At 45.4% G+C, this 57,671-nt stretch carries 53 protein-coding genes (2 of these 53 running past the window's edge); 23 read left to right on the top strand and 30 right to left on the bottom strand.

All coding sequences use genetic code 11. The features are described from left to right. Positions 1 to 213 carry the 3' portion of a lipocalin family protein gene (locus tag NCI00_RS24930; RefSeq protein WP_253532230.1) on the top strand. The gene continues 240 nt to the left of window position 1, outside the view, so the window shows 213 of its 453 coding nt (coding positions 241-453); its start codon lies off the left edge, out of view; its stop codon occupies positions 211 to 213. A gap of 60 nt (positions 214 to 273) precedes the next feature. Further along, the gene (gene miaA / locus NCI00_RS24925) at positions 274 to 1,185 is read left to right on the top strand and encodes a tRNA (adenosine(37)-N6)-dimethylallyltransferase MiaA (protein ID WP_253532229.1); all 912 of its coding nucleotides are present in this window, start codon (positions 274 to 276) and stop codon (positions 1,183 to 1,185) included. Between the two features lie 74 nt (positions 1,186 to 1,259). On the opposite strand, the gene NCI00_RS24920 is transcribed toward miaA, so the two are convergent. The 3 genes from NCI00_RS24920 to NCI00_RS24910 all read right to left on the bottom strand — a co-directional run bounded on the left by NCI00_RS24920 (position 1,260) and on the right by NCI00_RS24910 (position 4,169). Further along, a complete protein-coding gene (locus NCI00_RS24920) occupies positions 1,260 to 1,973 on the bottom strand; it encodes a YebC/PmpR family DNA-binding transcriptional regulator (protein WP_253532228.1) in 714 nt (237 codons plus the stop codon). 103 nt (positions 1,974 to 2,076) lie between these two features. Next, the gene (gene lysA, locus NCI00_RS24915) at positions 2,077 to 3,312 is read right to left on the bottom strand and encodes a diaminopimelate decarboxylase (protein WP_253532226.1); all 1,236 of its coding nucleotides are present in this window, start codon (positions 3,310 to 3,312) and stop codon (positions 2,077 to 2,079) included. A 122-nt stretch (positions 3,313 to 3,434) separates the two neighbouring features. Then, positions 3,435 to 4,169 (bottom strand): class I SAM-dependent methyltransferase, encoded by a 735-nt coding sequence (locus tag NCI00_RS24910; protein ID WP_253532224.1) that lies wholly within the window; start codon positions 4,167 to 4,169, stop codon positions 3,435 to 3,437. Between the two features lie 178 nt (positions 4,170 to 4,347). Between NCI00_RS24910 and NCI00_RS24905 the strand changes: the two genes are divergently transcribed. Further along, entirely contained in the window at positions 4,348 to 5,661 is a 1,314-nt protein-coding gene (locus NCI00_RS24905) for an alkaline phosphatase D family protein (RefSeq protein WP_253532222.1), read from the top strand. 26 nt (positions 5,662 to 5,687) lie between these two features. Further along, positions 5,688 to 6,461 carry an amidohydrolase gene (locus tag NCI00_RS24900; protein WP_253532220.1) on the top strand — a complete coding sequence of 258 codons (774 nt, stop codon included), beginning with the start codon at positions 5,688 to 5,690 and terminating at the stop codon, positions 6,459 to 6,461. A gap of 78 nt (positions 6,462 to 6,539) precedes the next feature. On the opposite strand, the gene NCI00_RS24895 is transcribed toward NCI00_RS24900, so the two are convergent. Beyond that, positions 6,540 to 7,646, bottom strand: coding sequence for a hypothetical protein (locus NCI00_RS24895; RefSeq protein ID WP_253532218.1), 1,107 nt, complete (start codon positions 7,644 to 7,646; stop codon positions 6,540 to 6,542). A 121-nt stretch (positions 7,647 to 7,767) separates the two neighbouring features. Further along, entirely contained in the window at positions 7,768 to 8,532 is a 765-nt protein-coding gene (gene tpiA / locus NCI00_RS24890) for a triose-phosphate isomerase (RefSeq protein WP_253532216.1), read from the bottom strand. A gap of 249 nt (positions 8,533 to 8,781) precedes the next feature. Here tpiA and NCI00_RS24885 point away from each other — a divergent pair, with 249 nt between their 5' ends. Beyond that, a complete protein-coding gene (locus tag NCI00_RS24885; RefSeq protein WP_253532213.1) occupies positions 8,782 to 10,038 on the top strand; it encodes an aspartyl protease family protein in 1,257 nt (418 codons plus the stop codon). A gap of 75 nt (positions 10,039 to 10,113) precedes the next feature. On the opposite strand, the gene NCI00_RS24880 is transcribed toward NCI00_RS24885, so the two are convergent. Then, positions 10,114 to 11,310 (bottom strand): anhydro-N-acetylmuramic acid kinase, encoded by a 1,197-nt coding sequence (locus tag NCI00_RS24880; RefSeq protein WP_253532211.1) that lies wholly within the window; start codon positions 11,308 to 11,310, stop codon positions 10,114 to 10,116. Positions 11,311 to 11,349: 39 nt separating this feature from the next. On the opposite strand from NCI00_RS24880, the gene NCI00_RS24875 reads away from it, so the two are divergent. After that, entirely contained in the window at positions 11,350 to 12,237 is an 888-nt protein-coding gene (locus NCI00_RS24875) for a fructosamine kinase family protein (RefSeq protein ID WP_253532209.1), read from the top strand. 166 nt (positions 12,238 to 12,403) lie between these two features. Next, the gene (gene fbp, locus NCI00_RS24870) at positions 12,404 to 13,402 is read left to right on the top strand and encodes a class 1 fructose-bisphosphatase (RefSeq protein WP_166558137.1); all 999 of its coding nucleotides are present in this window, start codon (positions 12,404 to 12,406) and stop codon (positions 13,400 to 13,402) included. 5 nt (positions 13,403 to 13,407) lie between these two features. On the opposite strand, the gene NCI00_RS24865 is transcribed toward fbp, so the two are convergent. Both NCI00_RS24865 and NCI00_RS24860 read right to left on the bottom strand, forming a co-directional pair. Continuing rightward, positions 13,408 to 15,042 carry a hypothetical protein gene (locus tag NCI00_RS24865; protein ID WP_253532207.1) on the bottom strand — a complete coding sequence of 545 codons (1,635 nt, stop codon included), beginning with the start codon at positions 15,040 to 15,042 and terminating at the stop codon, positions 13,408 to 13,410. Beyond that, entirely contained in the window at positions 15,023 to 15,604 is a 582-nt protein-coding gene (locus NCI00_RS24860; protein WP_253532205.1) for an RNA polymerase sigma factor, read from the bottom strand. Before NCI00_RS24860 ends, NCI00_RS24865 begins: the two co-directional genes overlap by 20 nt. A 235-nt stretch (positions 15,605 to 15,839) precedes the next feature. Between NCI00_RS24860 and NCI00_RS24855 the strand changes: the two genes are divergently transcribed. The 8 genes from NCI00_RS24855 (at position 15,840) to NCI00_RS24820 (ending at position 32,000) form a co-directional block, all read left to right on the top strand. Further along, positions 15,840 to 16,547, top strand: a complete 708-nt coding sequence (locus NCI00_RS24855) for an SGNH/GDSL hydrolase family protein (RefSeq protein ID WP_253532203.1) — start codon at positions 15,840 to 15,842, stop codon at positions 16,545 to 16,547. Positions 16,548 to 17,160: 613 nt separating this feature from the next. Further along, positions 17,161 to 20,229, top strand: coding sequence for a SusC/RagA family TonB-linked outer membrane protein (locus NCI00_RS24850; RefSeq protein ID WP_253532202.1), 3,069 nt, complete (start codon positions 17,161 to 17,163; stop codon positions 20,227 to 20,229). Between the two features lie 12 nt (positions 20,230 to 20,241). Further along, positions 20,242 to 21,744: a RagB/SusD family nutrient uptake outer membrane protein gene (locus tag NCI00_RS24845; RefSeq protein ID WP_253532201.1), complete on the top strand. Its 1,503-nt coding sequence runs from the start codon at positions 20,242 to 20,244 to the stop codon at positions 21,742 to 21,744. Between the two features lie 152 nt (positions 21,745 to 21,896). Then, positions 21,897 to 24,254, top strand: a complete 2,358-nt coding sequence (locus tag NCI00_RS24840; protein WP_253532200.1) for a DUF1549 domain-containing protein — start codon at positions 21,897 to 21,899, stop codon at positions 24,252 to 24,254. Positions 24,255 to 24,362: 108 nt separating this feature from the next. After that, positions 24,363 to 25,796: a DUF1501 domain-containing protein gene (locus NCI00_RS24835; protein ID WP_253532199.1), complete on the top strand. Its 1,434-nt coding sequence runs from the start codon at positions 24,363 to 24,365 to the stop codon at positions 25,794 to 25,796. A 9-nt stretch (positions 25,797 to 25,805) separates the two neighbouring features. Next, positions 25,806 to 28,139: a PSD1 and planctomycete cytochrome C domain-containing protein gene (locus NCI00_RS24830; protein WP_253532198.1), complete on the top strand. Its 2,334-nt coding sequence runs from the start codon at positions 25,806 to 25,808 to the stop codon at positions 28,137 to 28,139. Between the two features lie 158 nt (positions 28,140 to 28,297). Beyond that, positions 28,298 to 29,752, top strand: a complete 1,455-nt coding sequence (locus tag NCI00_RS24825; protein ID WP_253532197.1) for a DUF1501 domain-containing protein — start codon at positions 28,298 to 28,300, stop codon at positions 29,750 to 29,752. Between the two features lie 79 nt (positions 29,753 to 29,831). Further along, entirely contained in the window at positions 29,832 to 32,000 is a 2,169-nt protein-coding gene (locus NCI00_RS24820; protein ID WP_253532196.1) for a c-type cytochrome domain-containing protein, read from the top strand. A gap of 82 nt (positions 32,001 to 32,082) precedes the next feature. Here NCI00_RS24820 and NCI00_RS24815 read toward each other — a convergent pair whose 3' ends face one another. The 5 genes from NCI00_RS24815 to NCI00_RS24795 form a co-directional block, all read right to left on the bottom strand. Next, the gene (locus NCI00_RS24815) at positions 32,083 to 32,730 is read right to left on the bottom strand and encodes a hypothetical protein (protein WP_253532195.1); all 648 of its coding nucleotides are present in this window, start codon (positions 32,728 to 32,730) and stop codon (positions 32,083 to 32,085) included. A gap of 74 nt (positions 32,731 to 32,804) precedes the next feature. Further along, positions 32,805 to 33,221: a hypothetical protein gene (locus NCI00_RS24810; RefSeq protein WP_253532193.1), complete on the bottom strand. Its 417-nt coding sequence runs from the start codon at positions 33,219 to 33,221 to the stop codon at positions 32,805 to 32,807. 384 nt (positions 33,222 to 33,605) lie between these two features. Further along, positions 33,606 to 33,929: a hypothetical protein gene (locus NCI00_RS24805; RefSeq protein ID WP_253532191.1), complete on the bottom strand. Its 324-nt coding sequence runs from the start codon at positions 33,927 to 33,929 to the stop codon at positions 33,606 to 33,608. 401 nt (positions 33,930 to 34,330) lie between these two features. Further along, positions 34,331 to 34,855: a hypothetical protein gene (locus tag NCI00_RS24800; protein ID WP_253532189.1), complete on the bottom strand. Its 525-nt coding sequence runs from the start codon at positions 34,853 to 34,855 to the stop codon at positions 34,331 to 34,333. Positions 34,856 to 35,068: 213 nt separating this feature from the next. Next, positions 35,069 to 36,487 (bottom strand): ATP-dependent DNA helicase, encoded by a 1,419-nt coding sequence (locus NCI00_RS24795; protein WP_114066254.1) that lies wholly within the window; start codon positions 36,485 to 36,487, stop codon positions 35,069 to 35,071. A 137-nt stretch (positions 36,488 to 36,624) separates the two neighbouring features. On the opposite strand from NCI00_RS24795, the gene NCI00_RS24790 reads away from it, so the two are divergent. From NCI00_RS24790 to coaD, 4 genes are all read left to right on the top strand, one after another. Beyond that, positions 36,625 to 37,065, top strand: coding sequence for a CBS domain-containing protein (locus tag NCI00_RS24790; protein ID WP_114460799.1), 441 nt, complete (start codon positions 36,625 to 36,627; stop codon positions 37,063 to 37,065). Between the two features lie 118 nt (positions 37,066 to 37,183). Then, positions 37,184 to 37,705: an NUDIX domain-containing protein gene (locus NCI00_RS24785; RefSeq protein WP_253532186.1), complete on the top strand. Its 522-nt coding sequence runs from the start codon at positions 37,184 to 37,186 to the stop codon at positions 37,703 to 37,705. 87 nt (positions 37,706 to 37,792) lie between these two features. After that, entirely contained in the window at positions 37,793 to 38,683 is an 891-nt protein-coding gene (locus NCI00_RS24780) for a DUF3822 family protein (protein WP_253532184.1), read from the top strand. 21 nt (positions 38,684 to 38,704) lie between these two features. Next, on the top strand, positions 38,705 to 39,178 hold the full coding sequence (gene coaD, locus NCI00_RS24775) for a pantetheine-phosphate adenylyltransferase (RefSeq protein ID WP_114066250.1): 474 nt from the start codon (positions 38,705 to 38,707) through the stop codon (positions 39,176 to 39,178). Here the strand turns inward: coaD and NCI00_RS24770 are convergent. The 3 genes from NCI00_RS24770 to rfbC form a co-directional block, all read right to left on the bottom strand. Then, entirely contained in the window at positions 39,162 to 39,566 is a 405-nt protein-coding gene (locus NCI00_RS24770) for a DUF983 domain-containing protein (protein ID WP_166558119.1), read from the bottom strand. The genes coaD and NCI00_RS24770 overlap by 17 nt on opposite strands. A 59-nt stretch (positions 39,567 to 39,625) precedes the next feature. After that, positions 39,626 to 40,369 (bottom strand): tyrosine-protein phosphatase, encoded by a 744-nt coding sequence (locus tag NCI00_RS24765; RefSeq protein WP_253532180.1) that lies wholly within the window; start codon positions 40,367 to 40,369, stop codon positions 39,626 to 39,628. A gap of 195 nt (positions 40,370 to 40,564) precedes the next feature. Beyond that, complete coding sequence (rfbC, locus tag NCI00_RS24760) at positions 40,565 to 41,110, bottom strand: dTDP-4-dehydrorhamnose 3,5-epimerase (RefSeq protein ID WP_253532179.1); 546 nt, start codon at positions 41,108 to 41,110, stop codon at positions 40,565 to 40,567. A 50-nt stretch (positions 41,111 to 41,160) separates the two neighbouring features. Here rfbC and NCI00_RS24755 point away from each other — a divergent pair, with 50 nt between their 5' ends. Both NCI00_RS24755 and NCI00_RS24750 read left to right on the top strand, forming a co-directional pair. Further along, complete coding sequence (locus tag NCI00_RS24755; protein WP_166558116.1) at positions 41,161 to 42,264, top strand: sensor histidine kinase; 1,104 nt, start codon at positions 41,161 to 41,163, stop codon at positions 42,262 to 42,264. 44 nt (positions 42,265 to 42,308) lie between these two features. Then, a complete protein-coding gene (locus NCI00_RS24750) occupies positions 42,309 to 43,043 on the top strand; it encodes a LytR/AlgR family response regulator transcription factor (protein ID WP_166558115.1) in 735 nt (244 codons plus the stop codon). An 80-nt stretch (positions 43,044 to 43,123) separates the two neighbouring features. Here the strand turns inward: NCI00_RS24750 and NCI00_RS24745 are convergent, their stop codons facing one another. The 7 genes from NCI00_RS24745 to NCI00_RS24715 all read right to left on the bottom strand — a co-directional run bounded on the left by NCI00_RS24745 (position 43,124) and on the right by NCI00_RS24715 (position 49,050). Further along, the gene (locus NCI00_RS24745) at positions 43,124 to 44,509 is read right to left on the bottom strand and encodes a Gfo/Idh/MocA family oxidoreductase (RefSeq protein ID WP_253532175.1); all 1,386 of its coding nucleotides are present in this window, start codon (positions 44,507 to 44,509) and stop codon (positions 43,124 to 43,126) included. Positions 44,510 to 44,515: 6 nt separating this feature from the next. Then, positions 44,516 to 45,589: a WD40/YVTN/BNR-like repeat-containing protein gene (locus tag NCI00_RS24740; protein WP_253532173.1), complete on the bottom strand. Its 1,074-nt coding sequence runs from the start codon at positions 45,587 to 45,589 to the stop codon at positions 44,516 to 44,518. A gap of 53 nt (positions 45,590 to 45,642) precedes the next feature. Next, positions 45,643 to 46,095, bottom strand: a complete 453-nt coding sequence (locus tag NCI00_RS24735) for a DinB family protein (RefSeq protein ID WP_253532172.1) — start codon at positions 46,093 to 46,095, stop codon at positions 45,643 to 45,645. 133 nt (positions 46,096 to 46,228) lie between these two features. Beyond that, entirely contained in the window at positions 46,229 to 47,230 is a 1,002-nt protein-coding gene (locus NCI00_RS24730; RefSeq protein ID WP_166558112.1) for a 3-oxoacyl-ACP synthase III family protein, read from the bottom strand. A 79-nt stretch (positions 47,231 to 47,309) separates the two neighbouring features. Beyond that, positions 47,310 to 47,561, bottom strand: a complete 252-nt coding sequence (gene purS / locus NCI00_RS24725; RefSeq protein ID WP_114066241.1) for a phosphoribosylformylglycinamidine synthase subunit PurS — start codon at positions 47,559 to 47,561, stop codon at positions 47,310 to 47,312. A gap of 85 nt (positions 47,562 to 47,646) precedes the next feature. Next, positions 47,647 to 48,351, bottom strand: a complete 705-nt coding sequence (pssA, locus tag NCI00_RS24720; RefSeq protein WP_114460788.1) for a CDP-diacylglycerol--serine O-phosphatidyltransferase — start codon at positions 48,349 to 48,351, stop codon at positions 47,647 to 47,649. A 60-nt stretch (positions 48,352 to 48,411) separates the two neighbouring features. Then, a complete protein-coding gene (locus tag NCI00_RS24715) occupies positions 48,412 to 49,050 on the bottom strand; it encodes an MBL fold metallo-hydrolase (RefSeq protein WP_253532171.1) in 639 nt (212 codons plus the stop codon). A gap of 59 nt (positions 49,051 to 49,109) precedes the next feature. Here NCI00_RS24715 and NCI00_RS24710 point away from each other — a divergent pair, with 59 nt between their 5' ends. Next, positions 49,110 to 49,859 (top strand): LOG family protein, encoded by a 750-nt coding sequence (locus NCI00_RS24710; RefSeq protein ID WP_166558109.1) that lies wholly within the window; start codon positions 49,110 to 49,112, stop codon positions 49,857 to 49,859. A gap of 14 nt (positions 49,860 to 49,873) precedes the next feature. On the opposite strand, the gene NCI00_RS24705 is transcribed toward NCI00_RS24710, so the two are convergent. The 4 genes from NCI00_RS24705 to NCI00_RS24690 all read right to left on the bottom strand — a co-directional run bounded on the left by NCI00_RS24705 (position 49,874) and on the right by NCI00_RS24690 (position 53,672). After that, entirely contained in the window at positions 49,874 to 50,242 is a 369-nt protein-coding gene (locus NCI00_RS24705) for an SxtJ family membrane protein (protein WP_253532170.1), read from the bottom strand. Positions 50,243 to 50,326: 84 nt separating this feature from the next. Further along, a complete protein-coding gene (locus NCI00_RS24700; protein WP_166558107.1) occupies positions 50,327 to 50,476 on the bottom strand; it encodes a DUF5989 family protein in 150 nt (49 codons plus the stop codon). Between the two features lie 139 nt (positions 50,477 to 50,615). After that, positions 50,616 to 51,749, bottom strand: a complete 1,134-nt coding sequence (locus NCI00_RS24695) for an SGNH/GDSL hydrolase family protein (RefSeq protein ID WP_253532169.1) — start codon at positions 51,747 to 51,749, stop codon at positions 50,616 to 50,618. A 60-nt stretch (positions 51,750 to 51,809) separates the two neighbouring features. Next, the gene (locus NCI00_RS24690) at positions 51,810 to 53,672 is read right to left on the bottom strand and encodes a carbamoyltransferase family protein (protein ID WP_114066235.1); all 1,863 of its coding nucleotides are present in this window, start codon (positions 53,670 to 53,672) and stop codon (positions 51,810 to 51,812) included. A 215-nt stretch (positions 53,673 to 53,887) separates the two neighbouring features. Here NCI00_RS24690 and NCI00_RS24685 point away from each other — a divergent pair, with 215 nt between their 5' ends. After that, positions 53,888 to 54,760, top strand: a complete 873-nt coding sequence (locus NCI00_RS24685; RefSeq protein WP_166558105.1) for a Ppx/GppA phosphatase family protein — start codon at positions 53,888 to 53,890, stop codon at positions 54,758 to 54,760. Between the two features lie 61 nt (positions 54,761 to 54,821). Here the strand turns inward: NCI00_RS24685 and NCI00_RS24680 are convergent, their stop codons facing one another. From NCI00_RS24680 to NCI00_RS24670, 3 genes are all read right to left on the bottom strand, one after another. Next, positions 54,822 to 55,982: an acetyltransferase domain-containing protein gene (locus NCI00_RS24680; protein ID WP_253532168.1), complete on the bottom strand. Its 1,161-nt coding sequence runs from the start codon at positions 55,980 to 55,982 to the stop codon at positions 54,822 to 54,824. Positions 55,983 to 56,072: 90 nt separating this feature from the next. Further along, positions 56,073 to 57,359 carry an aspartyl protease family protein gene (locus tag NCI00_RS24675; RefSeq protein WP_253532167.1) on the bottom strand — a complete coding sequence of 429 codons (1,287 nt, stop codon included), beginning with the start codon at positions 57,357 to 57,359 and terminating at the stop codon, positions 56,073 to 56,075. A 165-nt stretch (positions 57,360 to 57,524) separates the two neighbouring features. Continuing rightward, positions 57,525 to 57,671, bottom strand: partial view of a response regulator transcription factor gene (locus NCI00_RS24670; protein ID WP_114460781.1) — the final stretch only. The gene runs 480 nt beyond the window's last position; the window shows 147 of its 627 coding nt (coding positions 481-627); its start codon lies beyond the right edge, outside the window; it ends in the stop codon at positions 57,525 to 57,527.

The raw sequence follows: 57,671 nt of genomic DNA, 5'->3' as shown, positions 1-57,671 counted from the left end.
ACTTATGAGGTCAACGAGGGTGAAACGAAATGCTACTCACAAGACCCGCAAATCTACGAAAAAGGAACGTGGTCATTTAATACGGATGAAACGGAGTTGATTATCAATAATGAGCAACGTTTTAAAATCCTTGAACTCAATAATACTACGCTGCGGCTTTCGATAAAAACGCTTTTTGGGGAAACCATCGAACGTACTTTTAAGAAAATCTAGCGTTTTTAACAAGGTATTTCTTCGAGGCACCGTATTTACGGATAACTATTTAACAGTGTTTTGCAAAAACTTCTCGTTGTCATTGCGGGCCCTACCGCCGTTGGAAAAACTGACTTTTGTGTCCGATTGGCACAAACGCTGAAAACCGATGTAATTTCTGCCGATTCTCGACAGTTTTATCGTGAGCTTAGCATCGGTACCGCCAAGCCATCAGATGCTGAACTTCAGGGGATTACGCATCATTTTATCAACTCTCATTCCATTGATATTTTGTACAGTGCGGGGTCTTTTGAGCGAGACGCCTTGGCCGTGTTGGATAAACTTTTTGAAAAACAGAATGTTGCGATTGTGACGGGCGGTTCGGGATTGTACATCAAGGCCGTTTGTGAAGGTTTGGATAATTTGCCCGAAACCCCACCCGAATTGCGGGCTGAGCTGATGCATCGATTGGAGACGGAAGGTCTTGAGCCCTTGCAGACCCAACTTCGAGCCTTAGACCCCGTGTATTGCGAATCCAATGACCTTCAAAATACGCAGCGGGTGGTGCGGGCGTTGGAAGTTTGTTTATTGACGGGAAAACCGTTTTCTTCTTTTAGAGAACACCAGCCTGCGCAACGTCCTTTCCGAATCTTGCAAATAGTGTTGGAAAGAGAGCGGGAAGAACTATACCAGCGCATTGACCGCCGGATGGAGCAAATGCTAGCGGCAGGCTTGGTTGAGGAAGCCCGTTCGTTGGTGGCGTATCGGGAGCATAATGCCCTACAAACCGTTGGGTATAAAGAAGTGTTTGACTTTCTGGATGGTCAATATGATTATGAAGAAATGGTACGACTCCTCAAACGTAACTCCCGCCGCTACGCAAAGCGACAAATTACGTGGTTCAAGCACCAAGGAAATTTTAAAGGATTCCAGGCCGATGATTTTGCCGGAGTACTCGCTTATATTCAGTCAACGAGAGAGGCTCTGAAATAGATAAAAGATTTTTAGGAATTATAGACGGATAATATGACATAAACGGAGCCGAAACCCCGTTTATGTCATTGAAATTACTTCATATTGGTGTACACATTCTGTACGTCGTCGTCTTCTTCGAGGCGCTCGATGAGCTTGTCTACTTCGGCCATTTCTTCTTCCGAAAGTTCCTTTAATTCCGTCGGGATTCGGGTAAATTCTGCGCCTTTTAGTTCGTAGCCTTTTTCTTCCAAAAATTTCTGAATGGCTCCAAAAGCCGAGAATTCGCCGTAAATGTTGATTTCGTTGGTTTCATCGTCCAAAAATACCTCGTCACCGCCCAAGTCAATGAGTTCAAACTCAAGCTCTTCCAAGTCGATGCCTTCGTTGGCAATTTTGAAATGACATTTGCGGTCAAACAAATAATCCAACATCCCCGAAGTACCCAAACTTCCGCCCAATTTATTGAAATAACTGCGGACGTTGGCTACGGTACGGTTGGTATTGTCGGTGGTAGCCTCGATCAAAATCGCGATTCCGTGAGGGCCTTTTCCTTCGTATACAATTTCTTTGTAATCTTCCTGATCTTTGGAAATTGCCCGTTTGATGGCCCGTTCAACGTTTTCTTTGGGCATGTTTGCCGCTTTGGCGTTTTGGATAATGGCCCGCAAACGAGAGTTGTTTTGGGGGTCAGCTCCGCCAGCTTTTACGGCCATTACGATGTCTTTACCGATTCGGGTGAAGACTTTGGCCATCATTCCCCAACGTTTTAATTTACTGGCTTTTCGGTATTCAAATGCGCGTCCCATATTGAATGAGTAAATGTGTGATTTTAATGAATTAGTAAAAAATGGCGTCAAATGTTGGGTCGAGCGTCGTCAATATTCTGCGTTTGCTGGCCCTTTGGCGCGGTTATAGTTCCAAAAGTACTTGATTTTTCAGAATGTCTTCCATCGTTTCGCGTTGGCGAATGATGTGCGCCTTGCCCTGATAGACCAACACCTCGGCGGGGCGAAAACGGCTGTTGTACTGGCTGCTCATCGTAAATCCATAAGCACCCGCGTTGAGCAACGCAAGGGTGTCATTTTCATGCACTTCCGTGAGCTGTCGGTCGGTGGCAAAGGTGTCGGTTTCGCAGATATAGCCTACTACATCGTAGGTTTTGAGCTGGTCAGAAACGGGGTTTGAAACGTTGACAATATGATGGTACGCATCGTACATCATCGGACGAATCAGGTGGTTAAGGCCCGAATTAACCCCCACAAAAGTGCGATTAGGGGTTGATTTTACCACATTCGCATTCACCAACAGGATGCCAGATTCACTGACCAGAAACTTGCCCGGCTCAAACCACAACTGAAGCTTGCGGCACAATTGCTCGCTAAGGGCTAAAAAGGCTTCACTGAGTTGAGCACCTAGCGCGGGCATGTCGGTGGTTGGGTCTCCTTCTTTATAGGCCACCTTAAAGCCTCCGCCTAAGTCGATGATTTGGAGGTTGGGAAAATCTTTGGCAAAGTTAAAAATAACGGCGGCGGCGCGGACAAAGGCATTGGCTTCTTTGATGTCAGAACCCGTATGCTGGTGCAACCCTACGACGTTGATGCCGTATTGGTTCACAATCCGCAGAATATCTTCGCGTTGCCGAATGTCAATGCCGAATTTGGAGCCTTCGTGCGCGGTCATGATTTTGGCGTTTCCACCCGCGGCCACGTTGGGTTTGATGCGAATCATGCACGGCACCGTGCCCCCAAAACGTTGCCCAAATTTTTCGAGGACAATCAGGTTGTCGAGGTTGATGATTGAACCCACGGCCACGGCCGTTTCGATTTCATCAAAAGAAACCCCGCTTGGGGTAAATGTAATCTGTGAGCCTTCGTAGCCGGCGTGCAGTCCCAGCTCCAATTCCTGCGGCGAAACTACGTCCAATTCCACCCCGTTTTGGCGCATCAATTTCAGGATGGAAACATTGGTCAAGGCTTTGCAGGCAAATTTTATCTTTAAATCGACCGATGGAAAGGCGTTACGCAACTGATTGATTTTATCGACTATCTTGTCGGCATCATATACATAGAGCGGGGTTCCGAATTGCTGCGCGATGTCTAAAACGGGTATTCCTTGGATTTCGTAACGGTCGTTTACTAATTGCATGATGATTTGGGCTAATTCGCTGATCATTATTCTCTTAAAGCATAAGAAGGCGGAGGTCAGCGATAGAAAAAAGTTGATTGGTTGAAAATGAAGCCGCAAAGATAGTTGATGCTTCTGCTTTTTCAAACCTCACCGAGTTGCGCAAAAACAGGAAATGTAACCAAACGAGCCGACGCGCTTCCCCAAACACCGATTAAGCGGTCATGCAGGGCTTCAATGGGGTTGTAACCGTTGGCTTTTTCAAACTTGCGCACACTCGACCAAGTGTTGAGGTAATGGCAGATTTGGGTCAACGACCAGTTGTAGTTTTGTAGAAAAACACTCTTTTTGATATTGTTGTACGGAAAAGGAACGTCAGCGTATTGGTTTTCAATGTGGCGGCGCTCGTCGTCCCAATAATCGCCGATGGTATTTTGGTAAAAATCCAGAATAATGGCATCAATTTCGGGGGAAATAGTGAGCAATTCATAGCCCCAAACTGCGATAATTGCGCCTTTTTTGGCTACTCGTTTTACTTCTTTGTTGAAAAGCTCAAAATCAAACCAATGCAGCGCTTGTCCGACGGTAATTAAATCAAACGTATTTGCGTCAAAGGGCGTGGTTTCGGCGGGGCTCACTTGATAATGAATATTGGGTAACAAAACCGCCTGACTGATTTGGGCTTGGCTGAGGTCTGTCGCTTCGACTTCGCGGAAGTGTTTTGCTAAAACGGTTGCCACCTGTCCGTTGCCTGTCGCACAATCCCACGCCTTCCCAAAATGGTGGACGTGTTGGAAAACCCACTGGTACAACGCCTCAGGGTAGTCGGGGCGATAGCGGGCGTAATCGGTGGCGTGGCCTGAAAAAAGGTCTTTCATGGAGTAGCAATTTTATAAAATCGTTAAATCAAAGGCTGCTTTAAGAAAAACTTGTCTGTAAATGATTGAGTAAAAGCACTTTTGTATTTTATATTTTTCGGTTTATTATTTTTCTGTTCCCCAATTCGTTACGGCTCAATAGATTGTTTTTTAACTTGCGTCAAAAATAACCATAACCATGAGAAAACTGCTATTCGTACATTTCCTTCTTTGTTTTGTCTCGTTTTCGCTTTTGGCACAAATCCAATCGGGGCCGATGGTGGGCTATTCTGATATGCGTGAAGTGCTTTTGTGGGTGCAAACCAAGCAGCCCGCTAAGGTGAAATTTGTGTATTGGGAACAGGGAAATAGTGCGCAAAAATGGTCGACCGATGAAACCTTAACCGCCAAAAATACGGCCTTTATTGCGCGTCTGATCGCTGACCAAGTGCAGCCCGGCAAAAAATATGATTATGAAGTATGGGTGGATGGCAAAAAAGTAGCGATTACGTATCCGCTCAGTTTTCAGTCGCAGACCTTGTGGCAGTGGCGTACCGACCCGCCCGCGCTCAAATTTGCGTTTGGCAGTTGTACGTACGTCAACGACGCGCCTTACGACCGCCCTAATTCTTACGGCGGCGACTATGAAATATTTAAAAGTATTGCTTCCCAAAAGCCTGATTTTATGGTGTGGGGTGGCGATAATGTCTATACCCGTGAGCCTGATTGGAATACCCGTACGGGGGTTTTATACCGCAATACACATACGCGCTCGTTGCCCGAGATGCAGCCTTTGTTGGGCTCGGTACACCACTACGCCATTTGGGATGACCACGATTATGGGCCCAACGACTCCGACCGTAGTTTTGCGCATAAAAACGTTACTTCAGAGGCTTTTCGGTTGTTTTGGGGAAATCCCAATTACATTTTTGAAGGTGCTTGCACAGGAACCTTTGAATGGAGCGATGCGCAGTTTTTTATGCTCGACGACCGGTGGTTTCGTGCCCCCAACAACCGCGCCGACGACCGTACTTATTTCGGAGAAGCCCAAATCAACTGGCTGATTGATGCTTTGACCAACAGCAAAGCATCCTTTAAGTTTATCGTGACGGGTGGCCAAGTCATTAATACCGCAGCAGTGTATGAAAACTACGCCATTTACAGTGAAGAAAGGGCCCGTTTTCTGCAAAAAATCGCTGATGCCAAAATCCCAGGCGTTATTTTTCTGACGGGCGACCGCCACCATACAGCCTTGCACAAACTTGATCGTTTTGGTACTTATCCGTTGTACGATTTTACCATTTCGCCCCTGACTTCTGGTGCTGGAAAACCCATTGATGCCGAAAAAAGTGCTACCACGTTTGTTGAAGGAACAGTGGTGGGTAACACGCGCAATTTTGGGTTGTTCGAAATCACGGGCCCGGCCAAAGAGCGAGTGTTGAAAGTGACCGTTTTTAACGCTCAAAATCAGCCACTTTGGACGCGTGAAATCAAATCAAATGAGTTGAAGTAATGCTAACTAAAGGGAACCAGATTGTTATGGATTTACGCGTTGCGCTCATTCAAACTTCTTTACATTGGGAAAATCCAACGGCTAATTTGGCCATGCTGGAAGAAAAAATTGCGGCTTTGGAGCAGCCCTCTGACCTCATCGTTTTGCCCGAAATGTTTACAACGGGCTTTACCATGAAGCCCGAAACCGTGGCCGAGCCCATGAATTTGACCACCTTCAAATGGATGCGTCAAATGGCGGCGCAGACGGGCGCGGTGGTTACGGGAAGTTACGTCGTCAGGGAGAACGGCAATTACTATAACCGCTTGCTTTGGATGCAGCCCGATGGTGAATTTGATGCTTACGACAAACGTCATTTGTTTCGGATGGGCAAAGAACACGAACACTACGCGGCAGGGGAACGCCGCATCATCAAAGAAATCAAAGGTTGGCGGGTGTGCCCGTTGATTTGCTATGATTTACGCTTTCCAGTCTGGGCGCGCAATCGGCAGATGGAATACGATTTGTTGGTTTATGTCGCCAATTGGCCAGCGGTTCGGCGTCAGGTGTGGAATACGCTTTTGCAGGCCCGCGCCATCGAAAATCTAAGCTACGCCATCGGTGTTAATCGGATAGGAGAGGATGGAAATGGCCTGTATCATGCGGGAGACTCGGCCGTGATTGATTTCAAAGGAGAATTATTGAATCGACGCAGTGCCAATGAGATTATTATTGAGCAAACGCTTGATTATGAAGCGCTACGGGCGTTTCGGGAGCGTTTTCCTGCGCATTTGGATGCCGATGAATTTGAGATAAAATAGGGCGTTTCTGAACCGAAAAACCGAAATATTTTAAACTGAAAAATGTAAAAGTATTCGTCGCGACTTACTATTAAAAACTCAGAATTCAACAATCGTATAAGCTGCCTGATGAGGTTGGCGGGTTTGGTCGCTGATTTTGGTGCGGTTGCGGTCGTCGTCGTGGATGACGAAGAGGCGGTTAGAACCAACGGTCGTGAGGTCTTCGGCCTTATGGGTAAACTTTAAAGGTTGGCCAGTGGCGCGGTCTTTGACCAAGTGAAGTTTACCACTTTTCAATTCGGCTTCGGTGGCCCACCAGAGGTAGGCACTGTTGAGTTGGGTTTCGCTTTCCATGGAAGTCAGGACCCAGAAGATATTTCGTTTGGCGTCAAATTCGATGCACGAAAGGGCCAACGGCTTGGGAAGGGAAGGTTCTAAGGCTGCAATATCAATGTCGGCCAAAGTTTGGAAGTCAGTGCCTGCAACCAATGAATCATTCTCAAAACGATACGATACCGTCAACACTTTGGCTTTGTATTTAAAATCATCGTACTTTTTGCCCTCTTCACGAATCCCGAAAAAGAGTTTATTATTGGTGGCCGCAAAGCCCTCTACCTTGAAATAAGGCATTCCATCAGGAAACTCAGTCGAGCGCAAGGCTTTTGATAGTGCATTCCGCAGTCCCATCGAAAACTTCTCGCCCGTGGCCAAGTGAACTGCTTTGGGTTGGATGGTCTGCGGGCTGTTGCCGTTAACGGGCCAATAAAGCAGCGCATTGTAGCTGTCCCATTCGGAACTTCCTTCTTTTACCCGGTCGAAAGCAGTTGTCAAAAAGGCTACTTTACGGTCGGGGGTAAGGGCAAAGTCTTCGTATTTCTGGGCCGTTTTGAAAAGGTTTTGGGTAACATACGTGGGCTTGCTTCCAAAAAACCCCGTTTCGGCATAGGCCCAGTAAAAAATGGATGCGTCGGTGCCTGGCATGTCTTTGTCGTTGGCCATTGAAATATAATTTCCATCGTTCAATACCGCCGAAGCCTCGCACCAAACGTCTTTTCCCGCGGCCTGAAGGCCCGCTTGAAAACAATCAATAAACCCCTCTTTTACGATGATTCCACCCGTTTGCAGTTTTGTTGCAGGGCGTTGGCAGGCGTTGAATAATAGAAGAAAGCCTAACGCTAAGGCAGAAGAGAAACGAGTGATTTTCATGGTTTTGAGGCGATTTTTAGGGAGAAGGAATACAGGTTGGCAGGTGGTATTTCAGCCGACAGTTTAACAGTCCGACGGTTTTAAACCGTCAGACTGTTGAAGCAGCTACACTGCCAGAAAATTACATCCGTGCTTTGATGATGTTGGTAAACTCGCGTGACTTGAGCGAGGCACCGCCAATGAGGCCACCGTCTACGTCGGGGCAAGCAAAGAGTTCGGCGGCATTTTTTTCGTTGCAGCTTCCACCGTACAGGATGGTGGTATCGTCGGCTACTTGGGCACCGTATTGGCTGGCAATGTGCTCGCGCAATGCAGCGTGCATATCTTGTGCCTGCTGCGACGTAGCCGTAAGGCCCGTGCCAATCGCCCAAACGGGTTCATAAGCAATCACTACTTTACCGAAATCTTCGGCCGACAAGTCAAAAAGGGCGGCGGTGATTTGGGCTTTTACGATGGCAATGAAATCTTCGTTTTGGCGTTGCTCCAGCAATTCTCCGCAGCAAAAAATAGGTTTGAGGCCATTGGCTAAGGCGATTTTTACTTTTTCGGCCAATAATTCATCCGTTTCGCCAAAATACTGACGGCGCTCGCTGTGTCCAACCAGCACGTAGGGCGTGCCGAGGGCAGCAAGCATCGGGGCAGAGATTTCACCTGTATAGGCACCAGAGGCTTTTTGGTGGCAATTTTGGGCTCCCAAAGAGATACGATCTACTTCTTCAACGTATTTTTGTAATACCGGCAGGTAGATGTAAGGGGTACACAGGATCACTTCCACGTCGCCGCGTACTTCATCGCGAACCATGTTGACCACTTCAGAGGTAAGAATCAGCGCCTCTTCGAGGGTTTTGTTCATTTTCCAGTTGCCGGCTACTATTTTTTTTCTCATTGGAATAGAGGAGTTTGAATGAATATTGGGTTAATTTTATTTCGTATACTTAGGCTTTATAAACACTTTTTTACTGTTTAGATGTAAAATTCAAAATTATCTAAAAAAGTGCTTTTACCCGATAAGAAAGTGTTGCGAAATTAGTAAGAATATATTAATTCAAAACGGCACTTTTTTGGGTATATTTTTTGTTTTTCTAAGAAACAAGATTATCTTTACCAACACCCAAACGCTTTTTTGGGTACAGCTATGGCACGACGTCATTTACACTTGGCTCTATTTTTCTTTTTACCTTTTTTTATCTTCGCTCAAAAAAGCACCAAGAAAGAAGATAAGTTCGGATATTTTTTAACTGGGAATGCCAAATTTACCCGGATTCCCTTTGAACTACACGCTAATCTCATTGTTGTTCCCCTCAAAATCAACAATTCTGATACCCTTCATTTTATTCTTGATACGGGCGTCAGTTCGCTGATTATTACCAAGCCCGATGCCCTTAAAAATCAAAAACTACGGTTTACCCGTCGGGTACAACTGACGGGGGCAGGAGAGGGCGAATCGCTGAATGCGTCGGTGGCCATTGGGAATGTCATTGAAATGGGAAAGATGATGGCTACCTACCAAAACATCGTGGTTTTGGAAGAAGACGTACTGCAACTTTCAGAATACGTGGGGATACCCATTGACGGGATTTTTGGCTATGAAGTGTTCAATAATTTTGTGGTTACGATTGATTTTACCAATCGTGAACTCGTGTTGATGAATCCAGAAAGCTACAAATACCGCCGCCGCCACGGTGATCGTTACCCAATTATCATCGAAGATACCAAGCCCTACGCGGATGTTATTGCTTTGGTGGGCAACGGTACCGAGTTGCCGATTCGGGTCGTGATTGATACGGGGGCGGGTCATGCGCTGTTGATTGACAAATCGTATGATAATAAAATCCAACTTCCCGAGAAAGTCCTTCGTGCCCAACTGGGACGCGGACTGAACGGCGTCATTAACGGAAGTCTGGGCCGAATAGATAAAGTCCGTTTTGGCAAATATGAATTGGACAACGTACTGGCTTCTTTTCCCGACAGTTTGGCTTTTGGGGTAAAATTTGCGGCTCGCAACGAACGCCAAGGAAATATCGGCTGTGAATTGTTGCGCCGTTTTCGGGTTACGTTCAACTATGCAGATCGCTACATGGTGCTCAAACCCGTCAAGCGCCGCCTAAAAGAAACATTTGAGCATGACATGAGCGGCATGGAATTGCGGGCCAAAGGCACAGACCTCCGTAAATTTTACATCGACAAAGTCATTGAGGGCTCACCTGCTTGGGAAGCAGGGCTACAAGAAGGCGACGAAGTCTTGTTTATTAATAATAAGTCTTCTGACGAACTGGTTATCAGTGAAGTATACAAACTTCTTCAAAAAGGAGAAGGAAAAGAAATATCGCTGCTTGTCCGTAGAAAAGGCGCCATCCAATTTGCCAGATTTCAGCTGAAACGAATGATTTGAGGCAGAGAGGTAAGTTAGAATTTGGGGGGAGGAAATGTGAGTTTCCTCCCTTTTTTTTGCTCTTTCTTTCGATTTTTATGAAGGAAACGAAATTTTACCCATCGATACGCTAGGTACGCCTTCTCTGCTTCCAAAATCAGTGGGTTGACCGCAGAGTGCTTCGTTGGCCAAAATGGCAAACAAGACGGCTTCTTTGGCATCTCCCGCAATTCCCAATGAATCCGTGACATCCATTTCATAATCTGGTAATAATTCGCGTAATGCTCCCACCAGTACGGGGTTGTGCATTCCACCACCACTTAAAAAAAGCCGATAACTTTCGTCTTTTCTACAAACTCTCAGGATGGCCTCCGCAATGGTTTCGGCAGAAAATCGGGTTAGAGTAGCCATCAAGTCTTCTGGGGCCAGCGATGTTGTACCGCTGCGTTGCTGTGCCAAACGCACGTAATCGAGGCTGAATGATTCGGGGCCAGTGGTCTTTGGGAAAGGGGCGTCGAAAAAAGCATCTTTTTTGAGGTATTTCAACAGTTCGTCGTGTACTTTTCCGCTTGCGGCAATTTTACCGCCTTTGTCGTAGGGCAGGTTGAAGAATTTGCGCGCAAAAGCATCAATGAGGGTGTTTCCGGGCCCAGTATCGGTCACAAACACTTCTTGGGCGTTCAGATTGCCGGGCAAATAAGTAAAGTTGGCAATCCCGCCCATGTTGAGCATGATGCGATTTTCGTCCTTTTGCGAGAAAATAAAATAATCGCCGTATACGGCCAAGGGGGCACCTTCTCCGCCAGCGGCACAGTGTTTTTGACGAAAATCACTCAGCGTTGTTATGCCCGTCGTAACGGCAATGTGGTCGCCGTCGCCGATTTGGAGGGTCGCATTGGGATATTTTTCAATACGATGGAGGATTTTCGGAGCGTGAAAAACGGTTTGTCCGTGACTGGCTATGATGTCTATGTCGTTGGGAGTGAGATTGAACTTTTTCAGGCTATCCAAAATCATCTTGCCGTGCAGTTTTCCAATCCATGCATTGAGTAGGCAGAGCAACTGGAAGTCTATTTCTTTTTTCGCAAATACTTTTCGTATTTCATCCTTAATATCTTCACTGAAAATGACGGTATCGAAGTGTTCTAGTGTTACATGGGTTTGGGAGCCGCTTCCGCTAAAACGGCACACTGCAATGTCTAACCCGTCCATCGAAGTGCCCGACATCAGGCCTACGATTCGCCGCTCGGGTTTTTGGGCTATTTGAAAAAGTTTTACTAGGTTTGGATTCATAGCGTAAGTAATCAATCAATGGGTGCTTAATTCTTGGGTATGTGGGATGGAATCGATCAATATCAGTTTTTTGAAAGTATTCTTTTTGAAACCTTCGGAAAGTCAGTCGAAGTGATTGACGTCCGTTTTGTAGCGGGGGGGAGCATCAATACGGCGGCCCGTGTTCTTACGCCCGAAGGTACGTTTTTTGTCAAATTTAACCATGCCGAAAAAGAAGATATGTTCGAAAAAGAGGCGCGTGGTTTAGCCCTTTTGCGAAATACAAATGCCATTCACATTCCTGAAGTGTATGGTTATGGCAAAAACGGCGGCCGGGCCTATTTAATTCAGGAGTTTGTCGAAAATGGAGGACAGCGCCCAGATTTTTGGCAGACATTCGGTCGGTCGCTTGCAGAACTACATTCTCATACCCAGTCTTTTTTTGGATTAAACTTCGACAATTACCTTGGCTCTTTAGAGCAGAATAATACTTTTTATGTAAATGGTATTGACTTTTTTATAGAAAAACGCCTACGCCCACAGGCAGGGTTAGCATTGTACAATAACTTGATTGGGCCTGATTTGTACAGCCGTTTAGAGCGCTTTTATCCATTGCTTAAAAATTTACTTCCCGCCGAAGCGCCCGCGCTCGTTCATGGTGATTTATGGTCGGGCAATTTTCTCATCAATGAGCACGGGAGAGTCTCCCTTATCGACCCCGCTCCCTATTATGGATTTCGGGAAGCTGAATTGGCATTTACGCACCTATTTGGCGGGTTTGATGATGAATTTTACGAAAATTACCAAGAGTCCTTCCCTTTAGAGCCTCATTTTGAAGCCCGAATTCCCATCTATAATCTTTATCCATTGCTGGTTCATGTTAATCTTTTTGGGAGAAGTTACCTGCCTCCCGTCGAACGACTCGTTAAGCGGTATGTCGGGGCCTGAAATTTGATGTTTTTGGTAAAAAATTGGATGAAATGTAGATAGATAAAAAATTGTATAATTTTTATAATTCCCGAAATTATATTTTCAATAATTTGACTTTGAAAATATAATATTTTGTAGTTTTGCGTAGAAACTCTCCCAACAACAATCTCAATGATGGTAAATTATGGAAACGAAAACTGACCAACACATTGCAGTACCCGTAGGTGTAACGTTGGACCGTTATATCATGCACAATCAAAATGCTTTTTCGTTTGCAACGGGGGAGCTTTCTCAACTTTTGAGAGACATCGCGCTTGCTGGAAAAATTATTAATCGGGAGATTAACCGAGCAGGGTTGATAGATATTACGGGAGGGTTCGGGACCAATAATGTGCAGGGCGAAGCGCAACAGAAACTCGATGTGGTGGCCAATATTCGATTCATCCGGGCGCTTATCAACGGGGGAGAAGTTTGCGGCATTATTTCAGAAGAAGAAGACGATATTATTCACACGGGAAACAATCAAAGCAAATACGTGGTAGCCATCGACCCCTTGGATGGCTCGTCCAATATTGACGTCAATGTATCTATTGGTACTATTTTCTCGATTTATCGGCGGGTAAGTCCACTCGGTGAAAAACCTACCATTGAGGATTTTCTGCAAGGCGGCGATAAGCAGGTGGCAGCCGGGTATATTCTCTATGGTTCTTCTACGATTCTGGTATACACTACGGGCAACGGTGTAGCGGGTTTTACGTATGATTTTTCGTTGGGAGAATTTATTCTTTCTCACGCCAACATTCGCAGCCCGCAAGACGGGAAGATTTTTTCGTACAACGAGGGCAACTACAACAGCTACGAGAGTTTTGTGCGAGAATACCTGATAGAATGTCGCAAACGCAGTTACTCGGCGCGCTACATTGGTTCATTGGTGGGGGATTTTCACCGAAACCTACTCAAAGGCGGCATTTACCTGTATCCGCCTACTACCAAAGACCCCAAAGGGAAATTGCGGCTTTTGTACGAATGTTTTCCGCTGGCCATGATTGCCGAGCAGGCGGGGGCCAAAGCGACCAACGGCTTTCAACGTATATTGGAAGTCGAACCAGAATCACTACATCAGCGGGCACCGCTTTACATAGGCGCGGAAGCGATGGTCAATGAATTGATGAATCTAATTTGAGTTAGTTAGAAACGCCCCAAACGGTAGCGCGCCGAAATAAATAGGCCTGCGGTATTCAGTTTTATTTTTCCTAAACCCACTTGGGCCAAAGGTAATTTAAAATAAGGCTCGGCCTGCAGGCTGATTTTTTTGCCAATTTGACGCTCGAAACCCATCGAAAAATTCAAAACTCCAAACCAATAATTGCCCGTAGAGCCTTCCCAATCGTACCATTTTACATTGTAGGAATGAGGGGGATAGGTATAAATATATTTCTCGTTTAGCATTTTGTAGCTTGTGATTCCCGTCGAAACAAACCAGCGTTTGTTGGCTGATTGGGTGATGTCATACCGCACATTGAGCGGAATATCGAGCACTTTACAAGCGGCTTCGATGCCACTGGGGCGTGCTTTTTGGGAGTTCCAGACTTCGGGCCAAATGTACTGACTTCCGGTGGCATCGTAGAGTTTCATGGCACGTAAAGCCCCTGCTTGAATGCTTATTCTTTGGCTGAAACGGTATTCTAGCATGGCTCCCAATGTGGTTCCGGGTCGTTTCATTTGGTCAAACCCAATGTAACTCAAATCGGGGGCGACCAAAATTCGCAGGCTTAGGCCTTTTCTGAAAAGCGGCTCTGCTTCGGTTTTTTTAGGTTTAGCTACTAAAGGGGGCGGCGGGGGAGATATATACGAAACCATAGGGGAAGCATACACCACACTGAGCAGATGCCACGGATGGATGTTCAGCGTATTTGGGGTACTGACCCGTAGCATTGGACTTGTCGTTTCCTGATTTTCATTGGGGCTAGAAAGCGAAATCGTGGCCGATGGTGACTCTTTTGAAATGGAGTTGGAGGCGGCCGTTGAGCGTTCTGACCCAATACCTGCTTGTTTTTTTGTATTATTAGCCGTGTTATTTTTTGATACCCATGAATCAGTAAAGTGGCCTTTGGACGTATTGCTGGTATTTTTTGCCGATTTTTTACTGATTTTTGAATCGTTGCCAGTCAACAACGGTTTGTCAGAAAGCGCAAGCGAAGGGCGGGTTGATTTATTTCGATTATCTGCCTTGGTTTTGGGGTTCGTTTTCCCAGTCGTTTGCTCATTAGATTTAGCGGGGAGTGACGGCGAATCTACGGTGGTCCTATTACCAATTTTACTGTCGCGTAAAACCGTTTGTGCTGCTTGGGCGTTTCTAGAAATACCCTCTTTCCTTTTGGTTGAATTATCGGATAAAACCGCCCCTGATTCAAGGGCATCTTTCGCCGCAGGTTCTGGGTTTGATTCAGAATCATTCGGCTCAGGATTACTTAAATTATGTTCAGAAGCCGCTTCGGCTGGTTTTATTTCTTTGGGTTGATTGTTTGATTCAGTCTTTAAGGTTGAACTTTGTTGAGTTGTAGACGGGGCAACGGCAGATTTGCTGGACAGCGGTGTGTTGATTCTGGGCCACAAAAGAACACCGCCAATGATAACACTGGAGAATAACAAAAGCAACAGCACTAAAGGCAGAAGCGAACGTTTTTTCGGGGTTCCGTTAGTGCCAGTACTGTCTAATTTTTTGCGCATTGCAGCCCAAGCTTTGGGCTCAAATTCAGGCTCAAACTCCTCAGCAGATTTTCTGAAGAGGTCGTCCAGCGAATCATCTGGGAACTCTTGCATACTCATTGCTTTTCTTTTTAGATAACATAACTCTTAAGTTTTCGCGGGCACGGGCCAAATTAGATTTGGAAGTGCCCTCACTTATGCCCAAACGCTGGGCTATTTCTTCGTGTGAATAACCGTCAATGACGTATAAGTTGAATACTGTACGGTACGATGGAGTAAGCTGTTGAATGAGTTCAATCAAATCTTCATGCGCCAAAGTACTGTAGATGTTGTCGCTGTCAGCAACGGCAACGGTATTTTCTGCAACACTGAGATCTGTGTTGTGTTGGAATTTTACATTTTGACGATAATGGTCCAAGGCGGTATTTATCATGATACGCCTCAGCCATATTTTAAAGGGTTTTTCAGCGTCGTACATCTGAACTTTTTGGAATATTTTCAGAAAACCGTCGTTTACTACTTCTAGGGCTTCTTCGCGGTTTGGAACATAACGCATACAAACTCCCATAGCGTAACCGTAGAACTGCTTGTACAGCAATTCTTGACACTTGCGGTCGTTTTTCAGACAGCCTTCAAGCAGTTCCGGCAAAGTTTTCAACGCACGAGAAAATAACATCCGACAATTGTTTACGGAATTTTAAAATGATTGGTTGCGTCTATGGTTTCGAAAAGATAAGATTTTTTTTGACGAACTGGTATAATGCCCACCCAAATTGAATACTCATGAAAGTCGATATTTAACCTCGACCCACCAAAGATGTATTTTGTATAAAATAATCTTTGAAAAATTAAGTATTGACGGCGTCTTGTTTACTTGTATTTCATTTAAAATGACCAAACCCTTACCGTCAATGAAGAAGCGATACCTCCTTTTACTCGTCGTGTTTTCCCTGCAATGGACTCCTAGAAATGAGATTGCCGACCCGTCGGTTTATCTGAGCGACCTCAAAACTGAATTAACCAAAGAATGGCCTAAAAACAGGGCCGTCAATCTGGTTTTTCACGGTCATTCAGTGCCAGCGGGCTACTTCAAAACACCCGTCGTTAATACCTTGGAAGCATATCCCAATCAGTTATTGAAACAATTGAAGGTACGCTATCCTTACGCAGTCATCAACGTGATTAATACCTCGATTGGCGGCGAAAGTTCAAAAGGTGGCGAAAATAGATTTGAAACAGAAGTGCTGGTGCACCGGCCAGATGTTATTTTTATTGACTACGCTCTAAATGACCGTGGCATGGGGCTGGAGGAGGCTCGAAAAGCGTGGGTATCGATGATAAACAAAGCCACTCAAAAAAATATAAAAGTGATTCTGCTCACGCCCTCTCCCGACCAGCGTACTGATTTATTGGATGCAGAGAGTGCCTTAGAAAAACACCGAAAACAAATCATTGAGATAGCAAAAGAGCATAATCTGGGATTGGTAGACAGTTATGCCTTTTTTCAAAAAAAAATACAATCAGGTGAAATTATTTCTTCCTATATGTCGCAGGTAAACCATCCGAACGAAAAAGGACACCAATTGATTGCCGATGGTATAATGACCTATTTTAAGTAGTACAGTATAGTCGTTATTTAATAATTGACCAAAAGAGGTCTCCCACTAGCGGAGACCTCTTTTTTTTGGGATTGCTAAGTTTTTTAATTTTAAGTTAAATGTCTGATATTCAATAATTTAATTGTAAGTGTTTTGCTTGGTTTTGACTTCGTTTTAAGGTTTTTTTTGAGGACTAATGGGCTTTATTTAATACCATTTAAATATCAAAAAGTGCAAAAGAATGACCATTTTGAGCAAATACTATGCTTTTGCTTTGGATTAGATTTGTTAAATATAAACTCAATATGTTTATATAAATGAAGGGGTTTTAGCACTTATACCAGCGCACTGTCAATTGCAAGTACGCTTATCCACAGTAAAGCATTCAGGCAGGCTAGTACAGGATAAATTCAATTGTGAATTGTATAGAGAAAGTAAAAGTGTATAAGTAAGTGTTTTAAAATCAGCTGGTTGTAGTAAAGTTAAAAAGTTTCAAATTTTATTTATGCAGTTCAGTAACTCACATTATAAAAACACCATTTAATCCTATTCATCTATGTAACTTACTATTCCGTCCTCATCAGTTTCAAAAGTTAATTAAACAATTTACACAACCCTTAACACAACCTTTATTATGAGACAAATTCGACTATTTATTCTTTGTATGCTGCTTGCCTTTAAGGGAGTAGCACAAGGGGTGCAAATTCAGGGCAAGGTAACCACCGCCAACGGTTTGGGAATCCCGGGGGCAACTATTCTTGAGCAGGGAACAACCAACGGTGCTACGACCAACTCGGAGGGTGAGTATAAAATTACGACGACGAAAACGAATCCGACACTGGTTTTTTCGTACGTGGGTTTGATTAGCCAAACCATTAATAGCCAAGGGCGAAAAACCATTGACGTAACGCTCGAAGAAGACTTGAAAGCCTTGCAGGAAGTGGTCGTTGTGGGATACGGTTCGCAACGGAAGCAGGATATTACCTCGGCGGTATCGGTCATCAATATGAAAGATATTGGTGAGCAGCCCGCCAACAACATGAACCAGTTGCTTCAGGGCCGTGCTGCCGGGGTGGTGGTTAAGCAGAAAAGCGGTACGCCAGGCGGAATATTTGAAGTACGGGTACGGGGAATAGGTTCGTTAGGTGCGGGTAGTGACCCTCTTTACGTAATTGACGGCTTTGCCGTGGGTACATCGGTAGGTCAAAACTTAAACCCCAACGACATCGAAAGCATCACAGTGTTAAAAGATGCTGCCTCAACCGCGATTTACGGAGCGAGAGGTTCTAACGGGGTAGTGTTGATTACTACCAAAAGCGCCAAAGAAGGCAAAGTGAACGTGAATCTTTCCATTGATTATGGTATTCAGAATGTACCTGATTCTAGAAGGGTAAAAATGCTCAATGGGGTTGAATTTGCCCAGTTTAAAAAGGAGATTTTTGAAGACGGTATCCGTTATTTCCAGAATAGAGAACCAAAACTGGAAGAGGTACCGATTGGTTTCCGGTATCCAGAGCAGACCAAGTACTCGACCGACTGGTTCGGAGCCATTATGCGCAATAATGCCCCCTATATGGACGTAAACCTGACGATTTCGTCGGGAAAAGGGCCTCTTAAATCAATGCTTTCGGTGGGGTATTTTAAGGAGGAAGGCTCTATCATAAAGACCAATTACGACCGGATTTCGATTCGTAGCAATATCGGGGGTGAGGTTACTAAGTTCCTGACCGTTGGGATGAACGTAAACGGTAGCTACACCAAACAAAACGTAGCCAATACTGACGGTCGCAGTGCCTTAGTGGGTGGTGCGTTGTTGATGGACCCGCGTGAACCGATTTACAATGATGACGGCACGATGCGTCCTTACATTGGCGGGGTTGACGGAGCGTTTGGTTTTCCTAACCCTGTATTTGTACTTAACAATGTTATCAGAAGAAGAAACATCGGAGATGTTCTTGCCAACGGTTTTGCAGAAATTGCGATTTTGAAGAATCTGAAATTCCGTACTTCGGTCAATGCCAAGATTAATTTCAACGCATATAAAGAGTACGTCCCGTCAACCATCGGTTTATCGGTGGCTTCTGGTACAGCGGGTGCGCCACCAAGAATCGCGACAGCGCGGGATATAAACGAGCAGTTGCGTAATTACTCTTTTGACCAACTCTTGACCTACACGCCCAAAATCGGTGCCAATCAGTCCATGGACTTTTTGCTGGGAGTAACTTCTCAAAAAGAAACTGTCTACGGCGTGGATGGCTCAGGAAATACATTCCCAGATGATTTGGTGCCATATTTGGGAGCGGCTTCTATTCGCTCTTCCAACTCGTACGAGTATGGTTGGGGACTGTTGGCGTATTTTGCCCGCGCCAATTATTCTTACAAAGATAAATACCTACTTTCGGCGTCGTTCCGTCGTGAGGGAAGTTCACGTTTTGGTGCTCAAAACAAATACGGAGATTTCCCCGCTGCTTCGGTAGGTTGGAGATTGACGGAAGAGTCATTTATGCCAAAAGCTTCTTGGTTGACAGACGTGAAACTGAGAGCAAGCTGGGGGGTAACGGGTAACAACAACATCGGTAACTACCCAAGTTTGGCGTTTGTGGGAGCCAACAACTATATCCTTGGCAATGCATTTGCGGCAGGGAAAGTGATTAGTTCTTTTGCCAACTCCAACCTAAAATGGGAGAAGTCAAACCAGTTGGACATTGGTTTGGACGTGGCTACTTTCAACAACAAGCTGACCTTCACGTTTGAATATTACAGCAAAATTACCAACGACATGTTGCTGCCAATTTCTATCCCAGCGGTGTCAGGTTTTACTTCAAGTTTGGACAACATCGGAAAAGTGCAGAACCGTGGGGTAGAAGTAAGTGCTGACTTCAGAACCACCATCGGAAAAGTAAATTTCCGCACCAATGCCAACCTTACCGTAAACCGCAGCAAAATATTAGCCATCAAAGGAGCCAATGATATGCTTTGGTATGGTGGATTTTATGGAGGCTATAACGTACAGAAAGTGGGCCGTCCTATTGGGATGATTTACGGATACCAAAAATTAGGTATTTTCAATACACAAGCCGAAATCGACGCGTGGCCTAAGCAAGACGGAGTGATTCCGGGCGGTATGAAATTTGCCGATACCAACGGCGACGGCGTGGTGTCGTATGATACACAGGACATGGTTGAAATCGGAAATCCAAACCCCGCATTTACGTGGGCATGGACCGTGGCGGCCGATTATCGTCGCTTTGACCTGAACGTTTTGTTTGTGGGAGCGCACGATTTTGACATCTATCGCAACATCGAAGCATCGACCATGAACATGGACGGCGTGTTTAACGTATTGGACAAAGCGAAAGACCGCTGGAGATCACCTTCCAATCCAGGTTCTAATCCAAATGCTAAAAATTCACAAGGTGGAACCAACTACTTCAAGTGGTCACGCGAGAGCAGTGAGCGCTACGTATACGATGGTAGCTACGTTTGGTTAAAGGCCGTAACCATCGGTTATAACCTTCCTAAATTCAAATCAGTACTGAGCGATGCCCGTATTTTCGTAACGGCCAACAACTTGTTCCTATTTACGAAATACCCTGGCAACAACCCTGATGCGGGTGTGAGAGGCGGCACGGAATTGAACAACGACGATGAGTCATATCCTGTTCCAAGAACGTTGGCGGTTGGTGCTAAGTTTAACTTTTAATTCTACGCAGAAATGAAAAAAATAACCTCTTTTATACTTGTAACGCTTGGCTTGGTTCAGTTTTCGTGTAACGATGACTTCCTGACGACCACTGACCCGACCCGGATTAGTACAGATATTTTCTACCAAAACCAAACCCAGTTTGAGCAGGCGCTCAACGGCGTGTATGGTCAGTTGCAGCAAATCACAAATACGGCGTATCTGGGACAGGAATTTATGTCCGACAACACAACGCTTGATTTCAACCCCCTTGACCGTGGGGGTGCAGCTGGTTGGGAAGCGTTTGAATTTTCGACCGTTAACCCCGGCAATGGCGAAGTAGCGGCGTTGTGGAATAATCATTATTCTGCCATGTACAATATCAACTATGCACTGGAAAAGCTCGAAACTAGCACCATTGATGCCGCCGCCAAGAGCGCCATCGGTGGTCAATTGAAATTCATCAGAGCTTACCATTACTTTAATTTGGTTCGTTATTTTGGGGATGTTGTGTTGGTCACCAAAACGTTGAAAAACCCCAACGAAGCTTTTGATTTGGTAAAATCTCCGCAGGCAGAGGTGTATAAGCAAATCGAAGCCGACCTGAAAGATGCCGTCAACTTACTGCCTACTACGTATCCTGCTGCGGGAAGAGGACGGGTTACGAAAGGGGCTGCGCTGAGTTTGTTGGGTAAGGTGTATCTGACCCTCAAGCGTTATCCAGAAGCGGTTTCTACGCTGAAGCAGGTGTTGCCATTGGGTTATTCTTTGTATGCCAACTACAAGGATAATTTTGACCCCACCAAGAAGAACGGTGTAGAATCTGTGTTTGAAGTTCAGTACCAGGGTGGTAACGACTTGGGTGAGCAAAGCAACTTTGTGTATTTGTTTGCGCCACGTCTTTCGCAGGGAGCTGTAACGGGATTTGCCAATACTACGCCAAGCGGTCGTAATATCCCCACCAATGACATGATTGCGGCTTACGAACCTGGTGACCTTCGCAAGGATATTTCTTTGCAAACTAGCTACACCCTCAACGGTACAGTTGTGCCGATTCCTTTTGTCAATAAATACCGCTATCCGCACACGATTACGGGGCGCTCGGACAATAACTGGCCTGTGCTTAGATACGCTGATGTGTTGTTGATGCTCGGCGAAGCCATCAACGAAGCTACCGGACCAGATGCTGAGGCATTGGGCTATCTGAACCAAGTACGTAAGCGGGCAGGGCTGGCAGAATTGACGGGATTGACAAAAGACACTTACCGTACGGCCGTACTCAAAGAAAGACGCGTTGAGCTTGCATTTGAGAACCACCGTTGGTTTGATTTGCAACGCACCAAAACCCCCGCTGAATTGGCGGCGTTTATGAATGCTTACGCGGCCAAAGAAAAAACGAATCCGACCGTTTCCAGAGGCGGAATTGCCTTCAACGCGCTCGACTATGTGTACAGTGATTTTGAGTATTACCTGCCAATTCCGGCACCGCAAATTTTGATTAATAGCAAACTCACTCAAAATCCCGGTTACCAATAGCAGGACGACTTTTATAAGTAGGATTTGATAAAGAGTCCGCTTTTATAAGTAGTACATTTTCAAGTACCTGTCGTAATCTAAAGAGCAATTTTGCTTTGTACGACAGGTACTTTCTTAACCAAATTTTACCACCCTTATTTTTGTTAAAAACCGTGCAGGAAACCACAGAAATCTTCTGGCTTTGGCAGTTTTTAGGCCGATTACACCCCTTGGTCGTCCACTTCCCCATCAGTTTGCTTTGCGTAGCGTTAATACTTGAAATTGTTGGTTGGCGGCGCAAATCAGTCGAATTGCGCGCTGGCATCACCGCTTTGGTTTGGATTGGGGCCGTCAGCTCGGTGTTGGCCGTAGCGTTGGGTTTACTTTTAGCCAATCAAGACGAATACGGCGGCGATACCGTCACCATTCACCAATGGTCGGGCATTGCCACCATGGTTTTTGCCTTGGGTTCATTGTTTACCCTTCGTACGGGGCGCGCCTCGCTTTATAAAACCATGCTTTTTATGACCGTAGGCGGGGTCACATTGGCTGGGCACTACGGCGCTTTACTGACGCACGGAGAAGATTATCTGACCGGCGTTTTACCTTTCAACAAAGACCAAAAAGAAAATACCGAAGGAGGGGCAAACTTTACGTTTGCCAACACTAATCAGCCCCTCACGCAGGAACAAATTGTGGAATTGAACGTGGAAGTGAGGTCTATCTTGGCCCATAATTGTTACAGTTGCCACAGTGCAACCAAAACAAAAGGTGAATTACGGCTAGACAAAAAAGAATTTATCTTTAAAGGCGGCGAAGACGGCCCGATTATCGTCGCGGGAAATCCCGACAAAAGTGAAATCATACGCAGAATCACCCTTCCAACAGGCCATAAAGAAGCAATGCCCACCAAAGGCAAGCGACTCAGTGAAAAAGAAGTGGCTCTCTTGGAGTTTTGGATAAAACAAGGCGCTCCGTGGCCCGATGGCCCCGAAAAAAGCATTTATCGGGTGGCAGAAATGGCCCCTCGTATGCCTGAACTGCCCCCAGCAACCGCTCAATTTACGCAACCCGTTGACCGTTTGGTCAATGCGTATTTTCAGAAAAACAAAATTGCTTGGAAAAATGTCGTCGATGACCGAACCTACATCCGCCGGGTTTATTTGGACGTTATCGGTTTGTTGCCTTCTCCCGAAAATATTCAGGTGTTTATCGAAGATAATCGCCCCGACAAACGGGAAATATTGGTCAAAAGCCTCCTGGCTCGCAACGAAGACTACGCGCAGCATTGGCTGACGTTTTGGAACGATGCTCTTCGTAATGATTATTCTGGAACAGGGTACATTACGGGTGGTCGTTTCAATATCACAAAATGGTTGTATGCATCCCTCAAAAACAATAAACCGTACAATCTGTTTGTCAAAGAGTTAATCAGCCCGACGAAAGAATCGGCAGGATTTATCAAAGGAATTAAATGGCGCGGAACCATCAACGCCAGTCAGCGCAATGAAATGCAAGCCGCCCAAAATGTAGCACAGGTGTTTCTGGGACTCAACCTGAAATGCGCCTCTTGCCACGATAGCTTTATCAGCGACTGGAAACTGGAAGACGCCTACGCGTTTGCCAACGTTTTTGCCGATACTACGTTGGAAATCCACCGTTGTGATAAGCCCACGGGTAAGCTGGCTGGGCGCGGGTTGTTGTTTAAAGAACTAGGTCAAATCAAGGAGACCCCCGTGACCGAAGAACGACTTAAAGAACTGGCGGAGTTTTTGGTACAGCCCAAAGACGGACGACTTTATCGTACGTTGGTAAACCGCGTATGGGCGCAACTCATGGGCCGGGGCATTGTTGAGCCAGTAGATGCCATGGATAATCTACCTTGGAGTCAGGATTTGCTGGATTGGTTGGCTTCTGATTTTGCGGCGAATGGCTACGATATTAAGAAACTGATGTATACCATTCTGACTTCCAAGACCTATCAATTGCCTTCTATCGGCATCAAAGATGCAGGCTTGGTGACGGCCCCCGACTTTGTATTTCAAGGAATGGTACGCCGGCGATTAACGGCGGAGCAGTTTGCCGATGCCGTAAGTGTGGTTTTTAATCCAATTTATGTAGATACCGCGCTTGTTTTTAAGCAATTACCCGAAACCATCAAACAAGAGATTCCTTTCACGCGGGCATCTTTGGTAAAAAGAGACCCATTCTTGACGGCCTTGGGGCGGCCGAATCGAGAAACGGTGACCACAAGTCGAAACTCACAGGCGAATCTTTTGCAGGCGTTGGAATTGACCAATGGCACCCAATTTAATGAAGCCCTGAAAAACGGCGCGAAAATTTGGAAAGTCAAATACCCGACCTCCGATGTGTTGGTGAAAGAACTGTACAAAAAGTCGCTGGGACGAGAGCCTTTGTCCAAAGAAATTGTGGCGGCTCAAAAAATCATTGGCCCCAAACCCACCGAAGAAGGAATTCAGGATTTGGTTTGGGCCATGACACTGCACCCTGAGTTTCAGTTGATTTATTGATGGGAGGAAAGAGATTGGCGGTGAAAATCCCACCAATTGTGAAGAATCTAAAAAGCCCCCGCAGGGGCGCAACTTTTGTAGAATTTTGTATAAACCGCAATGTTTATCATGAAAAATAGATGGAATAGAAGAGAATTTCTTCAAAAAACCAGTGCGGCTACCTTGGCCGCTTTGGCCGCCAGTGCTCCGATGCCGAGTCTGTTGTCTAGCTGTAAAAGTAAACTCGTAGGACAGACGAATGGAACCGCCGATACGGTAATTTTGCTGTGGATGGCAGGCGGAATGGCCCATACCGAAACCTTTGACCCCAAGCGATATACGGCTTTTGAAAAAGGAATGGAAGGCAACCGGGTCCTGAGTACATTTAAACCCATTCCGACCGTTTTGGACGGAATCAATTTCTCCGAAGGATTGCAATCTATCGGTAAAGTGATGGATAAGGGAACGCTCATTCGGTCGTATGTGGCGGCAGATATGGGCCATATATTACACTCACGTCATCAGTACCACTGGCATACGTGTTATGAGCCACCTCAAACGGTGGCCGCGCCGCACATGGGGGCGTGGATTGCCAAAGAATTGGGCCCCAAAAACCCCGTTATTCCTGCTTTTATTGACATCGGTCAGCGGTTTACCGTTGGTGAAGCCGAAGAGCTGAAAGCCTTTCATACGGCAGGATTTTTAGGGAATGAGTTTGGGCCGTTTTTCATTCCAGACCCTAGTCAGGGGTTGGAAAGTGTGCGTCCGCCCGTTGGAATGGATGCCAAACGCTTTGAGCGCCGAAATCAGCTGTACAATGATTTAATCAGTAATAGTCCCGTGGGTGAGTTTGGTAGTGATTACCAAAAAGAATCGCTGAAACGCTCAATGGAACAGGCCTATATGCTCCTCAATTCGCCCGAAGCCAAGGCGTTTAATTTAACCACGGAACCGCAAGAAAGCTACGATATTTATAATACTGGGCGCTTTGGTTTAGGCTGTTTGTTGGCCAAAAGATTGACCGAGCAAGGGGCTCGTTTTATCAGCGTGACCACCGAATATGAGCCTTTCTTTGGCTGGGATACGCACGAAAATGGCCATACGCGCTTGGTAGAAATGAAAAGGCAGATTGACGGGCCTATTGCTCAACTTGTGAAGGATTTGGATAAATCGGGGCATCTTGACCGCACCTTGATTGTCCTTGCCAGTGAATTCAGTCGCGATATGATGGTAGAGGGCCGCCCCGAAGCCAAAGTACAAGAGCAGGTCAAACAACCAGAGATTTTGGACGACATCAAGTTTTACGGAATGCACCGCCACTTTACGGATGGCTGTTCTATGCTGATGTTTGGGGGAGGAATCAAGAAGGGGTTTGTATACGGAAAAACGGCCGACGAGCGTCCGTGCAAGACCATTGAAAACCCCGTGAAGATTGACGGTATCCATCAAACCATTTATCATGCGTTGGGGATTCCGCCTGATACTCAGTATGAAATCGAAAAAAGACCCTTTTATACAACACCCGACGGTAAAGGGAAAGCCGTGATGGATTTATTGGCTTAACGATTCACAATGAGAAAGATTTTCTTCTTTGGTATAGGTATTTCGGCAGTAATTGGTGGGTATTTGCTGTCGTGTACCAATAGCTCAACGACCCGGGCTACGCAGGAGCATATTCCTGACCGGGTCAGCTATAATTTTGACATTCGTCCCATTCTCTCGGACAAATGTTTGACCTGTCACGGGCCTGATGCCAACAAAAGGCAGGCGGGCCTTCGACTCGACGACCCCGAAAGCGCCTTCCAAGCCTTGAAAGAGCATCCATCTGCCCACGCCATTGTGGCGGGAGAACCGCAACTTTCGGAGGTTTTCTTGCGTATTACGACCAAAGATACTGCCAAGCTGATGCCGCCGCCCGCGTCTAATCTCAAGCTGTCGTCGCACGAAATCGCGCTCATTGAAAAATGGATAAAACAAGGGGCTAAATACGAGAAACATTGGGCGTTTGTGGCACCCAAAAAACCTGCACTTCCTGAAGTGAAAAAGGAAGATTGGCCCAAAAATGAGATTGATTATTTTATTCTGCACAAACAGGAGCAAAAAGGGTTTAGCCCCAACGAAGAAGCCGACAAAGAACGTCTGTTGAGGCGCCTTAGCCTTGATTTGGTCGGGCTGCCGCCCACGCTGAAAATGATGGACAGTTTTCTGGCCGATAAAAGCCCGAATGCCTACGAAAAAGCAGTGGATGAATTGCTGAAAAATCCTGCTTATGGCGAAAAAATGGCGGTTTATTGGCTGGATTTGGCCCGCTATGCCGATTCACACGGTTATCAAGATGATGGCTACCGCACGCAGTGGCCGTGGCGCGATTGGGTGATTCATGCCCTGAACACCAACATGCCGTACGACCAATTTGTGACTTGGCAATTGGCGGGCGATTTGCTCCCCAACCGCGACAATGAGGCGCTTTACAAACAGCAATTGCTGGCGACGGGCTTTAACCGAAACCATAAGATTACGGAAGAGGGTGGGGTGATTCCCGAAGAATACCGCATTGGCTACGTCACCGACCGGAATGATTTATTTGGCAAAGCATTCTTGGGCATGACGCTCGAATGCGCCCATTGCCATGACCATAAATACGACCCTTTTTCCCAAAAAGAATACTACCAACTCTTTGCGTTTTTTAACAATGTCAAAGAAGTGGGAATCGAGTCGGTGATTGGTGGACCCGAAACTTACGCCAAAAAACCGTTGATGGAAATCAGCAACGACGACGTAAAAAACATTCTGACGTTTATCAACAAGCCCGATACCAACCGCCTGATTGTATCGGTGATGAGCGATTTGGACACGATGCGCAAAACCCACATTCTTCGTCGTGGGGCGTACGATGCACCCGGCGATGAAGTCCAACCCAATACCCCTAGTTTTATTCTGCCGTTCAATAAATCTTACCCTAAAAACCGACTTGGTTTGGCTAAGTGGTTGGTTGACAAGCAAAACCCACTCACGGCGCGGGTATTTGTGAATCAGGTATGGCAGGAGTTTTTTGGCAAAGGAATCGTCAAAACGTCGGGAGATTTTGGAATGCAGGGCGAACTGCCTAGCCATCCCGAACTGCTCGATTGGCTGGCGGTCGATTTTATGGAACACGGTTGGAATATCAAACGCCTTGTCAAACAAATGGTGATGTCGGCTACGTACCGTCAGTCGGCCGTTGTGACGCCCGAAAAACTGGCCACCGACCCTGACAATATTTTCTTGGCCCGGGCACCGCGTTACCGGATTCACGCCGAATTTGTGCGTGATGTGGTTCTGTCAAGTAGTGGTTTGTTGGTGCCCAAAATTGGTGGGCCAAGCGTGAAACCGTACCAACCCGCTGGATTGTGGGAAGGGGCTACGTCCGGCCGGGGATTGCTTTCTATGTACGTCCAAGACCACGGAGAAAGCCTGTATCGTCGAGGTATGTATACGTTGATAAAGCGAACGGTTCCGCCGCCCGCGATGAGTATTTTTGACGCCAGCAACCGCGACCTTTGTGAAGTTAAACGACTGAAAACCAACACTCCGTTGCAGGCATTGGTCATGATGAACGACCCGACGGTGCTGGAAGCCTCGCGGGTATTGGCCGCGAAGTTGTTGCAAGAAAAAAGCTCTACCCAAGATAAAATCACAAAGGCTTTTCGACTCATTGTGAGCCGTAAACCCAGTGAAAAAGAAGTGTCTATATTGGCGGCTTATTACGACAAAGAGCTGAAAAAAATCACCAAGCCGAGTGCCGAAAAGTTGCTGGCCGTGGGCGAATACCCCATTCCTGCCCAACTAGATAAGACACAATTGGCGGCGTTGATGCGCATTGTCAATACGATTTACAACTTGGAAGAGGCGATTACAAAGTCCTAGGTCAGTAACCTGGAGAGAGAAGGCAGAAGTGAGAAATAAGAATTAAGAGGTACGAAGTAAGTAGGAACTTTAACTACTAATAAATAGAGTTTATTAGTGGATACATCAAAAACACTAAATTCCCCCAAGGGGGCGGCCCGCCGCAGCGGGTAGGGGCTATGGAAAAAGAATTTTTAGAACACGGTCTGACCTTTAACCGACGTCGTTTCCTGTCCACGATGAGTTTGGGATTGGGAAGCGTGGCGTTAGGGTCGTTGATGATACCCAATTTACTGAATGGTGGCGACGTAGACGAGGCTGGTTTTGTGCCGGGCATTCCTCATTTTGCCCCCAAGGCCAAACGAGTCATTTATTTGTTCCAAAACGGCGCTCCTTCGCAGTTTGAAACCTTTGATTACAAACCCAAACTCTGCGAAATGGTGGGTCAGGAACTGCCGCCGTCGGTGCGTGGTATGCAACGACTCACGGGCATGACGGCCAATCAGGCGTCGTTTCCGTTGGCGGCTTCGTTTGTGGATTTTAAACAATACGGCCAATCGGGCGCTTGGGTGAGCGATTTGATGCCTTATACGTCCAAAATCGTGGATGATTTGTGTATCGTAAAATCCATGTACACCGAGGCCATCAACCACGACCCCGCTCTCACTTTTTTCCAAACTGGCTCCCAACAAGGCAATCGCCCTAGCATGGGCGCGTGGCTGAGTTACGGGTTAGGAAATGAAAACAAAAACTTGCCAGATTTTACGGTTTTGCTCTCACGTGGCATCGGCAATGGGCAAGGAGTTTATTCCAAACTTTGGTCCAACGGTTTTTTGGATTCCATTCATCAGGGCGTACAGTTTAGCAAAGGCGAAGACCCCGTACTGTACCTGCGCGACCCCGAAGGCATGGACCGCGCTGCCCGTCGCGAGATGTTGGACAACTTATCCGAACTGAATCAGCTTTCGTACAGTGAATTTGGGGACCCCGAAATTGCCGCCAAAGTGAAGCAATACGAAATGGCGTATCGAATGCAAACGGCCGTGCCGGAGGTGATGGATTTGTCGAAAGAACCCGACGATATTGTGAAATTATACGGTCCCGATTGCTTAGTGCCGGGTACTTACGCCGCTAACTGCCTTTTGGCGCGTAAACTTTCCGAAAACGGGGTTCGATTTGTGCAATTGTACCACCAAGGCTGGGACCAACACGGCAATCTTCCGTTTGAAATCACTAGTCAGGCCAAAGACGTTGACCAAGCGTCGGCAGCGTTGGTGACGGATTTGAAACAACGCGGTTTGTTAGATGAAACATTGGTCATTTGGGGAGGCGAATTTGGCCGTACGAGTTACAGCCAAGGAAAACTGACGGCCGACAATTACGGTCGCGACCACCATCCGCGCTGCTTCACCATTTGGATGGCGGGCGGTGGCATCAAGCCCGGAATAGTTTATGGCGATACAGACGAAGTGGGTTATAACGTCAGTCGAAACCCCGTTCATGTGCATGATTTTCAGGCTACCGTTTTGCATTTGTTGGGCCTAAATCATGAGAAGTTGATTTTTAAACACTTAGGCCGTCGCTATCGGCTGACCGACGTATCAGGAAAAGTAGTGCGTGATATTATTAGTTGAGAATTAGGTTGTTGGTGTTTTTTCACCCACAACGGCTTCGAAGCATACCCTCGTGGCGACTTGTAGATTTTAGGATTAGATGAATAAAAAGTTCAAAGACATAGCCGAGCAGGCCTTAATCGTTTCCACGATTTTTATCCTTTTTTTGTTGCTGTTTGAAAGCAAATTGGTGGTGCCCGTTTGGCTGCAACCCGTCGGAAGAATGCACCCGCTTTTTCTTCATTTTCCGATTGTGCTCTTGCTTTTGGCGTTGGGGATGGAATTTTTTCGATTCAACCCGGCCAATACCGCCAATACCTTTTACCGCACCTTTTTAACCAATTTTTGGCTGATTGGGGCTTTGTCGGCCGCCTTTACGGTCATCATGGGGATATTTTTGTCCAAAGAAACGGGCTACGAAGGAGAGACCTTGCCGTGGCATAAATGGACGGGAATCGCGGTTTTTTTTCTGGCCGCCATCGGTTATTGGTGTCGATCCATGGCGTGGTACCAAGCTCCCGTGGCCAAAGGTTTGGCATTGGTCACTACTTTGTGCGTGGTTTTGGCGGGACATTATGGCTCGGTTTTGACCCACGGCGACAATTTTATCACGGGGCCGATACTCAAATCTGCACCTGTTCCGTTGGAGGAGGCCATTGTCTTTAATGACGTAATTCAGCCCATTTTTGAACAGAAATGCGTCAGCTGCCATAATCCCGACAAACTCAAAGGAGAGCTGATGCTTACCGATGCCAAGTCCATCTTGAAAGGCGGAAAAACGGGGAAATTGTTTGTGGCGGGCCAACCCGAAATCAGCCTGTTGCTGCAACGCATTCATTTGCCGTCGGAAGATAAAAAACACATGCCGCCGATAGGAAAGTCGCAACTGAACCCGCAGGAAATTGCGCTGCTTTCGTTGTGGATAAAGGCCAAAGCTGATTTTACAAAAAAAGTGATTGATTTGCCCCTCAATGATTCGCTGAGGCTTATTGCCAGTACGTTTTTGTCACCCGTTGAGCGAGAAGAAGAACAGTTTGATTTTGCGGCGGCTGATGAAGAAACCATTCAAAAGCTGACAACGGAGTTTCGGAGCATTGCCCCACTGGCGCGTGAATCGCCGGCATTGGCGGTTAATTTCTTTAACAAAACTGCCTTTAATTCGGAGAAAATCAAGGAGTTAAAAGAAATAAAAGAACAGGTGGTGTTTTTGAATTTGGCCAAAATGCCCGTCAAAGATGCGGATATTTCGCAAATCACCGCCTTTGAAAATCTGCAAAAACTAGACCTGAACTTTACGGATATTACGGGTAAGGGCCTGAAAGAATTGACGTCTTTGAAACAACTCAAAAACCTGTCGATTTCGGGCACAAAAGTAACGATGAAGGATTTGCAGGCCGTTATTCCGAATTTTAAAAGCCTGAATACCATCGTGGTATGGAATACTGGACTGACGATTGAGGAGATTCGACAGTTGCAAAAATCCCATCCGCGTATACGGTTCATTGAGGGTTTTAAAGATGATGGCAAAAATCCGATTAAGTTAAACCCGCCGCAGGTCAAAAATAAATCCACCGTTTTTAATGAACCCGTATTGGTGCAGTTGGCCCACCCTGTCAAAGGCGTTCAGATTCGGTTTACGACGGATGGAACCGAGCCAGATAGCGTGAAATCGGCCATTTTTACGAACCAAACGGTCATTAAGGCAAGTACTAACATTCGGGCGAAGGCCTACAAAGAAGGCTGGTTTGGGAGCGACGAAGTGGTGTTTGACTTTTTCAAAAGAACCTACGTGCCTGATAGCGTACGTTTGCTGTTGCCGCTGAACCGCGTCCACCAAGCAGAAGGTGCGAAGTCCTTTTTTGACCAAAAATTAGGCACGTTTAACGCCAATAGCCCCGCGTGGGCCAACAATTGGGCGGGGGTAAGAAACAATGATTTGGCGTTGATGGCCGAATTTAAAAAGCCCATCCTGCTTTCGTCGGTAGAATTGCGCATCATGGAAGAAACCGAAACGGGGATTTTTCCGCCAGAATCCATTGAAGTATGGGGTGGAAATTCGCCCGACCAACTGAAGAAAATCGCGGTAATCAAACCATCCATTCCAACCAAGTACCGGACGCACTTGTTGCAAGCGGTGGGAGGGAAGTTCAAACCGCAAACCGTTTCATACCTGAAAATTGTGGCTAAACCATTGTCGAAAATGCCCGAATGGCACGGAGGAAAGGGAAAACCTGCCCTCCTGTTGGTCGATGAAATGTTTTTTAACTAAACCCATTTGCGAGGCGTCGCCTCGTATGAGGTGAAAAACATTGTCAGTTTGGGCACATCAAAGGGGCGCGTAGTTGCGCCCTTTACTTTTTAGATTGGTTGGGTTTAAGGTGCTCAAAATCTTCCTTTTGCGTAAAATACTCCAAACCCAAAACCAAAATAACTGTACTGCCAAAGGTAACTTTCTGCATAATGGGCAAATAGGCGTAACTACCTGAACCATAAAGGTATAGAGTATAGTAAAAAATAAGCAGACAGGTAATGCACGAGAACTTAAACAAGTGTAGCCTTGACTTTAAAATAAAAACGGTAATGTAAAATAGGCTTAACAGAAACAGGGTGCTGGCAAGCGTAACCATACTGTCATGTAACGGGGTCACGATTAAAAAAGTAAAAAACATGCCTCCCGCTCCCAAATATTGTATGACGTTGGCGGCACTCCTTACGGGTATTTTCTTTGAAAATTTAATGAAGAATAGGGCAAAACTCACCGAAAGGAAAATCATTCCGCCGTCAGCCCAGATTTGCGCAGGATTGTCGGCACCATTGATGGCTTTTGGAGCAAACAAATTGCTGATAAAGTTTTTTGACCAATCAAAGCCCACTGAATTTCTATCAAATAGCGAGCCTCCTGGATAAACCCTCGTCGCAATGAAAAGCAGCGATACCGAAATAAATATCCCTAGTAAAACGGAATATCTTTTTAGTGCTTCTATGCTTTTTTCGTACATATCCAAGAAATCGTTTTAGGAAGGGGAATAACGAATCTGAGGTATTAGAAATCAGTCTGTTGGGCTTCATCACCTTATCTGCCAACCCTGCTTTCTAAGTAGGCAATGTCATTTCTTAATAAAGCGTTTAAGCAGTCAATCGCATCGTTTTTGGTGGTTGCTTGAATGACTGTTGAGTAATTGTCGGAAATCTGGTCGTTGAGCCCTAAAAATGATTTTACTTTTTTTGGGCTTTTATACGTAACTTTAAATTCATAATTATCGGGCTCACCAATGACCGAAATAGTAATTCCGTTTCCACTTTTCTTGTTTTCGATGCCAAATGTCGGGTGAAAGTATATTTCGTCGAGTTTGGCATTACTGCTTTTTTGCAAATACTCATTCCAATCAACTTTTTCAAAAGTATCCATGATTGTGTCTTGTGCCATATCGCCAAGATCAATGATGTCGGCTTCTACGGGGTCGCAAAAAAATGCTTTAAATTCCATCATTTTCTGTTTTGGGTTCGTAAATAGCCGATAAAGTAAATTATATGCTAGGTTATTTAGGTGCGTATTTAGCCATTTTTACTTGACTTAAAAAATGTGTCTTTTGAAATCTATATGGTAGGAAAGGGTTTTGGGCTTTACGTTGTAAGGGAAATCAGGGGACGTTAGCGGAATATAGCAACAAAAGTTAAAGAGTAGTGCAACTGTTAAGCCTATGTTCATTAGCCGCCATAATGCCAATCCAATGTTGGCGGCTGCTTTGGTCGACCAAGCAAAGTGAATAAAAGTCTAAGGGTCAAATACAATATTTTTTCTTTCGCTTTTGTCTGTACCCAATATAAATGTCCGATGATGATAGACAGTTGCATTGAAAGTGGTTGCAATTTGTCAACAAACAGTTGCTACTGTTTTATCAACCCACGCATTGTCAAGAACAGATGGATGGTCTTTATGAATGCTTAGCACAATTCCAAAGTTGCAACCTTCAAGTGTGGTGTCGTCCCATTCTTGCAAAGTTCCTTTCTCGTAAGGTCTCGAAATATTATAATTTATTTTTTCATCTTCAACAGTTAGCCATTCAGTTTCGTTTTCAAAATCATACTCCATTGTCGGAAGTGAAAGTGCTATTTCTAATTTTTTTCCGAATTCCTTTAAACCAAAATTGCTTTTTAAGCAAATGTGTTCAAGTCTTTTTGTTACCTCTATGTCCATTGTTCGTTTCTATAAAGTAGCCGCTAAACTCCCTAATTGACGCATATTTTATGCGCTTATTGCAAAGTAAACGCTTCAAACTTAAAGAACAAATTGTAAAATTTTTATTTTTTAAATTGTTGATAATTAGTGTGTTGTGAAAAATTTTGTGCGCTATTAAACAATATATTATATGGTTTCGCACTCAAAAAACTGTGCGTGAAAATTCATCACGATTTCGTGAATATCAGGCTGGTTGTTTTTTGTCAGTGCTAAGTCGTAATGAACGCTCTTTACGTTTTGCATTTCTGTCTTTGATGTCCTGCATGATTTTTCTAAAGTCAATAAGTTCTTGCTCAGTCCACGGTTCTGACTTTGTCGATAAATCAACGTTCTTTGGTTCTTTAATGAGTCCCATCATTTTAGTTTTTAAAATATTGTGAGATAAGTCTTAATGCTGCATTTGGTTCAATAAACATTCTTAACCCTCGGAAATGTGTCGCATGAAGTGATTGTTGATAATGTTTTATAAGTGCCGATTTAGCGTCAAAAGCGAGGAACCCCTCAAACCCTTTGTCAACTGAAACTTTGCAAGCATACGCAATAAGGTTGCCCGGAACACCAAAATATACTTTTCCTTTTCCTTTGTTGAATTTTGCACTCTCTATCAAGTGCATAAAAACGTGGTCTTGTTTGTCCTCGATGCTAACAAGTCCCTGAATAATAGTTGGATTGTTAACCGTTGTCAACTTATAAATTTCTTTGGTTTGATCTTTCAATTCTTTGTGCCAGTCGAACTGCCAATCTGCTTTTTTTATTTGTTTACTGTCTGCGCTTGTCAACCTAACAATTTCTGTCTCGAAAACCTCACCTGTGAAAGTGTTTTCAATTGAATTTGTCAACTTGTCAATGATAAAATCAAGTTCTGTGTTTTGGCTCTTTTTCACTTAGCGAATTTACGAAATATTAGGGTTGTTATCAAATGTAACGCGAAGTTTGTAGCGCCCTTAAGTATGGCTACTAACCCCCGCATATTGCAAAGTAAATGTAACATATTTTAAAAACAAATTTCTATGAAGTTGTTTTTAAAGTATTGACTGTCAGTTGTTTATTTGCTTTTTTCTTTTCAAATATCCTGTTATCACTTTTGACTCTTTCCATCACTCAAAAAACTGCGCGTGAAAATTCATCATAAATACCTCGTCGGTGGCGCGGGTCATGGCGGTGTAGAGCCACCGCACAAACTCCCGATTTACCTGCTCTTCGGGCAGATACCCTTGGTTCACAAACACCGATTTCCACTGCCCACCCTGCGATTTGTGGCAGGTGAGGGCGTAGGCAAATTTGACCTGTAAGGCGTTCAGGTATACATCTTGCCGGATGGCTTCGGTACGGGCTTTTTTGGATTTTAGGTAGATATAATCCTGCAAAACGGCCTCGTATAAACGCTTGTTTTCGTCCTGACTCAGCGACGGGGCGGGGGAGTGGAGCGTGTCCAGAAAAATCTTGGCTTCAAACGGCGGTTGCTCTTCATAATCCAGCAATTGAAGCTCAACGGTGGCAAATCGAAAGCCGTGCATTTCTTCCTCTTTGCGGATGCGCTTTACTTCCACAAAATCGCCGTTGGCCAAAAAGCCTGCCGGCGACTCTTCGTCGAGCACGGTATAATTGTTCCGGACAATCATCAGCAAATCGCCCGCTTCAATTTCTTCTTCGGAGCCGTTGATTTGGCGGCGCACAAACTCATTGAGTTGGACAGCCTCGCGGTTGGAGCGCGTAATGATGGTCACGTTTTCGCGGCCGTGTTTGTCGTAGGCGTAGCGGAGGCCGTCTTCGAGGCGGTCGCCGGGCATCTTATAAAAATCGCGCAGGCCGCGCGTGCGGAGTTGAATGGAAAGTTTTTCGAGCGGCAGAGCATCGCGGAGGCGGGTGGCGTTTTGCAAAATTCCCGAGTTTTGCCCCTGACGCGTCACTTCTGTCAGTTCTTGCTCATACACGCTCATGTAGTAGGTGCTTTCGAGGAGCGCCTTGTCGAGCGCGGGGCTGAGGTCTTTGTTGATGGGCGGCAGCTGGGCCACGTCGCCCACGATGAGAAGTTTGTTGCCGATGCCCTCAAAAACGTACTCAATCAAGTCGTACAGTAACCCGCGCGAGCCAAATTCGGCCTCGTCCGAAATCATCGAGGCTTCGTCCACGATAAAAAGCGTGTCGCGGTGTTTGTTGGCCTGACGCTCAAAATGCAGCGAGCCCGTGTAGGCATCGGCTACCTGACGGTATATTTTTTTGTGAATCGTAAATGATTTTTTCTTGGAATAGTTGCTCATCACCTTGGCGGCGCGGCCCGTAGGAGCTAAAAGCACGGTTTTGAAGCCAAACTTACTGACCACTTTGATGACGGTGCTGATGAGGGTGGTTTTTCCCGTTCCGGCGTAGCCTTTCAACAAAAAACAGTCGCGCAGGTTATCATCTTCCAGAAATTCGGCTATTTTTATAAAAAAATGCTGTTGACCTGCGGTAGGCTCATGCGGAAAGCTTTTCAGTAGTAAATCCGAGACGGTTGGGGGCGGTGTTTCTTTCATGTATCCAAAACTACGGCAGGAACGCAAATTTCACAACCCTCCTAAATTATTCCTTGTCGAAAGTTTTCATTTTTTTGGATTAAATTGTATTTTCATCACCTTTTTCACCTAACTCTTCAAAATTAAAGCAATTAAACATGAAAATTAAGAACGTATTACGCGATAAGTCCCGCAATGCTATCTATTCGGTTACGCCGGAAACTACCGTGCTAGATGCGCTAAAACAAATGGCCGAAAAAAATATCGGGGCGGTGTTGGTTTTGGAAGAGGGACGTTTGGCGGGGATTTTCTCGGAGCGTGACTATGCCCGCAAAGGGATTCTGCAAGGGAGGGCGTCCAATCAAACGTTGATCAAAGAAGTAATGACCTCTAAGCTCATTACCGTAACTTCAGAGCAAAAACTGGAAGAAGCCATGGTCATCATGTCGGAAAAACACATCCGTCACTTGCCCGTGGTCGACGAGGGTGAACTCATCGGTATCATCTCCATCAACGACGTGGTAACCAGTATTATTAAAGACCAAAAAGTACGCATTGAATCGCTAGAGAGCTACATTTCGGGCAATCCTTACGCATAATCACTATCTTTGTAGTCTTGAAAAAGTTCAAGGTTGGTCGTCAATAGGCAGTAGCTTGATTTTCAGGGTACTGTCAATTATTGCCGATTGACTTATAACGTTAACCAATATCTGTCCATTGGAAAAAGCAAGACAAGAAGTAGCCCGGTTGTATGGCAATCGATTGCGGCTGAGAGTATGCGGGATTTGCATTGAAAACAATAAAATTTTGATGCTGAGCCATCGCGGCATTGGCGATACCGACGTTTTTTGGTGTCCTCCCGGCGGGGGAATTCAGTTTGGAGAATCAACGCATGAGGCCCTCAAACGTGAGTTTGAAGAAGAGACGGGCCTCTTTATCGAAATCGGGGACTTACTGTTTGTCAACGAGTTTATGCAGCCACCCCTCCATGCCCTAGAATTATTTTTTGAGGTCAAACGAAAAGGTGGCGACCTGCATCTGGGCACCGACCCCGAAATGACCACCGATAATCAGATTATTCAAGAAATGCGCTGGATGAGTATCGAAGAAATCAAAGCTTACCCCGCCCACGAAGTTCATACGCTGTTTAGGCATTGCGAAAGCCTGTCGGATATTTATCAATTGAGGGGCTTTCTGAACGATGAATCTGCGGAATTGGCCGATTTCCAAAACAATTGATACATTTAGCCAAGAATTCGTGAATTAGCCGGTTAATTCTCAAAACGATTAACTTTTTACAATTAACACTGGATTATAGAAAGAGGGATGGTTGATACACAAAACGTGATAGCTCCTTTGTTGGAGATAAAAGACGAACGCTTCGACCCCACAAAATGCGCGGAGTATGAATTGCTGATGGAGTTGGGGGCCGAACGATTGCGCTTTTTGGTGCTTGATAGCAAAAAAAAGCGTGTGTTGTATCTGGAAGACTATTTGATAGGTGGGCTGCCGAGCGAAAAAAAATGGGCGAATTGGCTGGCAAAACTGTCGGCGTTGCACCCATTTTGGGGTAGTAATCTTTGGAAAAGCGTGACGGTTTCCTTCAATACGCCGTATTTTACGTTGGTGCCAGAAGCTTATTTTCGCAAAGAATACGTCAATAGCTACCTGAATTTGGTGCAAGGGGATTTGTTTGAAACCGACCAGATTTTGCACCGCGAAGTAAAGCGCATCGAAGCCCGAAACGTGTTTACGGTCAATAAAGAGCTTTGGGAGTGGGTGCTGAATACGTATACGTTGCAATTGCCCGCTTTTATTCACCAGACCAATGCCCTGATTGAAGGCGCGTTGGCGCTTTCGGTGCTGGATAAAGAAGCGGTTTTGATGAATCTGCACTTTGAAGATGACTTCGTGACGTTGGTGATTGTCAAGAACGATTCGCTCCTGATGTGCAATAAATTTGCCTACAAAGCCGCGGCCGACATGGCGTATTTTATCATGTTTGTGCTGGATTCACTCCAACTCAAACCCGCCGAGGTGAAGTGCCGTTTTTATGGTGAAACAACCCCTTATTCTGAAGATTATCAACTGCTTCAGAAATTTTTACCGCATCTTTCGTTTGGCAAAACCCCCGAAACTTTGGTGTTAGGAGCAGCCTTTGAAGATGTGCCCGAGCACCGGTATTATAGCCTATACACGATTCCCTTCGCTTCCTGAAACCGCTAACGCATTCTACGCATGAAACGCATCGCTCTTTTTCCCGGCTCGTTTGACCCTTTTACCAAAGGCCACGAAGACATCGTCCTGAGAGGTTTGCATCTTTTTGACGAAATCATCGTCGGAATTGGGCACAATACGGCCAAAAAGCGTTATTTTCCGGTGGAGGTAATGCAACGAATGATTGAGGAGACTTTTGAGAAATACCCGCAAATTCAGACCGTCACTTACGACGACCTCACGGCCAACATGGCGCGTCAGTTGGGCGCGCGGTTTTTGTTGAGAGGATTACGAAATACGACCGATTTTGAGTACGAAAACAGTATCTCTCAGGTAAACCGCCACGTGTACAGCGACGTAGAAACGGTGTTTTTGATTACTTCGCCGCATTTGGCTCCTATCAGCTCGACCATTATTCGCGAGCTGCACAAGTACGGCCACAATGTGGATGAGTTTCTACCTTATAAACTTTCAGAGCTTACCATTTCGGCGTAATTTTCTTTTCTCCTTTGGCGGCTTCAGGGTCGTAGCTCACAAAGACATTGATCCATAACAGCCTGCCCCAACGAAAAAAGACGGGTTGGGAAATAATAAGGATGGGAATAAGAATGGCCAATACGTAGAAAATATTGATGCCTAGAAGCACCACGCAACTCACAAATACCACGGCAATCAAGGCCGTATAAAGCGCGTAGCTACCGTACATGCCGCCGAAATAGAAGCCGGGCTCTCGCTCAAACGATTCGCCGCATACTTCGCATTGGGGGTTCATCTTATCAAATTTCTTTAAATTGAAAGGATTGTTGTGGACAAAAAATGACCCTTGATGACACCGGGGACATTTGTTGTTAAGAATACTGTAAACTTTGGTTCCTTTGAGCATGACTTCTTGAAATTTTGCTAAAGGTACAACAATCGTTCAATTGCTTTGGTGCAAAAATGCTAAAGCAGATGTTGATTAAGCAATCCTTTTTCTACCAACTTAGCGAAGGTAACGCTGCGAAGCGCCTCATGTGCCTGATTCCACTCGCGGAGATTATGTGCATTACTGCCCACAAATGAAACTAAACCTTCAAAAACCAAACGCTCGGCCAACATACGGGTGCCTTGATGACTGCTCGCCCAAGAGCCCAGATTTACCTGAAACAAAACGCCTTGCCGGTGCAAATCCATCACGAGATTGAAATTTTGTTGTAGATAATGATACCGCTCGGGATGCGCCAGCACAACGACAAGGTTTCGTTGGCGGGCCAATCGGATGGCTTCGCCCAAAAATGAAGGCATTCCTACAATATTCGTTTCTAAGAGTAGATAGTTATCTGCGATAGTGAGTAAGGTTTGATTGTTTTCAAGCAATGAAATAAGTGATATATCGAGGTAGTATTCGGCGGCGGCTTCCAGCTCAATGGAAATGCATTTGCGCTGAAGTTCTGAACGAATGCGGGCAAGGCAAGACTCGATTGTTGCGGGGGTATTGCGATAATAGTCCCCCATGATATGTGGGGTAGCAATTATTTTACGAACTCCATTGGCCGCCATTTCTTGGAGGAGCAAAATGCTCTCTTTGATGCTTTCTGGCCCGTTGTCCAACCCGGGTAAAATATGCGCGTGAACGTCTACCGTAAAGGGAGAGGAGGGGGCAAATCCTGCAACAGTTCGTTTTCGTTTTAAGAATGAAAAAGGCATGAGATTTTTCAATTCGTGACAAGGGTAAACAAGCTTTTAATCGTTTCAATGGTCACGAATTGTGCCAAAGTAGAAGGGTAAAAAAAATAAATCCTAATACCTTGATAATTGGTTCATTATGGCATATAATATCTGAATGGGATATAAAATAGGTGAATTTGTTGGGATGGAATAGTCTTATTGGTACATAAATTGCTATGGATGCATCTGCTCAAAAAGGGCTTTAAAGGAAGGTAAAAGCACATCTTTTTCGGATACAATTGGGTCAGAAACCTGCCAATCAATGTTGAGTTCTGCATCATTCCAGAGGATGCCCCCTTCCGAAACTTTATGGTAAAGATTGGTGCATTTATAACTAAAAATGGAGTCTTCCAGCGCGGCAAACCCGTGGGCAAAACCTTCGGGAATGTAGAACATATTATTTCGTTCTCCATCCAGTTCGACGGCTTCGTACTGCCCGAAAGTTGGCGAATCGGGGCGAATGTCGACGGCGATATCCAGTACCCGCCCTATAATCACCCGTACCAATTTTCCCTGTGCATGAGGAGCACGTTGAAAATGTAAACCGCGAACAACTCCCTTTTTAGAAAATGATTGATTGTCTTGAACAAAATGGGTGGGTAGGCCATTGGCTTCGAAGAGCTGACGATTGTAATTCTCGAAAAAAGACCCTCTTTCATCTTTATAAACCGTTGGTATAATTTCCAACAGCCCTTCGATGGATTTTTTGATAACTTGCATCGGTGAGTATATAATTGAATATCCAGTACAAAATTAGCTAATTTGCTCGAATGTCGAAAAAAAGAATATATTGGGCTTGTCAAGTAGGCAGTTGGACGGCACTCATGTTTTATGAACTTTGGGTTTATAGCCTCGAAGACGAATTTACGTGGGAGATGTTCTACTTTGCAATTGCCAGTATTCTGGTCTGCATTTTACTCACCCATTTTTATCGTTTGGTGGTTCGTGAACGTAATTGGGTTGCACAACCCTTGTATAAGTTGGTCCCACGAGTGATACTGTCTGGGTTACTTTTGGGCCTCATTATGACGCTCATGAACTTCCCGATTGATATTCATACTTTTAAGGAAGTAGTTAGAAGTCAGCCTTATATATTTTTTTCGCTTTGGCTTTCGTGGAGCAAAAGTATGTTTATGTGGGTGTTGAGCTACACCATTTACCACTACGTAGAAAGCATGAGGGATACCGAAATTGAGAAAATTTTGCTCAAAACGTCGGTAAAAGAAACAGAGGCGAAAATCCTGCGTTCGCAATTAAATCCCCATTTTGTGTTCAATGCGCTCAATTCTATTCGGGCGTTGGTGTCGGAAGACCCTTCAAAAGCGCAGCAAAGCGTTACTCAATTATCCAATATTTTACGTAATTCGCTACTGGCCGACCGCCGAAAAACGGTTGAATTACGCGAAGAATTAAAAACCGTCGAAGATTATTTAGCCCTTGAAAAGGTCCGTTATGAGGACCGGCTAATGGCAGATTTTCACATTGACCCCAAAACCCTCTATCTACAAGTGCCGCCGATGATGCTCCAGACGCTGGTCGAAAACGCCATCAAACACGGAGTTCAGAAAGCGGTTAGTGGCGGATTTGTACAGGTAACCTCTTTTTTGGAGGGAAATTATGTGCATATTCACATTCGCAATACGGGAACGTTGGTTAAAAAAGACAACGATTTGGAAAAACACAAAGAAGCCAGCGGGTTTGGGTTGGCCAATACCGAGCGTCGTCTGCAATTAATTTACGGGGACGAGTCAGCAAGGTTTAGAATATTTCAGGAGTCGGAAGATGTCGTTAGGGCGGAAGTTATTTTGCCCACTCAGACCGAAGGCGTCTTTCGGAATACCGCAGCCAAACCCATTGCCAAAAGCCAATCATAAAACATAACATCACCTAACATCTAAATCACCCTAAACATCAGCTAATGAAAGCCCTTATTATTGACGATGAAAGGCTCGCCCGCAATGAGCTACGCCGCTTGCTCGAAAATTTCCCCAAAATTGAAGTCGTTGGTGAAGCGGCCAATGCCGATGAGGCCATCAAAATGGTGAATGAACTCCGTCCTGACCTATTGTTTTTGGATATTCAGATGCCAGGCAAAAACGGTTTTGAACTCTTGGAAGCGCTGGAAGATGACACCATCCCAGAAGTTATTTTTACCACTGCTTACGACGAATACGCCCTCAAAGCCTTCGAATACAATGCGCTAGATTATATCCTCAAACCCATTGACCTGCCTAGACTAAGCGAAGCTGTTCATCGGGTGTTTGAAGAATTGGACCGTAAACACGACCATGATTCAATTTCGGAGCGCAAAATGTTGGGCGAAAATGATCAAGTTTTCATCAAAGACGGTGAAAAATGTTGGTTTGTCAAACTTGGGAAAGTTCGTCTTTTTGAATCCATGGGCAATTATGTTCGACTGCATTTTGACGATCAAAAGCCGCTCGTTCTCAAGTCATTGAACGCCCTTGAAGAACGTTTGGATCCGATTTCTTTTTTCAGGGCCAACCGTAAACACATCATTAATTTGCAGTGGATTGACAAAATCGAACCTTGGTTTTCGGGGGGATTGTTGGTGACTTTGCGCGGAAGTGGCGAAAAAATCGAAATATCACGTCGTCAGGCCATTCGATTTAAAGATATGCTGAGTTTATAACAATAGGCTTCTGACGGTTTTTACTGAAAATGCTAGGCGTCCGACGGTTCTAAACCGTCAGACGCCTTTTTTTTTCGGAATTAGCCCAGCTTTATGTCCATCGACTTGCCGCTTTTGCGACTGGCTTCGGCCATAAAACCCATGACGTGACTTTCAATGGAGGCGTCGATGGTTGAGGTCAATAACGCTCGATTATTCTGTGCCACGGCCTGCACAAAATTTTGCATCAGCCCGTGGTCTCCGCCACCGTGACCCGAGTTGTTGAATTCCTTCTGGGCGCTGGCTTTCCAAATGGTGACTTCTTTGGTGCGAAAATCGGTTACTTTGATTAAATCATTATCGCCCTCAATTTCCCCCATGCTAAACATTACACGGGTCTTACGGGCTTCCCAAGCGGTAAAGGCTTCTAGTCCGAAAGTAGCTAAAATGCCGTTGCCAAACTGAAAAATACTGGTGTAATGGTCGGGTTGGTCGTTGTTCATACGGTACACACAGCGGCCGTAGTTGGAGGTTTTGAGCCGTTCCAAAATGGCGGGACCTTGCAGGGCTGGGTCTTCGGGAACGTCAAGTACGTGGATTCGTTTTTTCTGTTCGTAATAGACTTTAATGGCCGAAAATGGACATTCTCGCTCCACTTTGCAGCCTTCCACGCAGCGCTCGGTGCTCCCCTCGGGGGCGTTTTCGAGTTTAAACCATTTAAGATTTCCGTAGGCCGACACGGTTTTGGCGGGCGTGTTGGCAATCCAGCGCATGATGTCTAAATCATGACTTGATTTTGCTAATATGATGGGATTTGTCTTTTCTGATTCGTGCCAATTGCCCCGCACGTATGAGTGCGCCATGTGAACGTGCTCAATGCCTTCTAAGTGGTTGATACTGATCATTTCGCCCAAAGTGCCCGAAGCGCAAAGCTCTTTCAACTTACGAAAATATGCCGTATAGCGCAATACGTGACAGACCGCAATGATGCTTTTTGATTTCTTTGTAGCCGCCAGAATATCTAGACACTCCTGCATGGAGGGTGAAATGGGCTTTTCGAGCAATATATTATAGCCCATTTCCAGCGCTTTTATGGCTGGACCATAGTGAAGTGTGTCGGGCGTAGAAATGATGACGGCATCGGCAAATTTGGGTACTTTAAACACATCCTCCCACGTTTTGAAGCGATGCGCGGATTCAATACCGTGTGTTTTGGCAAAGCGCTCATTCCGAAATTCATTCGGCTCGGCCACGCCTACCATTTTAACGTCGCCAGGGTAGGCCACTGCGTAGCGTCCATACACATTGCCGCGATTTCCTGCCCCCAACACAATGGCCGTAATGGGCTGAGCGAGTGAGATATAATCAGGGTTTTCGGGAAAAGTGATTTCCCGTATTTCGTTGGCTTGTGCGGTCGATGTCAGGGCGGCAGCCCCGGCTGTCAGACCAAGGGTTTTAAGTACGTCGCGGCGGTTGAGGGTTGGCATTAGAGGTTATTGGTTTGTTATATTTATTCTTATCAATTCACCTTTAAAATAGTCTTCACTGAAAGCAATTCCGAAAGCTAAGGCATCATTTATAAAAAAGACTTGTGTAATTGGCGGGATGATTGAAATTTTATCATTCGTATTCCAAGTAGCGCCTCCATCTCCTGTATATGATACCGAAGCGTAGGTTTGGAGCATATCAGATTTCTTACTTATTTTAGATATTCTGCCAGAGCCAAATGCGTAACCGTTCTTTGAATCAATAAAATGGACATCCCCATCTGCAGTTAATATGCCCATTTTTTGCCATGTTTGTCCTTTATCGTTGGTTTTCCACGCATTGTCAATCACCCCTATTTCTTGATGAAATCGAATTGAATAGGCACCGGAAATTCCCAGCGAAGATAAATCAAGTGATTTCCATAACTTTCCGCCGTCTTGCGTTTTTAAAATTATACGATTATTATTGGATGAGCCGGTCGCAAATCCGATATTTTTGTCAGCAAAGTCAATGGTCGAAACATTTAAGGTGTCATATTTCTCCGTTCGCCAATTGATTCCATCATCTTCTGAATATAATAAAGAAGATTCACGCTTTGTATTTTGCGCTGTGACGGAGGTTTTGTTAATAAAAAATAAAACTCTCTTCTGTTCATCAATTGAAATATTTGACCAACTTGAATGGGGCGGTAATTCATAGCTAGGTTGCCATGTTTCGCCACCATCTTCTGTTTTTACCATTACAATTTTATCGGGTAACTGAGAGAATCCAAAACCTGTTTTTTCATTACGAAAAACCAGGCCGAAAACCTTTTGATTTATTTTTGTCCAACTTAGCGCGCCATCTGTCGTCTTGTAATATTCACCATAAATTGTCCAAAGAAATCCCTTTTTCTCGTTGAGAAAGTAGAAGCCTGAAATATTGGATGTTCCGGTTGGCAAACGGGTAAACCGAACCCCCGGTACGTTGTTATCGGGTTTAATGTATCTTGCGGGTAGACAGGAGAATACCAGTATCCCCGAGAAAAGAATATAAAAAGCGGTTCTGACAAATAAGGATTGTAAAAATGACTTTTTCATACCATTCCCATGAATAGATTATGTAGGTATTTTTTATCATTTGTGGGATAATTTCACTCCCTCAACCACAAAATATAATCTGTTGCGGGCAGTGGGCTGAGTACGGGTTTTAGGGCGTCGATAATCTGGCCTCGGTGGTAGGCAGCGTGATGGCTCAAATGCGTCAGAATCTCGCCGAGGGGCGTTTCGAAGTATTCTCCTTTGGTGTTTTGATACTTAATAATTTTGCCAAATTCAGCTTCATCGAGGTCTCTGACGTAGCTGTCCCATTTTTGATAACTGTGGTCGGAGGTCTCTTTGAGCCACGAAACGGGCAATAAATCCCAAATCCCTACCACCAAATGGTCGTTGGCAATTCGGGTAAACCACACCATTTGGGCGTTAAGGATATGACTCGTGAGCAGAACCGCTCTTTCGGGAGGTTTGTCGAGTTTTTCGAGCGCTTCGATAATGCGCGAATTGGCCCAATATTCGTATTGGAGCAGGCGGATATAATATGCTTTCATGGTACAGGACGTTAAGTCACGACAAGTTGGTGAAAACCTTTCAAACTGTCAAGGACTTCGCGTTTGGTTGTACCATTTAAACCAGAAGAATTTATAACCGTCGGTCGGCTAGTATGGACCGACCGACGGTTTACTACCATTTTATCAATGCGGATGCCCACGTAAAACCGCTACCGAAAGCGGCAAGGCAAATAAGGTCACCGTCTTTTACGCGGCCTTCTTCCCATGCTTCGGTGAGTGCGATGGGAATAGAGGCGGCGGTGGTGTTGCCGTATTTATGAATGTTGCTGATAACTTGGTCTTCCCGCAGTTTCATTTGGTCGCGCACGTATTCACTGATGCGAATATTGGCCTGGTGCGGCACCAACAGCGAAATATCTTCGGGTTGGTAGCCGTTGGCATCCAATGCTTCTCTGATGGCTTCTGCAAAGCGAACTACGGCGTGTTTGAACACCGCATTGCCGTTCATAACTACTTCAAAACCACCTTCGTCAATCATCTCTTTGGTAGCAGAGCGCGTTGGACGGCTACTGCCGGGGTCTTTGACGTAGAGGTCTTCGGCAAAACGCCCGTCGGCATGGAGGTGCGTAGAGAGAATGCGGTGCGTGGGGTCTTCGGTGGCCTGTAAAACCGCCGCACCCGCACCATCGCCAAAAATAACGGCTACGTTACGGCCTTTGGTGCTTTTGTCGGTCCAAGTGGATTGGATTTCAGCCCCTACCACCAAGATGGTTTTGTACATGCCCGTTTTGATGAATTGGTCGGCAATAGAAAGGGCATAGACGAAGCCCGAACATTGCTCCCGAATGTCAATGACGGGGATTCCGATTAAATCCAATTCTCGCTGCATCAAAAATGCTGAACCCGGAAAAAAATAGTCGGGCGTAATGGTGGCGTAGACAATCATCTCTACGTCGGTTGGTTGCAAGCCTGCCCGTTCGAGGGCCTGCCGCGACGCGGCGGTGGCCATGCTCGAATTGGTTTCTTTGCCGTAGGTAAAATACCGCCGCTCACGGATTCCGGTGCGTTCCTGAATCCATTGGTCGGAAGTATCCATCAATTGGGTCAAATCATCATTGGTTACTACCTTTTCAGGGACGTAATAACCTAAACCTGTAATTTTGGAATAAGGCATTTTTGTGGGAAGTTAAAGGTTTTTCGGTTAAGAGTTAAAAAACGACAGGAGTGCTTAACCCCTTAACAGACAGTCCCTTTTAGCCTTCTTTCAGCGTGTATGTATAATCTTCCATAATCATATTGGCCAATAATTTGCTGCAGGCAGTTTCGACGCGTTGCTGCGCATCTGCTTCTGAGTCGGCATCGAGGGCCATGGTGATGTGTTTGCCAATGCGTACGTCTGACACGTCGTCAATGCCCAAATTGTGAAGACCCAATTTGACGGCTTTGCCTTGAGGGTCCAAAATCTCTTTTTGCGGCATGACGTTGATTTCAGCGATGAATTTCATGAGGGAATTTGTGATTTAAAATGGATTGAGAGGCAGCTTTATTGAGGCAAATCGGCAGGATTTTAGTCAATAAGCAAAGTCCTCGTTAGTGAAATCTAAAAATTCGTTGAAACACTGACAGTAGGATATACAGCGCTACTATCAGCGGAATGGCTGCAAATTTCAGCAAAAACAGCAAAATCACCGCCAAAAGGATAAAAATATATTTGATTTGATTGTCTTTCCAGCCAAATGTCTTGAATTTGAACGCCAAAAGCGGCAGTTCACAGATTAATAAATACGACATTAAGAGGGTATAACCTACCAAAACGGATTGATTGATAATCCACGATTCGTATTCGGGGTGATTGCGCAGAATAAATGGCAACGACGCTACCAAAATAGCATTGGCGGGCGTTGGCACCCCAATAAATGAATCCGATTGGCGGGTATCAATGTTGAATTTTGCCAATCGTAGACCCGAAAATACCGCCAAAATAAACGCACTAAACGAAAGCATCATGGCTCCGATGTCGATGGAGGTGGTGGTACGTTCCAATAACTGAAAGATAATCATGGAAGGCAGCACGCCAAACGTAACCATATCGGCCAATGAATCAAGTTCTTTGCCGATAGGGGAGGATTGATTCAGCAACCGTGCCACAAAACCATCCAAAAAGTCAAGTACGCCCGCAAACAGAATCAAATACCCCGAAAGCAATAAATCTCCGCGAAAACTAAACACAATCCCCACACACCCACAGAGAAGGTTGCCGCAGGTCATTAGGTTTGGAATGGTAAAAAGACGCATATTGATGGTATGGATAGCCGTGATAAAATAGGAATTTGTAAAATAGATAGGCCCGAAAAATCAGTTAAGAAAGGGATTTGTACGGCGCTCGCGACCGATGGTGGTAGGGTCCATGTGTCCCGCAAATACCTGATAATCATCTTCCAAGGTCATAAATTTTGTTTTGATGCTTCGCAAGAGAGCCGCAGGGTCGCAGAGCGGAAAATCAGTACGCCCAACACTTCCTTTAAACAAAACATCGCCCCCAATGATGAAACGTTGGTCGTGGTTGACAAACGCCAAATGCCCGGGCGCGTGGCCGGGCACAAACAGAATGTCAAGGGTTGAATGGCCGAATTTTACCACATCTCCTTCGTCCAAAAAAGCATCGGCTTCGACGGGTTCGTAGCCTCGGATTCCCCATATATTACAACGACTTTCAACAGATGCCAAAATTGGAAGCTCGTTTTTGTGCATGTACATTTTTACGCCATATTTGCGCTTTACATACGCACTGCCAAATACATGGTCCAAATGCGCGTGTGTTTGGAGGAGCATCGTTACTTTTAGGCCTTTTTGTTCGATAAAACGCGCTAACGTTTCTTTTTCTGATTGCATCAGGCAGCCGGGGTCAACAATGACGGCCTCATTGGTTTCGTCATAAAGAACGTAGGTATTCTCTTCAAAAGGGGAGAAAACAAAAGATTGTATTTGAATCATACTTACTTCATCATATTCAACCGTAAAATTACTAAACTATTCTGTAAACACTACCGAAAATGACCGATAAGCAACCCCAAAGCCCTTTTATTGACCAACGCAAAGGATATTATTTTTTAGAAGGCCCCAAGAGCCGACGTTCTGAGTTTGTGTTTTTGTTGGAGGTAGTGTGGGAGTTTTTTAAGGGAATTCGAGCGTTGCATTTTGTGGGGCCGTGTGTAACGGTGTTTGGCTCGGCACGATTCAAAGAAGGAAGTATTTATTATGAGCAGGCCCGTGTATTGGGGAGGCGGATTTCGCAGGAATTGGGACTGACAATCATGACGGGCGGTGGCCCGGGCATCATGGAGGCGGCCAACCGAGGGGCATTTGAAAGCGGAGGACGCTCGGTTGGTTGCAATATACAGCTTCCTTTTGAACAAAAAGAAAACCCGTACATGGAAAAGTGGGTGAAAATAAAGTATTTTTTTATTCGTAAAGTGCTCTTAGTCAAGTACTCTTATGCCTTTGTAATTATGCCGGGTGGGGTAGGCACCATGGATGAACTGTTTGAAACACTCACGCTCATTCAAACGGGGGTGATTCACAACTTCCCGATGGTTGTCATTGGCAAAGAATACTATACACCGATGATTTCGATGTTACAAAAAATGGCTGACCAAGGCACTATCTCGCCCAAAGACCTAGATTTGCTCAAAGTGACCGACGACATCGACGAAGCCATTGAGCATATTCGGGTGTACCTGACCGCCAATTTTCAAATCCAGAAACGTCGTCGGCCTATCTGGTGGCTTTTGGAAAAGAGATAGTCATTATCTCTTTTCTACCAAATATTCTCCATGTCTTTTTTGACATAGGTATGGTTACGCTCCACATATACGCTGTTGCCAGTTGGGCGTTTGATGCCCATTGGGTTCTTGGTAGAAAGGCGATACAGCATGGCGATGGGCCACAAAAACACGTAAAATACAATCGAAAGGATGACGCGGGAGTTAAACCAACCCAGCCCTTCGGCTATTTTGAACCAAATTTTGACGATAAAATCGCCAACAACTGGAACGAAAATACTCAAAGCGCCCACGATTCCAGCGGCATATAACAAATAAAGAGCGGCAGATTTGAAAATAAACGAAAAGATAACCAGCCCGGTAACGATTACTAACTGGGCTTTACTTTTTTCAGCTTCAGACATTTTTTGAGGGGTGAGGGGTGAGGAGTCAGAAGCGGGAATCACAGTTCGTTAACTGCTCAATTCTCGCTCCTGACTCCTTAATACTTAAAATAATGTATAAATAAACGGTGCTACGGCTGAGCCTCCGCCAATGACGATGATGACGCCGATAAGCAATAAAAGAATAATCATTGGAGCTAACCACCACTTCTTCCGCTCACTCAGGAAAGCAAATAAGTCTTTTAAGAAATCCATCTTCGGTAAGTTTGTAGTTATTTATATACGTATTCGGTCTAAAAAACAACCAAAACGAATGGTTTATAACAGTTATAGAATGTAATTAAGCACAAATTTACACATTTTCGCATTAAGACAAAGTGAACATTTGTGGGATTTATTTTATGGAAACCTTCATTTGTTCAAATAGCTTGTCGGCAATAACGGCATTTACTTTGGCGCTGGCATGACCATCATTCTTGCCCACAATCCGCTCTTTGGGTGGAATCGGTCCCAGGTGTTCACTCAGGCGAACGACTGGAATTTGCTGATTGGTAAAGAAATCTTCGATGGGTTTGGTGTAGCCATTGCTCTTCTCCACATTTTGTAAAAACGGAACCATCACCACGTACATCGGTGCTTTGTGCGCACGGGCGTAGTCCACGATTTTCTGTAAATCACGCAAGTGAGGATTCAGAATCGTGGTGTCGGTGTATGATTTTTGAACAAAGTCCGTAATCGACGCGGGCGGCATGTGCGGGAATTGCCAATAAATGTAATTGGGTAGATAAAACCGCATCACCAACGACCCTATGCCCGGGAGCTTGATGTCGTCGTAAGGCTTGAACTCGGCCAACGTCAGTTTGGCGTCGCGGGCGGCTCTTTCGATGTCGTTCGGGAAATATTCTAACACCAACACATCGGGCTTGACGGGAAATTTCTGTAAACGCTGAAATTCATCGCGTGTATCAGAACCCGACACCCCCAAATTGTACACTGCATATTTATCAGCGCCCAGTTTTTGCTCCAATTGATCCGAAAAACGCTCTTCCGTTTTGTCTAAACCGTGTCCTGCCGCGAAAGAATCGCCCAAAACCAATACTTTTTTCTTTTTTTCAACGCCCGTTTTCGGAAAATCGCGGTAGCCTTCGGCCGTAATCGGTTTCCAGTACTTGGCAAACCAAATCTGCGAAGCCTTGCTCAAATCTCCTTCGTGACTTTGGGAAACAAACATAAACGCGATTTCTAATATACCCGCCAACCACACCACCATAATCCCAAGCGTAGCGATGTTTGCCACAATTTTATTGCCCTTGGGATTCTTGATAATTCCGTAATAAAACATCCGCAACAGTTCTATTAGTACAAAAAATAGCACCATTGCTTTAGCCAATCGGATGTAAAAATTATCCATAAGGCCCGCGTAAGGGTAATCAAACTTGATGTTTATTTTGTCGGGAAAAAACAAAAGAAACGCCGGAATACTCAAAACAGCAAGGCGGATGAGTGAGGTGATGAGTTTTGAAATCATATTAAAAATGTAGGAATAAGTCCCTGAATCATTGGTATTTGTTGGTAAATGGACCGAAATTTAATCCAGTACAAACTCCTCTTTCCAGTTATCGGTATCCTGCCATTCGGGTTGTTGACGTTTGTCAAACAGATAATTTCCTACGACCAAATAATCCATTTCGGTGCGCATAAAGCAGCGATAGGCATCGTTGGGGGTACTTACGATGGGTTCACCGCGTACGTTAAAGCTGGTATTGACAATCACGCCGTAACCAGTCAATTTTTCAAAATCCTGAATCAATTGATAATAACGCGGATTGGTCTGCTTGTGTACCGTCTGAATACGGGCCGAAAAGTCGATGTGCGTAATGGACGGTAAGTCTGAACGCAAATAATAGAGCTTGTCGCGCAAATCAAACGAATCAAACTCGGCGGGCAGTTTTTTGCGGCGCGACTCTTTGACCGGGTGAACCAACAGCATATACGGTGAGATTCCGTCAAAATCAAAATATTCACCCACTTTTTCGGCCAATACCGAAGGCGCAAACGGACGGAAAGACTCGCGATATTTGATTTTGACGTTGAGTTTTTTCTGCATTTCTGCGTTGCGGGGGTCGCCCAAAATACTGCGCGCTCCCAAGGCCCGTGGTCCGAACTCCATCCGCCCCTGTACCCAACCTACCACGTTGCCGTCGGCCAAAATTTGGGATACTTCCTTGGTCAATTCGTCGAAGTTGTCAAATTTTTTGAACGCGGCTTTGTATTTTTTGGAGACCAACTCCACGTCCAAATCCGAGAATGTTGGCCCTAAATAAGAGCCGCTCATCGCATCCTGCGTGTAGTTGATGGTGCGTTTTTGGTCGAAATAAATGTAGTAGGCAGTCAATGCCGCGCCCAATGCTCCGCCCGCGTCACCCGCGGCAGGTTGGATAAATACCTCCTTGAATACCCCTGATTTTTGGAGTTTTCCGTTGGAAACACAATTGAGCGCCACCCCACCGGCCAAACATAAATAGTCGGCTCCCGTGAGACGCTTGGCTTCCTGCGCCATTTTTACCACTACTTCTTCAGTAACGCGCTGAATGGCCAATCCGAGGTTGCAGTGATGGGCTTCGAGTGGGTCTTCTGGCTTGCGGGTTTTCATCCCGAAGAGGCGTTCCCAGTCGGCTTCGCGCACCATTTTGAGGCCCGTGGCGTAATCAAAATAGTTTTGGTCCAACCAGATAGAGCCGTCTTCTTTAATGACCACAAGGTCTTTTTTGATGGTTTCTACGTACTTGTCAACCTCGGGTGAGGAAGGGTTGCCGTAGGGAGCAAGGCCCATCAGTTTATATTCTCCAGAATTGACTTTAAAGCCCAAAAAATACGTAAATGCCGAATATAAAAGCCCCAATGAGTGAGGAAAACGGAGTTCTTTCAGTATAGAAATTTTGTTGCCTTCGCCCGAGCAAATCGAAGCGGTAGCCCATTCACCCACGCCATCGATGGTCAAAATCGCGGCTTTTTCGTAAGGAGAAGGATAAAATGCGCTGGCGGCGTGCGATAAGTGATGTTCGGGAAAAAGAAGTTTAACGGGGTTCTTTTTGTCGTACCCTATTTTCTCTAATTCCTCATTAATGAGTCGTTTGAGAAACATTTTCTCTTTAATCCACACTGGAATGGCGGTGATAAACGACTTGATACCCTTGGGAGCAAAGGTATAATAGGTTTCCAGCAAACGTTCGAACTTGAGCAAAGGCTTGTCATAAAAAACAATGGCATCCAGTTCATTAAGGGTAGTTCCGCCGTACTCTAAACAATAGTTGATGGCATTGGAAGGGAAGTTTGGATCGTGTTTTTTACGGGTAAAACGCTCTTCCTGGGCGGCGGCGACAATTTCGCCATTGTCAATCAGAGCGGCAGCTGAATCGTGGTAAAATGCGGAAATTCCAAGTATCTTCATTCTAAGATGGGATAAAATAGGGGGTATTTGTGATGATTTTTGTTGAAAATCTTGACAATGTTACTACAACTTTGCCGGTTTCTGGTTTTTAATCTTCTATATAATGCAGACAAAACTAAGGAGGATTATGACAAATTTCAAAAATTAACGAATTAGGTTATTAAAAGGTACGCCGCTAGGTTTTACATTTGCACAAACTAAATGACAAAAATTCATTGAAAATCGCGGCAATTGATATTGGCTCCAACGCAGCGCGCCTACAGATTTCATCCGTTCTGCACGATGGTGGTTATACCAGTTTCAAAAAAGTGGAATACGTCCGTTTTCCGCTACGTCTTGGACATGACGTTTTTAATTTCGGCAGCATCACCCCCGAGAGCGAAGCTCGTACGGTCAAACTGATGCAGTGCTACAAACTGTTGCTGGAACTGCACGAAGTCGAGGGGTATATGGCCTGTGCCACTTCGGCCATGCGTGAATCTGCCAATGGCGAGGACATCGTAGAGCGGATTGCGGCAAGCACGGGCATTCAGATTCACATCATTGACGGCACCCGTGAAGCGCAGCTCATCAACAATGTAGTAGTACAGGCATTGGAAGATGGGCAGTACCTTCACATCGACGTAGGTGGAGGAAGTACGGAACTGAACATTTATTTTAATCGGCAAAAAATTGCCACCAAATCGTTTAAAATTGGCTCCGTGCGTTTGTTGGAAGGCAAAGAAAGCAAAGGCGCTTGGGGAAAGATGGAACAATGGATTGAGGATAATGTAGATTCGCTCGAACCCATCGTGGCCGTCGGAACGGGCGGTAACATTTCCAAGCTTTTTAACTTGGTCTCCAAAACTGCCGACAACTCGACTTCTTTGTCGGAACTAAAACGAATGCGTGACTACATCGCCTCCTTTAGTCAGGAAGAACGCGTCAATAAATTACGACTCAATGCCGACCGTGCCGACGTCATCATTCCGGCGGCGGATATTTATACGTCAGTCATGAAATGGGCGGGTGCAGATAGGATACTGGTACCCGACTTAGGATTGAAAGACGGCATTATTCAGTTGGTATACGAAAAACTGAAAAAGTAAGAGCAGTGTACGTTGCTATGCTCAACCCCTTCGGACCTAAAAAGCCGAAGGGGTTTTGTGTTTACAGATAAGACAGCCATTTTAGGTTTCGGTGTGTGGCTTTGTAGTTTGCGTACCAACGGCACAATGGATACAAAAATAAAACCACGGCTACCCATACGCCATAAACCGCGCCTAATTCGATACCAGAGTTGGGCGGTCGCCCAAAGCTAAACGTGCCAATGGGGATATCTTCCCAGCTGAACCCCTGCAAAAACAGCATCCCAAACATGACACTGTGAATCAAATACCAGTGAATCAAGTAATAAAACATCGGAACTTTGCCATAAGTAGCCACAACCTTGGTAAAAGCGTTGGGTTGAATATCGCCCAGCGCCAACAATCCAAACATGAGTCCGAGCATAACCAACGTATAAAGCAAGGAAGGTGGGTATTTGGATACGTTAATAAACGACAGAAAGGTAAAGAGACTTGATTTTTGCGCTGCCCATTGCGTAGGGTTGCCGTAAAAATTGAGGAGTCGAATCATCACAAACAGACTTATTGCCAACAAAGCAGAACGCCAAAGTATGTTTGTGCGAATGGGCGCGGCTTTTTCAAACACGCTACCGAAGCCAAACCCCGCCAGCATGATGCCAAGCCACGGAATGAAAGGATATAGTGTGCCCAATGTGAAGTTTGGAGAAAGCGTAAATACATTGGTGACAAACAAAAATGACCAGCCTACGGCTAGACCCTGAGTTTGGGGAATAGGAATGAGAGTGGTAAGGCCATGCAATACGATAATACCCCACCCGATGATTCCTAATACTTTGGCAGGTACTTTTAACAAAAAGGATAACGTCACAAAACCCAACCCGATGGCAAAAATAACTTGTAGAATAATGGTACGGAAATGAATATCGAACCAAAAGGCAAAATTGATGACTGTGATTTCCAACAACATCAGCCAGAGTCCTCTGGTCAGCAGGAAGCGTTTGGTTTGCGCGGGATTGTGTTGGCTTTTAAAAGTTAAGTACGCCGAGACTCCCGACAAAAAAACGAAACTGGGCGCGCAAAGATGCGTTACCCAGCGGGTCATAAACAGGGCAGCGGTAGTGGTTTGTAAATTGGTAGGGTCTTGGGTTAACGCGGTAGTGTGCATCAAATCTCTGACGTGATCTAATGCCATGATAATCATAACAATACCGCGGGTAACATCAATCGTGTGAATTCGTTTCATGAATTTATCTTTTGGCTTAGGGGCCTAAAGATAAATAGAAACCCACAGAAATAAAGGCGATTTACTTCTGTGGGAATGGATATTTGAGGTTTAAATAATCCGCTTCAAGGCAAAATTGGCCGATACCAGCCGCCCGTTGCGACGTACCACCACGTGCATTTCTTTGCCTTCGCGGCGTTGAAACATTCGGTAAATATCAGGTAGCCCCATGGTTTCGACCGATTGGCTGTTGATTAAAAGCACTTCGTCCCCTTCTTGCAGCCCTGCCTGAAAGGCAGGTGAGCCTTCGATTACGTTTTCAACAAAAAATTGCCGAAAGCCTTTTCCTTTGGCTCGTACATCCATACCGCTCATGTCGTGTTCAAAGCGCTCTTTGAAGCGTTTTTTGTTGGGTTTCAGCACAATGTATCCTGCTTCATAATTAAACGTCACCTTGAAGCGACTTAACAATTCTCCGCCTAGGTTTCCGTCGCGGTAGGGAGACTGGTCGGTGAGTTTCATGCCAAAGGCTGAGCTGTCTGGAAAAGTGGTCAATACATCCGTTAGTTCAAACTGCCCGATACGCACCTTGGGAATCCGACCGATGTGGCCGTTGATAACCCCCGCCAAGCCAACGCCTAGCTGCGATTTTACCACTTTTTGGGGCAATTGAATATTATTGACCGAAGTATTGAGCATTAAAGCGTGCCCCGCACCCGTATCCAACACCACCCGAATCGGCAGTTCACGGTCATTGGCCACGACCGTTACGGCGTCCAGATAGGGTTTGGTTTTTTCAATTACAATCGGGAATCGGTCGCCCTGCTTGGCGGTATATTTGTATTTAGTAGGCGTGGTGAGCGTGAGTTCTTGTCGATGAAAATCAATCGTGACCACAAATTTGTTGAAGATTTCGTACCCAAAAATGCCGTGAATGGGTGTTCCTACCACCTCCGATAACCGCAAGATTTCGCTGTCCATCACCACGATGTTATGTTTGAACCCCTGCATTTTGCCCATTTTGAGGGTGTTCCCCACGGTGACATCGGCTGCAATGGATTTGCCGTCGCCCATGCCTTCGATTTTCATTTTGCGTACCGATTTCATGCCCAGTTTTTGCGCCACGGAAGCATCGGTCAAAATCGTTGAGCCCACGCCCGTATCAAGCACAAATCGGAGGGTATCTGATTTATTGATGCGCACGGGCACAATGATGAGATTAGAGTGTAATTCAAACGGAATCCGTGTGGATTGGCGACCGTTGGCCAAGTGCAGCCCATGGATTTGCTCCTGTTCTTTTTGCTCGATGGCTCGGCTACTGAAGCACACAAAAAGAGTAGCGAGGCAAAGTACTAAGTATTTCATTTTCATGGCTTTGTAAGGGTTATTTGAAGCCATGAAGTAAAGCTATTTATCAATGCGGCGCATCACCCCAAAATAGGGGTTTTTGCGCCAATGAATTGTTTATCAGCTGATTTTGGCGGAGCCCACCCGCCTGACGGACTGTGCGTCCCAGTTCAAAACCGTCAGACGGATAGTGGTTATCCCCCAAAAATAGGTAGGTTAGATAAGTTTGTCTTTTACCGCCTTTTTGAGGGCTTCGGTCTTGTTGGTTACGTGTAGTTTTTGGTAAATATTCCGAATGTGCGTCTTAACGGTCTCGACACTAATAAACAGTTCATCGGCAATCGAATGATACGTTTTTCCCCT

This window comes from Runella salmonicolor (assembly GCF_024158025.1).
GTDB lineage: Bacteria > Bacteroidota > Bacteroidia > Cytophagales > Spirosomataceae > Runella > Runella salmonicolor.
Note: the sequence above shows the minus strand (reverse complement) of the source record. Positions and strands in the feature narration are given on the sequence as shown.

Excerpts from the sequence above, each read along its gene's own strand:
- NCI00_RS24920 (WP_253532228.1), bottom strand. The coding sequence starts at position 1,973 with ATGGGACGCGCATTTGAATACCGAAAAGCCAGTAAATTAAAACGTTGG.
- lysA (WP_253532226.1), bottom strand. The coding sequence starts at position 3,312 with ATGCAATTAGTAAACGACCGTTACGAAATCCAAGGAATACCCGTTTTA.
- NCI00_RS24910 (WP_253532224.1), bottom strand. The coding sequence starts at position 4,169 with ATGAAAGACCTTTTTTCAGGCCACGCCACCGATTACGCCCGCTATCGC.
- NCI00_RS24905 (WP_253532222.1), top strand. The coding sequence starts at position 4,348 with ATGAGAAAACTGCTATTCGTACATTTCCTTCTTTGTTTTGTCTCGTTT.
- NCI00_RS24900 (WP_253532220.1), top strand. The coding sequence starts at position 5,688 with ATGGATTTACGCGTTGCGCTCATTCAAACTTCTTTACATTGGGAAAAT.
- NCI00_RS24895 (WP_253532218.1), bottom strand. The coding sequence starts at position 7,646 with ATGAAAATCACTCGTTTCTCTTCTGCCTTAGCGTTAGGCTTTCTTCTA.
- tpiA (WP_253532216.1), bottom strand. The coding sequence starts at position 8,532 with ATGAGAAAAAAAATAGTAGCCGGCAACTGGAAAATGAACAAAACCCTC.
- NCI00_RS24885 (WP_253532213.1), top strand. The coding sequence starts at position 8,782 with ATGGCACGACGTCATTTACACTTGGCTCTATTTTTCTTTTTACCTTTT.
- NCI00_RS24880 (WP_253532211.1), bottom strand. The coding sequence starts at position 11,310 with ATGAATCCAAACCTAGTAAAACTTTTTCAAATAGCCCAAAAACCCGAG.
- NCI00_RS24875 (WP_253532209.1), top strand. The coding sequence starts at position 11,350 with ATGTGGGATGGAATCGATCAATATCAGTTTTTTGAAAGTATTCTTTTT.
- fbp (WP_166558137.1), top strand. The coding sequence starts at position 12,404 with ATGGAAACGAAAACTGACCAACACATTGCAGTACCCGTAGGTGTAACG.
- NCI00_RS24865 (WP_253532207.1), bottom strand. The coding sequence starts at position 15,042 with ATGCAAGAGTTCCCAGATGATTCGCTGGACGACCTCTTCAGAAAATCT.
- NCI00_RS24860 (WP_253532205.1), bottom strand. The coding sequence starts at position 15,604 with ATGTTATTTTCTCGTGCGTTGAAAACTTTGCCGGAACTGCTTGAAGGC.
- NCI00_RS24855 (WP_253532203.1), top strand. The coding sequence starts at position 15,840 with ATGAAGAAGCGATACCTCCTTTTACTCGTCGTGTTTTCCCTGCAATGG.
- NCI00_RS24850 (WP_253532202.1), top strand. The coding sequence starts at position 17,161 with ATGAGACAAATTCGACTATTTATTCTTTGTATGCTGCTTGCCTTTAAG.
- NCI00_RS24845 (WP_253532201.1), top strand. The coding sequence starts at position 20,242 with ATGAAAAAAATAACCTCTTTTATACTTGTAACGCTTGGCTTGGTTCAG.
- NCI00_RS24835 (WP_253532199.1), top strand. The coding sequence starts at position 24,363 with ATGAAAAATAGATGGAATAGAAGAGAATTTCTTCAAAAAACCAGTGCG.
- NCI00_RS24830 (WP_253532198.1), top strand. The coding sequence starts at position 25,806 with ATGAGAAAGATTTTCTTCTTTGGTATAGGTATTTCGGCAGTAATTGGT.
- NCI00_RS24825 (WP_253532197.1), top strand. The coding sequence starts at position 28,298 with ATGGAAAAAGAATTTTTAGAACACGGTCTGACCTTTAACCGACGTCGT.
- NCI00_RS24820 (WP_253532196.1), top strand. The coding sequence starts at position 29,832 with ATGAATAAAAAGTTCAAAGACATAGCCGAGCAGGCCTTAATCGTTTCC.
- NCI00_RS24815 (WP_253532195.1), bottom strand. The coding sequence starts at position 32,730 with ATGTACGAAAAAAGCATAGAAGCACTAAAAAGATATTCCGTTTTACTA.
- NCI00_RS24810 (WP_253532193.1), bottom strand. The coding sequence starts at position 33,221 with ATGATGGAATTTAAAGCATTTTTTTGCGACCCCGTAGAAGCCGACATC.
- NCI00_RS24805 (WP_253532191.1), bottom strand. The coding sequence starts at position 33,929 with ATGGACATAGAGGTAACAAAAAGACTTGAACACATTTGCTTAAAAAGC.
- NCI00_RS24795 (WP_114066254.1), bottom strand. The coding sequence starts at position 36,487 with ATGAAAGAAACACCGCCCCCAACCGTCTCGGATTTACTACTGAAAAGC.
- NCI00_RS24790 (WP_114460799.1), top strand. The coding sequence starts at position 36,625 with ATGAAAATTAAGAACGTATTACGCGATAAGTCCCGCAATGCTATCTAT.
- NCI00_RS24780 (WP_253532184.1), top strand. The coding sequence starts at position 37,793 with ATGGTTGATACACAAAACGTGATAGCTCCTTTGTTGGAGATAAAAGAC.
- coaD (WP_114066250.1), top strand. The coding sequence starts at position 38,705 with ATGAAACGCATCGCTCTTTTTCCCGGCTCGTTTGACCCTTTTACCAAA.
- NCI00_RS24770 (WP_166558119.1), bottom strand. The coding sequence starts at position 39,566 with ATGCTCAAAGGAACCAAAGTTTACAGTATTCTTAACAACAAATGTCCC.
- NCI00_RS24765 (WP_253532180.1), bottom strand. The coding sequence starts at position 40,369 with ATGCCTTTTTCATTCTTAAAACGAAAACGAACTGTTGCAGGATTTGCC.
- rfbC (WP_253532179.1), bottom strand. The coding sequence starts at position 41,110 with ATGCAAGTTATCAAAAAATCCATCGAAGGGCTGTTGGAAATTATACCA.
- NCI00_RS24755 (WP_166558116.1), top strand. The coding sequence starts at position 41,161 with ATGTCGAAAAAAAGAATATATTGGGCTTGTCAAGTAGGCAGTTGGACG.
- NCI00_RS24750 (WP_166558115.1), top strand. The coding sequence starts at position 42,309 with ATGAAAGCCCTTATTATTGACGATGAAAGGCTCGCCCGCAATGAGCTA.
- NCI00_RS24745 (WP_253532175.1), bottom strand. The coding sequence starts at position 44,509 with ATGCCAACCCTCAACCGCCGCGACGTACTTAAAACCCTTGGTCTGACA.
- NCI00_RS24740 (WP_253532173.1), bottom strand. The coding sequence starts at position 45,589 with ATGAAAAAGTCATTTTTACAATCCTTATTTGTCAGAACCGCTTTTTAT.
- NCI00_RS24735 (WP_253532172.1), bottom strand. The coding sequence starts at position 46,095 with ATGAAAGCATATTATATCCGCCTGCTCCAATACGAATATTGGGCCAAT.
- NCI00_RS24730 (WP_166558112.1), bottom strand. The coding sequence starts at position 47,230 with ATGCCTTATTCCAAAATTACAGGTTTAGGTTATTACGTCCCTGAAAAG.
- purS (WP_114066241.1), bottom strand. The coding sequence starts at position 47,561 with ATGAAATTCATCGCTGAAATCAACGTCATGCCGCAAAAAGAGATTTTG.
- pssA (WP_114460788.1), bottom strand. The coding sequence starts at position 48,351 with ATGCGTCTTTTTACCATTCCAAACCTAATGACCTGCGGCAACCTTCTC.
- NCI00_RS24715 (WP_253532171.1), bottom strand. The coding sequence starts at position 49,050 with ATGATTCAAATACAATCTTTTGTTTTCTCCCCTTTTGAAGAGAATACC.
- NCI00_RS24710 (WP_166558109.1), top strand. The coding sequence starts at position 49,110 with ATGACCGATAAGCAACCCCAAAGCCCTTTTATTGACCAACGCAAAGGA.
- NCI00_RS24705 (WP_253532170.1), bottom strand. The coding sequence starts at position 50,242 with ATGTCTGAAGCTGAAAAAAGTAAAGCCCAGTTAGTAATCGTTACCGGG.
- NCI00_RS24700 (WP_166558107.1), bottom strand. The coding sequence starts at position 50,476 with ATGGATTTCTTAAAAGACTTATTTGCTTTCCTGAGTGAGCGGAAGAAG.
- NCI00_RS24695 (WP_253532169.1), bottom strand. The coding sequence starts at position 51,749 with ATGATTTCAAAACTCATCACCTCACTCATCCGCCTTGCTGTTTTGAGT.
- NCI00_RS24690 (WP_114066235.1), bottom strand. The coding sequence starts at position 53,672 with ATGAAGATACTTGGAATTTCCGCATTTTACCACGATTCAGCTGCCGCT.
- NCI00_RS24680 (WP_253532168.1), bottom strand. The coding sequence starts at position 55,982 with ATGAAACGAATTCACACGATTGATGTTACCCGCGGTATTGTTATGATT.
- NCI00_RS24675 (WP_253532167.1), bottom strand. The coding sequence starts at position 57,359 with ATGGCTTCAAATAACCCTTACAAAGCCATGAAAATGAAATACTTAGTA.